Source organism: Streptomyces sp. AA1529 (assembly GCF_000280905.1).
In the GTDB taxonomy this organism is placed as follows: domain Bacteria; phylum Actinomycetota; class Actinomycetes; order Streptomycetales; family Streptomycetaceae; genus Streptomyces.
The window spans coordinates 1-54,123 of the sequence record NZ_ALAP01000106.1 but is presented as its reverse complement, the minus strand read 5'-3'; the positions used below and the strand labels follow the sequence as shown (position 1 = coordinate 54,123).

The following is a 54,123-nucleotide window of genomic DNA, read 5'->3' as shown; positions in this document are numbered from 1 at the left end:
CCCGCTGCGCGACGCCGCCCCCGTCCCCGTCCATCTCATCTGGCAGCACCACGACCCGCACCCCGCGACCCACGCCGCGGCCGCCCTGTTGACCGACCTCTACCGGGAGCGCTCCTGACGCACCCCGGCGAGCGGACCGCCCCCGCCGCGAGCGCCCTCGGCCCGACGTCCGGACGGCCCGGTCCGCCCGAGGTGTCTCAGAGGAAGCTCTCGATCACGGCGGCCACTCCGTCGTCCTCGTTGGAGCCGGTGACGTGGTCCGTGCTCAGCAGCACGTCGGGGTGGGCGTTGGCCATCGCGTAGGACCTGCCGGCCCAGGTGAGCATCGCCAGGTCGTTGGGCATGTCGCCGAAGGCGGCGACCTCGTGCGGGGCGATGCCGCGCTCCTGGCAGGCCAGCGCGAGAGTGCTGGCCTTGCTCACGCCGCGGCCGGATATCTCCAGCAGGGCGCTGGGGCTGGAGCGGGTGAACTCGGCGTGGGCCCCGGCGGCGGTGCAGCCGAGCGTGAGGAAGGCGTCGGGGTCGCCGGTCGGGTGGTGGGCGAGGAGCTTGACGATCGGGTCGGCGAGGTGGCCGTCCCCGTGGTCGGCCAGCAGTTCGTCCACCGGTGCGTAGGAGGCTCCGGGATCCTGCGGGAAGGACGGGTAGGCGGGCTCGTAGTGGATGCCCGCGGTGCGCTCGACGGCGAAGCTCACGCCGGGCGCCGCGGCCCGCAACGCCTGCACCACATTGACCGCGTCCCGCCGCGCGAGTTCGCGCACCCGGATCACCCGGCCGCCCGCGTGCAGGTCGACGACGGCCGCGCCGTTCGCGCAGATGGCGAGACCGTGGCCGTGCACGTGCTCGCTGACGATGTCCATCCAGCGGGCGGGCCGGCCGGTGACGAAGAACACCTCGATCCCGGCTGCCTCCGCCGCGGCGAGGGCCGCGATGGTGCGGTCCGAGACCGTCTTGTCGTTCCGCAGCAGGGTGCCGTCCAGATCGGTGGCGATCAGCCGGGGGGCGGTGCGCCTGCCGGGCGACGGCTGGGTCCGGGGGGCGGGGTGTTCGGACGAACGAGTCGGATAAGTCACGTGAACCATCTTCGCGCATATGCCTGAACATGTGTGCGGACCTTCGCACGGATGAGTGACGAATAAGAGCACACAGTGAGGACGGGGGGCACGCCAGCGCACGCAAGGGGCGCACGAGACGGAAGTGAGCACCCCCTATGCCCACCCGGCCGGGCGCGGTGACGGCGGGACGGGCATCACGTCCGGCCGGACGCGGAGACGGTGGGGCGGGCATCCGGGTCATCCTTGCTCTTGGCAGGTCAAAGCACTCTTGTCGTCCCTGAAGCGGTCGAACAGGCACAATCGAAGAGAGCGCTTCCCGCGTGCTGCGCTCCCGCGCTTGCAGCCTCCGCGCCCCCAGGAAGGAGCGGCCGCCATGGCTCGTCACTCGCGCTACGTCGCAGACCGTGGTCTGACCGCACGGATGGTCACCACCATGTTCCTGATCGGCCTGCTCTACGTCGTTCTGGTCGGCGTCCTGGTGGCAGTGCTGAGCAATGCCTGGCCCTTCGTGCTGGTGATCGCGGGCGGGCTGTTCGTGGCGCAGTTCTGGTTCAGCGACCGGATCGCCGCCTTCAGCATGGGCGCCCGCGAGGTCACCCCGCAGCAGGCTCCCGAACTGCACGGCGCCGTCGACCGGCTGTGCGCCCTCGCCGACATGCCCAAGCCACGGGTGGCCATCGCCGACAGCGACGTCCCCAACGCGTTCGCCACCGGCCGGAACCAGAAGAACGCCCTGGTCTGCGCCACCACCGGACTGATGCGCCGGCTGGAGCGGGACGAACTCGAAGGGGTGCTCTCGCACGAACTGTCGCACGTCGCGCACCGGGACGTCGCCGTCATGACCATCGCCTCCTTCCTCGGCGTGCTCGCCGGGATCATGACCCGGGTGGCGCTGTGGGGCAGCCTCGGCCGCAGCGCGGGCCGGGACAACAACGGGGTGGGGCTGCTCCTGCTGCTCGTCCCGCTGGTCAGCGCCGTCGTCTACGTGATCAGCTTTCTGCTCACCCGGCTGCTGTCCCGCTACCGCGAGCTGTCGGCCGACCGCGCCGGAGCACTGCTGACCGGACGCCCCTCCACTCTGGCCTCCGCCCTCACCAAGATCAGCGGCGACATGGCCCGGATCCCGACCAAGGACCTGCGGAAGGCCGAGCCGTACAACGCCTTCTTCTTCGTCCCCGCGTTCTCCGGCGAGAGCCTCGCCTCGCTGTTCTCCTCGCACCCGAAGCTGGAGAAGCGGCTGGAGCAGCTCAGCCGGATATCGACGCAGCTCGGCCAGTGACCACCGCTCCCCTCACCGGGCCGACTCCCGGCGCGCGGCGGACCCGCGAGCGCGACCGGCGCACGACGACTCACCACCGACGGACGGCTCACCACCGAAGACGACTCACCCCCGACGGACGACGACTCCCCCCGCACCACCGACGGACGACGACTCACTTCTGAACGGAGGCCGAGCGTGGGCTTTCTCGACGTGCTCCTGGGCCGCAGCAAGCCCAAGCGCCCCGACCTCGACCAGCTCTTCGCGCTGCCCGCCGCCGCGCTGACCCTGCAGGCCGGGACCGCGTTCCTGCCGACCGGCATCGGAGCCGTCTGCTTCGCCAGCGTGGAGGGCGGCGCGTTCAACCGGCTGCGGAGCGACGTGCGCGAACTGCTGGACGCGGACACCGCGCGCGGCGGCATCCCCGTCGAGTTCGGCCAGGACTCCTACGGCTACACCTGGCTCACCGCGCGCCAGCCGCCCGATGACATGGCGGCACTCGTCAACGATCTGCACGCTGTCAACACCCTCCTCGCCGAGGGTGGGTTCGGCCCGCAGCTGCTCTGCTCGCTGGTGTCCTTCCGGCACGAGAGCTCCGGTGCCGCGCTCGCGCTGATCTACCTCTACAAGCGGGGCACCTTCTACCCGTTCGCCCCGCTGCTCGGCGGCGCGGAGAAGCGGGACAACGCGCTGGAGCTCCAGGTGCGCGGCCTGTTGGCGAACGACCTCCCGGTGGAGGAGGACCTCGGCCGCTGGTTCCCCGTCTGGGGTGCCCCCGGGCTCTGAGCGCACGCGCACCCCGGACGGAGAGCCGCACCGAACCGGCCCGCCGCGTTCCGCCGCCGGAGCCTTGGCAACCCCTCCCTGCGGGGCGCGGATTCAGCTCTGGCAGGATCATGCGCTCAGAACATGGTCCGACCGTGCGGGCGAAGCCGCCCCGGTCGGATACGGGGATCAACGGGGAAGTGAGGACGACATGCGTACGTGGACTCGTGCTGTTCCGGCGGTGGCCGGAGCGCTGGTACTGACCGTCGCGGTGACCGGGTGCAACAGCCACTCGAGCTCGAAGAAGTCGAAGAAGAAGAGCCACTCGAGGTCGCACTCCTCACACTCCGGTTCCCGCTCCTCGAAGGAGAAGACGACCTTCCGGCTGGGCCAGGCCAGCCCGGTCCAGAAGAGCGACAAGTCGAGCTCCAGGGGCGCCAGGTACACGGTCACGCCGACCAAGGTGCAGACCGGCACGAAGGCCGACATGGACAACTCGGGCCTCAAGAAGGACGAGGACGACGGTCCGCAGATCCCCGTCTACGTCTGGTCGACCCTGGAGAACAAGGGCGGCAAGCCCATGGAACTCGGCGACATGGACGACGACCTGGTCGTCAAGACGGACAAGAACAAGCGCACCCGCGCCCTCATCGTCCTCCTCGGCCAGGCCAAGTGGCCCAACTGCCCCAGCTTCGACTCCGACAAGGAGATGAAGCCCGGCGACTCGGAGAAGATCTGCTCGGCCTTCCTCGTCCCGGCGGGCCAGAAGGCCGCCGCCGTCGAGCTGAACCGGGGCTTCTCCAAGGCCCCGCTGGAGTGGCCCGTCACCAGGTAGCCGAGCGGCCGACGAGCATCGGTGCTCGCGGCACTCCCGGCGTCCCGGCGCCTCCCACGTGCGCGTCCCCGTCATCGGGGGCGCGCACGTGGCGTTCGCCGTCGGGCCGCCGGGCCGCCGGGCCGCCGGGGCCGCTGGGCCGTCGGGCCGTCTGGCGGACGGGCGGACGGGCGGACGGGCGGACGGGCGGAGGCGCGCGCGGACGAAGGCCCGTCGGGCGGCTGCGCCGTCGGCGAAGTGGGCTGGGCCTCCCGCACGTTCGCCTGGTTGTGTGGCGGCATGGAGATACTCGTCCTGGGCGGGACGGCATGGGTGGGGCGCGAACTGGCGCGGCAGGCGATCGAGTGCGGACACCCGGTGACGTGCCTCGCGCGCGGAGCGAGCGGGGAGGTCGCCGACGGCGCCACACTGGTCGCCGCCGACCGGCGTGACCCCGCGGCGTACGCGCCGCTGGCCGGGCGGACATGGGACGCGGTCTTCGAGGTCTCGTGGCAGCCGGACTTCGTCCGCGGTGCGCTCGACGCGCTCGGGGACCGGGCCGGGCACTGGACCTACATCTCCTCCGGCAACGCCTACGCCTCCCATGCCGAGTCCGGCGCAGACGAGTCCGCACCCACCCTCGCCCCCACCGACCGGGGGGAGGCCGACCGCTCGCTGTACGGCGAGGCCAAGGTCGCCTGCGAGGAGGCGTCGGCCGCCGCTGTCGGCGACCGGCTCCTGACCGCCCGCTGCGGCCTCATCGGCGGGCCCGGCGATGGGAGCGGCCGGTCCGGCTACTGGGTGGCCCGCGCGGCCCGCGACCCGCAAGGGGCGATGCTGGTGCCCGACACCCCGGCCCTGCCGACCCAGACGGTCGACGTCCGGGACCTGGCCGCCTGGCTGCTCCGCGCCGCCGCGGACGGGACCACGGGTACGTACGACGCGGTCGGACCGGTCGTTCCCTTCGCGGACTGGATCGCGCTGTCCCGGGACGCGGGAGGCCACACCGGGCCGGTGCGCTCCGCGGGGTCGGATTGGCTGCTCGGCCACGGCGTGGCCCAGTACATGGGCCCCGAGTCACTGCCGATGTGGCTGGTGGAGCCCGGCTGGGAAGGGTTCTCGGCCCGCAGCGGCGCCGCCGCGCGCGCCGCCGGACTCCACCACCGGCCCCGCGAGGAGATGCTGGCCGACACCCTGCGCTGGGAGCGCGAGCAGGGCCTGGACCGGCCGCGGCGGGCCGGGCTCGGCGCGGAGCGCGAACGGGAACTGCTCGCGGCGCTGGGCTGACGGGGTGCTGGGCTGACGGGGCGCCGGGCTGACCCGATGCTGGGCCGGCGGGGCGTTGGGCCGGCAGGGCGCTGGACTGACGCGGTGCGCAGCGGAGCCGGGCCGGGGTGCCCCGCATAGCATGACGCCATGGCGAAGACGGCGACGCTCTACCACAACACCCGCTGCGGGACCTCCCGGAAAGTTCTGGCGCTGCTGGAGGACGCGGGCTACGAGATCGAGATCGTGGAGTATCTGAAGACCCCGCCGGACGCGGACACCCTGCGCGGACTCGTCTCCGACGCGGGGATCCGGACCGGGGACGCCGTCCGGACGAAGGAGGCCGCCTACCAGGAACTCGGCCTCGGCCGACCGGAGGTGACCGACGACGAGCTGATCAAGGCCATGACCGCACACCCCGCACTGATCCAGCGGCCCTTCGTGGTGACGGACAAGGGCACCCGGCTGGCACGGCCGGCCGAGGTCGCGAACGAGGTGCTGTAGCCCGCGTCGGCCGCCCGCGCGGGAGCGTCCCGGTCGAAGGGCTGCCGGGGCGGGTTCGGAGGGCTCGGGCTCGTAGCGGGCGGTCGGACGAGCGCGGCGCGGGCCGCATCCGTCGCCCACCCCCGAGAGTCACAGGAGGCGCATATGAGCAGGCACGAGCAGGCGCGGGACACCCGGGCGCCGGGGACCCGGATACCGGCAGCCCGAGCAGCGGAGGACCGGACCGCCGACGCCGTGCAGGACGAGGCCGCCGACGACACCGTGCAGGACCGGACCGTGGAGGAGCGGGCCGCGGCGGAGCGGGAGCGGGTGGCCGCGTTCCGCACCCGCATCGGTGCGCCCGCGCTGATCGACATCCACACGCACTTCATGCCGGAGCGGCTGCTGGCCAAGGTGTGGGCCTACTTCGACGCGGCCGGGCCGCTGGTCGGACGCGCCTGGCCGATCACCTACCGCACCGACGAGCAGCGCCGACTGGCTGTGCTGCGCGGCTTCGGCGTCCGCGCGTTCACCTCGATGCTCTACCCGCACAAGCCCGGTATGGCCCGCTCCCTGAACGACTGGGCCGCCGACTTCGCGGCCCGCACGCCCGACTGCCTGCACACGGCCACCTTCTACGCCGAGCCCTGCGCCCCCGACGACGTGCGCCGCGCACTCGACCAGGGCGCTCGCGTCTTCAAATGCCATCTCCAGGTCGGCGGGTTCGATCCGCGGGACCCCGCGCTGGAGGAGGTGTGGGGCCTGCTGGCCGACGCCGGCGTCCCCGTGGTCACGCACTGCGGGTCCGGACCGGTGCCCGGCGCGTTCACCGGCCCCGGACCGATCGGTGCCGTACTGGAACGGCATCCGAGGCTGCGCCTGGTCGTCGCCCATCTCGGCATGCCCGAGTACACCGAGTTCCTCGCGCTGGCCGCACGCCATCCGGAGGTCATGCTGGACACGACGATGGCCTTCACCGGCTTCGCCGAGGAGGCCGCCCCGTTTCCCCGCGACGCCCTGCCCCGGCTGGCCGACCTCGGTGAGCGCGTACTGCTGGGCACCGACTTCCCCAACATTCCGTATCCGTACGCCGACGCGCTGGAGTCGCTGGAGGAGCGCACCGGCCTGGGCCCCGGGTGGCTGCGGGCCGTGTGCCACGACAACGCGGCACGGGTCTGCGGGCTGGACAGACCCGGCGACGGCGGCAGGCCCCGCCCGGACGGTTCTGCCTCCTGGGCTTCCTGACCGTCAGGCCTGTCCCGGCGACCCGGGCGACCCGGCGTCCCGGCCGTACCTGTCCGTCCCGGCCGTACCTGTCCGTCCCGGCTGCGCCTGTCGTCTCGGCTGTCCCGGTCATCCCGGCAAGGAGTTCAGCCAGCGGGACAGGCCGCCGTACGCCATCGGGACGACCTCCTTGTAGGAGAGTTCGTCGTCCAGGGAGACCACCAGCCGGCAGAACGGCGGGTACCAGGTCCGCTTCAGATGAGCCCGCCGGTCGAAGAGCGCTTCCAGGAACGCCGGGGTCGCCTCCCGCGGCAGATCGTGGAAGGTCACCCCGTCGACCGTGATGTGCGCGTCGCCCTCCTCGAAGAGCTGGACGGAGATCTTCGGGGTGAGTGCGCCGCCGCCGTCCGGCGTGCTGCCGGTGGCGGGGATCTCCAGCAGGGCCTCGTGCGGGAGGGAGCCGTCCTCGTCGGTGACCGCGAACGCTCCGGCCGCCGTGCGCCGCGACGACTCGTCGGCACCGATGGCATGCTCCACCGACACCGGAAGCCCTCTGCGCTCCGCCAGCGCGCACAGCACGGAGACGGCCGACTCGGTGCTGTGGAGCTCCGGCGTGCGGTGCGGAGGGCGGGTGTGGTCCATGCCACCGAGGATGCCTGCTCCCGCTCCGGGCCGCGAAGCGGGGTGCGCGAGCCGTGCGCTTAAGCTCGGGGGTATGCGTCTGAGCACCGTGATCCTCCCTGTCCGCCGCTGGTCCGAGGGCGGACGGGAGAGATGGCGGCGAGCCGAGGAACTGGGCTTCCACGCCGCGTACACCTACGACCACCTCTCGTGGCGGGTCCCGTTCCGCGACGGCCCCTGGTTCGGCGCCGTCCCCACTCTCACCGCCGCTGCCGCCACCACCTCCCGGCTGCGCCTCGGCACCATGGTCACCTCGCCGAACTTCCGGCACCCGGTCCCGCTGGCCAAGGAACTGATCACCCTCGACGATCTGAGTGACGGCCGGATCACCCTGGGCATCGGCGCCGGGGGCTCCGGCTTCGACGCGACCGCCCTGGGCGGGGAGGCATGGACGCGCCGGGAACGAGCGGACCGCTTCGCCGAATTCGTGCAGCTGCTCGACCGGCTGCTCGGCGAGGACGAGGTGACGGCCGAGGGCGTCTACTACGCCGCCCACGAAGCACGCGGACTCCCCGGCTGCGTGCAGCGGCCCCGGCTGCCGTTCACCGTCGCCGCGACCGGTCCGCGCGGGCTGCGGCTGGCCGCCCGCCACGGTCAGGCATGGGTGACGACGGGTGATCCGGCCGCCAACGAGTCCGGTACGCCCGCCGACTCCCGGGCCGCCCTCGCCCGCCAGACCGATGCCCTGGAGAAGGCGTGCGCCGACAGCGGCCGGGCGCCGGACACTCTGGGCCGTACCCTGCTCACCGGCTTCACCCCCGACCGCCCGCTGGACTCCCTCGACGCCTTCGTGGACTTCGCCGGCCGCCATGCCGCCCTCGGGTTCGACGAGCTCGTCCTCCACTGGCCCCTCCCGGACACTCGCTTCGAGGCCGACGAGAGGATCTTCGAGCGGATCGCCACCGAAGCCCCCGCCCAGCTCGGCAGCGCCCGCTGAGCCGGAGCGCCTCCCGCGCCGGGCGGGCCGGGTGGGGGCCCGCAGCTCATCTCCCCTCCGTACTCATCCGGTCCATCTGCCGGGCCCGCACCTCCCGCTCGGCCGCCGCCGCGATGAAGTCCGGCACCCGCTCCTCGCCGACGAGGGCGCCGACCGCCTCGACGGTTGCGGTCGGCAGCCGTATCTGTGCGGCGCGGGCCGGGTCCGCCGGTGCGGATTCGGTCGGGGCGGCGGCCGCCGAGCGGAGATGGTCGCGCAGATTGCGCGCGGCGAACTTCTGCATCGCCCGCGCCAGTTCGGCCTCCACGGTCTGCTGCGCCAATGGGCGGAGGCGGCGCACCAGATCCGCCGCCTCGGAGGCGTCCCCGTCGGAGAGGTGCACGCCCAGATAGCGGACGAACACATGCTCGTTGGTGAAGTCCAGGAAGCGGGCGGCGATGTGCTCCACCTGGCCGCGCAGTTCCCGCAGCTGCCCGGTGATGGCACGCAGCGGCACGCCCGCCTTGTGCAGCTCGGCCGCCACCGAGAGTTCCTGCGGGCTCGGCACCCGGAACTCGTCCTCGCGGCCCGGAAGCGGTTCCAGCACCCCCAGGGTCAGTGCCTCCGAGACCGCTTCCTCGTCGTACTCGCCGCCGAACAGCTCACCGAGCTCGACGCGTGAGATGCGGCCCGACACCTCGTCCGTCCACGGCCCGTCCACCTCCGCCACCAGGCCGAGCACCCCGGCGAGTCCCCGGCCCTCGTCCCACGCCTGGAGCAGCTCCCTTATCGAGGCCAGCGTGTAGCCGCGCTCCAACAGGTCGGCGATCTGCTGGAGCCGGGCCAGATGCGAGTCGTCGTAGACGTTGGCACGGCCGCGCCGCCCGGGCTTGGGCAGCAGGCCCTTGTCCTGGTAGGCGCGGATGGTGCGCACCGTCGCGCCGCTGCGCTGCGCGAGGTCCTCGATGCGGTACTCGGACTCGGACGTCGAAGCCGACATCGGCCCCGCGGGGTGGGGGGACGGAGGCATGGTCGTGAACTCCTCTGACGGCCGGTACGGCGCGACGGGCCCTCGGGCCCGCCGGCCGTCACCTCGGTCTAGGCGGGCGGTTGGATACGGGCTATCCCGCGCAGCGCCCGCGGGGTGAAGCGGGACAGCAGCCGGGCGCCGCGGGCTTCGGGTGTCACCGGGACGACGGCCTGGTTGCGTACGACCGCGCGCAGGACGGCGTCCGCCACTTTCTCCGGCGGGTAGTTCCGTATCCCGTAGAGGCGGGAGGTGCGGCGCCTGCGGCGCTGCTGCTCCGCCTCGTCCACCCCGGCGAAGCGTGCGGTCGCGGTGATGCCGGTGTTCACGAATCCGGGGCAGATCGCCGTCACCCCGATGTCCTTGCCCGCCAGCTCGGCGCGCAGACACTCGCTGAGCATCAGCACGGCGGCCTTGGAGGTGCTGTAGGCGGGCAGCGCGCGGGAGGGCTGATAGGCGGCGGCGGAAGCGGTGTTGACGATGTGTCCGCCCTGGCCCCGTTCGGCCATCTGCCGTCCGAAGAGGCGGCAGCCGTGGATGACCCCCCAGAGGTTGACGTCCAGCGTGCGCTTCCAGTCCTCGGTCGAGGTGTCCAGAAAGGCACCCGCCATTCCGATGCCCGCGTTGTTGACCAGCACGTCGACCGTGCCGTACTCGGCGGCCACCTTCTCGGCCAGCTTCTCCATCGCCTGCTCGTCCGCGACGTCGACCGTCTCCGCCCATGCCTGCGGGGCTCCCACCAGCCGGGCCATGTCGGCGGTGCGGACGGCGCTCTCCGCGTCCCGGTCGACGGCGATCACCCGGGCTCCGGCCTCCGCGAAGGAGAACGCCGTCGCCCGGCCGATCCCGCTGCCGGCTCCCGTCACCAGCACCAGTTGGCCGGCGAACCGGTCCGCGTAGCAGCCGGCCGCCGCGGGCACCGTGGCCGGCAGCTTTGGATCGCTGCCGTCGACGAACTCGCCGATCCAGTCCGCCAGCCGGTCGGGCCGGGTGCGCGGCACCCAGTGCTTGGCCGGAAGCGTGCGCCGGGTCAGCCGCGGTGCCCACTGCTCCAGATCGTCGTACAGGTGCTCGCTCAGGAAGGCGTCCCCGGTCGGTGTGACGAGCTGCACCGGTGCGTGTGCGTAGCAGTCGGTGCGCGGACGGCGCAGCCGGGCCCGGACGTTGTCGCGGTAGAGCCAGGCGCCGTGCGCCGCGTCGTCGGGCAGCGAGTCGGTCGGATAGCCGCCCCGCGGCACCTTCTCGGACAGCTCCAGGAGCCGGGGCCAGCGCTTGCCGAGCGGCCCCCGCCACGCCAGCTCCGGCAGCCTCGGGGTGTGCAGCGCGTACACGTACCAGGACTTGGCGCCCTGGCCGAGGAGCTGGGCCGCGCGACGCGGCGTCGGCCGGGTCGCCCGCTTCTTGATCCAGTGGCCGAAGTGGTCGAGCGACGGGCCGGAGACCGAGGTGAAGGAGGCGATCCGCCCTTCGGTACGGCGCACCGTCACGAACTCCCAGCCCTGCACCGACCCCCAGTCGTGGCCCACCAGGTGCACGGGCTCGCCCGGGCTGACCGCGTCGATCACCGCGAGGAAGTCGTCGGTCAGCTTCTCCAGGGTGAACCCGCCGCGCAGCGGCTTGGGCGCCGTGGACCTGCCGCAGCCGCGCACGTCGTAGAGCACCACGTGGAAGCGGTCCTCGAGCCGGTGCGCCACCGCGGACCAGACCTCCTTGCTGTCCGGGTAGCCGTGCAGCAGGACCACCGTCGGCCGTGCGGGGTCGCCGAGCTCCGCGACGCACAGCTCGATCCCCCCGGTGGCGACCCGGCGGACCCGCGCGCCCGCCGGCAGTCCGCCCGCCTCCGTGCCACCGTCCGTCTTCGCGTTCATACCGCCTGTACCTCCTCCTGCCGGCGCCGCACATGCGGCAGCTCGTCATCCAGCCAGAACGCGCTCTCCACCGGGTCCCGGGAGTCGGTGACGACCAGGATCTCCTCGAACTTCGCTCCCGTGCCGCGGAATCCCAGATGCGGCTCCACCGCCCACAGTCCGGGCTGCGGGGGGTGGTCGGAGAAGCGGTGCGGGCTCCACAGCGGCGACCAGCCGTCCCGGTGCCCGTGCAGCGCGTCCCGCGCCAGTCCGCGCAGCGCGTTGGTGCCGAACCCGAGGACCGTGGGGGACCGGCGGTGCTCCGGGACACGGTCGACCTTGTGCGCGATCACCCCGAACGGATAGGCGCGGTGCCGGTTCGCATACCCCTGCGCGAGCATCAGCCGCTCCACGTCCTCGTACACCGCGCGCAGCGAACGGCGCTCCCGCACGGCGGTGAGGATCAGCTCGCGGTGCTCCAGCAGGTCCGTCAGCAGGCGTTCGTGCAGCGGGTTGGGGCCCAGGCAGCCGGAGTATCCGATGTCGGAGGTGAAACCGCCCCGGATCGGCGCCATGTCCAGGATGAAGGGCATACCGGGCGCCAGCTTCCGGTTCGTGGGGAAGAACTGGAGCGGGATCTTGAAGCCGGTGAACGCCGTGCGGTCCCCGAACCAGGCGAAGGGCAGATGGAACCAGTCCGCCACCCCGCGCTCGCGCAGCCATGTGCGCTGCATCCGGGCCGCTTCCCGCTCGGTCACCCCCGGCTTCAGCCGGGCGGCCACCGATTCCGCGCAGGCGTAGGCCAGTTGCTGGACTTCCCTGAATCCCCGCAGGTCAGCGGAGGAATAACCGCTCGTCGCCGCGCGCATCGCCAGCCTTCCGTCCGTGGGTGTTCCCCGTCGTGTCCCTGCCTCGTCGGTGCGTTCGCCAGTGGCCCCGTGCGGGTACCCCCATCGGTCCCGGTCCCGGTCCCGGTCCCGGTCCCGTGGCCGGGCCGGTACGGTCCGCGACGGAGAGGCGGGGCACTCCGGCACGTGAGCAACTTGACACCGATGAATGTGACATCGGTCCATGGCGGGGTCAAGAGGTCCCCCCAGCCTGTGGAAAACTCCGGGGCGCGGTGGCCTGCGGCTGCTCCGGGGCCGGGTCGCGGCGCTCCCCTACGGGTCTCTCCGACCTGAGAGTGAGGCGCCCGAGCACTTGAGAGGTACGTGCTCCGCGCCGAAACCGGCGCAGCGTCTGACGCGGACGCGGCGAGCGGCTCATAGCGTCGGAGCGTGACTGTGATCGCGATCGAAAGCCTCAGCAAGCGGTTCCCCCGGGTGACCGCCCTGGACCGGCTGACCGTCGGCATAGAGCCGGGTGTCACCGGTCTGGTGGGCGCCAACGGAGCCGGGAAATCGACCCTCATCAAGATCCTGCTCGGGCTCTCACCCGCCACCGAGGGAGCCGCGTCCGTGCTCGGCATGGACGTGGCCACCCAGGGCGGCGCGATCCGGGAGCGCGTGGGGTACATGCCCGAGCACGACTGCCTGCCCCCGGACGTGTCCGCCACCGAGTTCGTCGTCCACATGGCGCGGATGTCGGGACTGCCCGCGACCGCGGCACGGGAGCGCACCGCCGACACCCTGCGCCACGTCGGCCTCTACGAGGAGCGCTACCGGCCGATGGGCGGCTACTCGACCGGCATGAAGCAGCGGGTGAAGCTCGCCCAGGCGCTCGTGCACGACCCGCGGCTCGTCCTCCTGGACGAGCCGACCAACGGTCTCGACCCGGTCGGCCGCGACGAGATGCTCGGCCTGATCCGCCGGGTGCACACCGACTTCGGCATCTCCGTGCTGGTCACCTCGCACCTGCTCGGCGAACTGGAGCGCACCAGCGACCACATAGTCGTCATCGACGGCGGCCGGCTGCTGCGCTCCTCCTCGACCGCCGACTTCACCCAGCGGACCGCCGTCCTGGCCGTCGAGGTCACCGACACCGACGCGTACCCCGACGGCACGGCGGTCCTCCGCGCCGCGCTCCGGAAGGGCGGCCTGGACCCGCACGAGCCCGCGCCCGGCAGCGCCCCGGCACCCGGCGCCGGACACCTGGTCACCCTCGACATCGGCGGCGAGAGCGGAGACGCCGACGAGTCGGTCCTGGACACCGTGCGGGACACCGTCGCCGAACTCGGCCTGGGCCTGGTCCGCATGGAACGGCGCAGGCACCAGATCTCCGAGGTCTTCACGGAAAGGAGCACCGGCGATGTCGCCTGACCAGACCCCCGCGCCCCCGGCCACCGCGACGGGTGGGGCGGCCACCGCCGAACGCGGCCAGGACGTCATCCACAACATCGGCTACCGCGGCTACGAGGGGCCCCGGCTGGGCCGCTCCTACGCCCGGCGCGCGCTGTTCAGCCAGTCGCTGCGCGGTACGTACGGGCTGGGCCGCTCGGCCAAGTCCAAGGTGCTGCCGCTGCTGCTGTTCGCCGCCGTGTGCATCCCGGCCGCCATCCTGGTGGCGGTCGCGGCCCTGACCAAGGCCAAGGACCTGGAAGTCGGCTACGCGGAGTACATACTGCTGATGCAGCCGCTGCTGGGCATCTACCTGGCGGCCGCCGCGCCGCAGGCCATCTCCATGGACCTGCGCTTCAAGACGACACCGCTCTACTTCTCGCGCCCCATGGAGCGCAGCGACTACGTGGCCGCCAAGTACGCGGCGCTGTCGGCGGCGCTCTTCCTGTTCACGGCCGTCCCCGTGCTGATCATGTACATCGGCGCCCTGCTGGTGAAGCTCGACTTCGGCGACCGGACCGAGGGGGCCGCGCAGGGGCTGGTGTTCTGTGCGCTGTTCGCGCTGCTGCACGCCGCCGTCGCCGCCTGGATCGCGGCCCTCACCCCGCGCCGCGGCTTCGGCGTCGCCGCGATCATCGTCGCGATCACGGTCCCCTACTTCCTCGTCACCGCGCTCCAGGGCATCGCCTGGACCTCGGACAACAACGGCGCCATCGGCTGGCTCGGCCTGGGGTCGCCGGGGACGCTGCTGGACGGTGTGCAGAGCCGGTTCCTGGGCGGCCGCTCCGGGTTCCCGGACGCGCAGACCCTCACCGGCGCCCAGGGCGCCGTCTACCTCGTCGTCCTCGCGGCACTGATCGTCTGCTTCTGCACCCTGCTGCTGCGCCGCTACCGAAAGGCCGGACTGTGAGCACGATCCACATCGACCGCGTCTCCCGCTGGTTCGGGAACGTCGTCGCGGTCAACGACATCACCATGGACATCGCCCCCGGAGTCACCGGTCTTCTCGGGCCCAACGGCGCCGGCAAGTCCACCCTCATCCACATGATGGGCGGCTTCCTCTCCCCCTCGAACGGGACCGTCACGCTGGCGCCCTCACCCGGCCCGGACGGCGGGCCGGCAGCGGCGGCGCCGATCTGGCGCAACGAGGACTCCTACCGCCACATCGGCCTGGTGCCGGAACGGGAGGGGGTGTACGACTTCCTCACCGGCGAGGAGTTCGTCCTGGCCAACGCCGAACTGCACGGCCTGCGCGACCCGCGTGCCGCCGCCGCCGAGGCGCTGGCGACGGTGGAGATGGAACACGCCCAGGACCGCCGGATCTCCACCTACTCCAAAGGCATGCGGCAACGCGTGAAGATGGCCTCCGCGCTGGTGCACCACCCGACGGTGCTGCTGCTGGACGAGCCGTTCAACGGAATGGACCCGCGCCAGCGCATGCATCTGATGGAGCTGCTGCGCAAGATGGGCGACGAGGGCCGCACCGTGCTGTTCTCCTCGCACATCCTGGAGGAGGTCGAACAGCTCGCCTCGCACATCGAGGTCATCGTCGCCGGACGGCACGCGGCCAGCGGCGACTTCCGCAAGATCCGCCGCCTGATGACCGACCGGCCGCACCGCTACCTGGTGCGCTCCAGCGACGACCGGCGGCTGGCCGCCGCGCTCATCGCGGACGCCTCCACGGCGGGCATCGAGCTGGACCGGACCGAGGGGGCGCTGCGCATCCAGGCCGTCGACTTCACCCGCTTCACCACGCTGCTGCCCCGTGTCGCACGGGAGCACGGCATCCGGCTCCACACCGTCTCGCCCTCCGACGAGTCCCTGGAGAGCGTCTTCTCGTACCTCGTCGCGGCCTGAGCGGCGGAAAGGAGCTGACCCGATGTACAACCCGACGGTCGCGCGGCTCACCTGGCGCGCCCTCCTCGGCCGCCGCCGCGCGCTGATCCTGTGCGTGCTGCCGGCGCTGCTGCTCGTGGTGGCCGCCGCCGTACGCGCCATGAACGGCGCCGACGACGCGGTCACCAGCCAACTGCTGGGCGGCTTCGCGCTCGCCACCCTGGTGCCGCTGATCGGCGTGATCGCCGGAACCGGCGCCATCGGTCCGGAGATCGACGACGGCTCGGTCGTCTATCTGCTCGCCAAGCCGGTCGGCCGCACCTCGATCATCGTCACCAAGCTGCTCGTCGCCGCCGGGACGACCGCCGTCTTCGCGGCGGTGCCGGTCCTCGTCGCGGGCTTCGTCCTGAACGGCAACAGCCAGCAGCTCGCCGTCGCCTACGCGGTGGCCGCCGCGGTCGCCTCGCTCGCCTACAGCGCGCTGTTCCTGCTGCTGGGCACGGTCAGCCGGCACGCCGTCGTGATCGGCCTGGTGTACGCGCTGATCTGGGAGGCGCTCATCGGCAGCCTGGTGCCGGGTGCCAAGACGCTCAGCGTGCAGCAGTGGGCACTCGCGCTCGCCGAGAAGGTCGCGGGCAGCGGTGCGGACGTCAGCTCGTCGGTGGCCGTGCCGACGGCTGTGGTGCTCCTGGCGGTCGTCACCGTGGGCGGCACCCTCTTCGCGGGGCAGAAGCTGCGGACTCTGACACTGGCCGGGGAGGAGTAGCGGGACGGCGTCCCGCCGGTGGGAGGGCAGGTGTTCCCACCGGCCGGCCGCCGCGGCCGACTGCTCCGCCTACGCGGCCGACCGCTCAGCCGCCCGGGGGCAGCTCCCGCCGGGCCGGGGCCTTCAGCCCGCTGTTCCGCCGTCGCCGATCCTGCGGTCCCGGCCCGCCCCCAGGCCCAGCAGCACCAGTCCCCCGCACACGCCCAGCAGCAGCACGATCGGCACCGTCCAGCCGCCGGTCGCCTGGTGCACCGCGCCGAGTAGCAGCGGGCCGGCCGCGGCCAGCAGATAGCCCCAGGTCTGCGCCATACCGGACAGTCGCGCAGCGGTGTGCGCGTCTCCCGAGCGCAGCACCATCAGCGTGAGGGCCAGCCCGAGCGCACCGCCCTGGCCCAGGCCCAGCAGCGCCGCCCACACCCATGCGCCGGCCACCGGGGCGATCAGCAGCCCGGCGATTCCGGCTGCCATGGACAGGGCAACCGCCGTGCACAGCAGCCGCTGCCGCCGCATCCGCCCGGCCAGCACGGGCACCACGAACGATCCGGCCATCTGCACCAGCGTGCTGAACGCGAAGACCAGGCCCGCGCTCGTCTCGTTCATCCCGTGGTCGGTGAACAGGGTCGGGAGCCAGGCGATGGTCACATAGGCGATGAGCGACTGCGATCCCATGAACAGTGTGATCTGCCAGGCCAGTACGGACCGGGTCAGCCGGGGGCCGGGCCGTTCCCGCGGCGTCGCGGCGCCGTCGGCGGTCGGTGCCGCGGTGGCGGCAGGGCGGCCGTGCGGTGTTCCGCGCCGGACGAGGAGGGCCTGGGGCAGCCAGACGCAGGCCGCGAGCCCGGCGAGCAGCGCCCAGGAGACGAGCGAACCGCGCCAGCCGCCCAGGGCGCGCTCCAGCGGCACGGCGGCGGCGGCGGAGGCGGTCGCGCCGAGGATCATCGCCGTCGAGTAGAGGGCCGTCATCCCCGCGGCCTGCTCCGGGAAGTCCCGTTTGATCAGTCCGGGCATCAGTACGTTCAACAGCGCGATGCCGGAGCCGACCACCGCGCACCCGAGGAAGAGTGTGGCCATCGGTGGCGCGATCCGCAGCGCTATGCCGCCCGTCAGCAGCACCAGCGCGCCGAACAGCACCGTCTCCGTACCCCAGCGCCGGGCCAGCCCGGCGGCGAGCGGTGAGACGACGCCCATGAAGATCAGCGGGATGGTCGTCACCAGGCTGCTGACCGTGGCCGTCATGCCGAAGTCGTCGCTGATCTGCCCCAGCACGGGAGAGACCCCGGCCAGTGCCGCGCGCATGTTGAGCGAGGCGAGGACGATGCCGGCGAACAGCAGCAGCGGATGGGAGCGCAATCTGCGGCGGGCCGCCGCCACGGCGGGCGCGGGTGCCGGATCCTCCTCCGCGTCGATCAGCTCGGCTGCCAGCAGCTCCTCGGTGCTGAGCCCTTCCTTCGGCGACGGCGGGTGCGGGGACGGGGACATGCGGGGCGGTGCCTTTCTCGACGGGCAGATGGTGCGCGGGGTGCCGGCATGTCAGCCGGTGCCCCCGCCAAGGTCGGTGCCGGGGCCGGCAGCCGGACTGGTGGCGCTGTCCAGCAGTGCGTCCACGGCCTGCTTCGGCTTGGCGAGCAGCGACCTCGCGGAGCGTTCGGCGGCCTCCGGGTCGCCGGTCTCGATGGCGTCCACGAGGTCGTGGTGGTCGGTCGCGTGGATGTGGGGCATGTGCCGGTCGTGCAGCGAGGCCACCAGCGCGTCCCGGACGGAGCTGCTGAACCAGCCGTATGTCGCGCTCAGTGCGGCGTTGTGCGCGGCGTCGACGACGGCGACGTGGAACTCGATGTCGTGCTCCGCGTACAGCTCGTACTGCCCGTGCGCGGGATGTCCGAGGGGGTCGCGGAAGGCGGCCTGCGCGGCGAGCGCGGCGCGCATCCGCTCCAGGTCGGCCGCGGTGTGCCGCAGGGCCGCCAGGCGGGCGCCCTCGGCCTCCAGCGCGATCCGCAGCTCCAGTACGTCCCGTACATCGGCGCGCTGCACTCCACGGACGATCTCGCCGGGGTCGGCGGTGGCCACGACGAATGTGCCCTCGCCCTGCCGGGAGCGCAGCATTCCGGCGTGCACCAGCACCCGCACCGCTTCGCGGACGGTGTTGCGTCCCACCTGGAGCTGCTCGGCCAGCGTGTGCTCGGTGGGGATGCGCTCGCCCACCGGCCACTCGCCCGCCGCCAGCTGCGTGCGCAGCTCTGCGACGACGGTGTCCACCAGGGACTGCCGTCCCGCGGCCCGCAGTGTCATGGCTTCCGCTCCTTCGGCTTCCTCGAGCTATTCGCCCGGTTGCCCAGTCATCCTACAAGTGCCTGATGCTGCCCCACGGGACCGTTGGACGAGACCCGCCTCACAGCGATTGCGCGCACGTCAGCACCGAGTGGGGCGGCAATGAGCAGCGGGCAGGCAGTCGGAGGCAGCGCTGCTGCCGCCGCCTGGCTCCGGAAGCTCGCCGTGGTCGTCCTCGGCCTCCGGCCGGGCGGTGACCCCGGCCCGGAACGCCGAGCCGGGATCACCCCTTGCGCCACGACTCTGGCTCCTCCCGGATTTCTCTCCCGGCGCGCCGGCTCAGGACTCCGTGCGCGGCGCCGGGAGAGTCGATTCCGCGCCCACGGCGCGTACGACAGCCTGCAACTCCCGGCGTACGCCCCGCATCTCCTCGCCCATGCCGGCGAGCCGCTGACGCATCGCGCACACCATCTGCTCGGTGCGCTCCGTGCGCTGTTCGGTGTCCGCCGACCGGTGGTCCATACGCTCGGCGCGCGCGGAGACACGGCCGATGTCCGGTACCAGCTCCCGCAGCAGGGCGCCGAGTTCGACACCGGTCGTCGCCAGGTGGCCGACCCTGCGGTCGAGCGATCCGTATCCGGCGGCCAGCGTCCGGACCGTCTGCCGCAACTCCCGCGTCGTCTGCCGCACTTCCTCCACTCCTGGGTGCACACGAGCGCTCTCCTCGGCATAGAGGAGGTGTGTACGGACCCGCTGCGCGATCACGCTGTCCCGCAGCAGCATCGCCACGTTGAGGACGGCGCTGCGGCTGAAGACGGTGAGGCCACTACGGCGCTGTGGACGACCTTGCGCCTGCTCGGAGGGGACCGACACCTTGTCGGTCTGATATTCCCGCAGCTCAACGCTCCGGAGTACGGACATTCCGTTGCTGACGAGCTCGTCGCGGTGCCGCCCGACGAGCTCTTCCACAGCCTCGGGGGGTACTTCGAAGTAGTCGGCCACATCCTGTGTGGTGGCCTGTGCACCTGTGGAGATCGCCAACGCCTGCACTTCGTCGAGGACGTCGACCCGGTGGGTCATGCCGGAGCGCGCGCTGCGCGATTCCAGTAGGACGGATTCGGTGAACATGGCAGACCTTCCTGGGCCCTGAGGCGGACTCCGTTGCGGACACGTCCGGGGGACCCCGTTCGCCTGGGGGTCGTCAGGTGTCCGTATCCAGGAGCCAGGAGCGGAGGTCAGCTCATGTCTTCCCACGTACCGCACGACCGGCGGGAGGCCCCGCATCGGGCCGCATCCCCACCGGCTACCACCACTTCACACACTCTCGACGCCGTCGCTCGCGCATCGCCTCCGCGCAAGAGGTACAACGATTCGACGGTCGCACAGTCACGCGATGCGGGGGAGGCGGGGATCCGACGCCCTTCCGCCCCCTTCCCGCTCCTCTCCGCATCCTTCGTGAGCTGCTCAACCCGTGAGCTGCTCAACCCGGGAGCCGCTCAACCGGGCCCGGCGAACCGCCCGATGCCCCGGAACAGCCCCTGCGGGTCGTATGCGGACCGCAGCCGCTCCAGCCGTGCGGCCGTCTCGTCCCCGTGCACCGACCGGAGGGTGGCGGGCTCCTGCGGGCCGTGCAGGAAGTTGCCGTTCCGGGCCGGTGCCGGACCGGTCACCGGGGCCAGCACGCGCGCGTGCAGACTCCGCACCGCGCCGTCCCGGTCCGGCTCCGGCACCGGCGAGAGCACGTACACGAGATACCGCGCGTCCCGGTGGTCCACCGCGTTCGGCACCTCGGGCGGGCGGGAGAACGCGCCGCCCAGGTGCCGCACGCCCAGCACACACATCGCCGCGGCGGACGGACCCGCCTCGGCCGGCACGGCACGCCGTGCGCCGTCGTCCAGGCCCGCCGCGCCCAGCAGGACGTTGGAGCTGCGGTACGCGTGCGGCGTCTCCGGCTCGCTGAAGACCGTGGCGCACTCGGTGTACGGCCTCTCCCGCACCTCGTCCACCAGGAGCGCACCGATCTCCCGCAGCGGCCGGACCAGCCGCTCGCCCTCCTCCCGCGGTCCGGTGAAGGCGAGGTGCACCTGGGCGAGATACCGCCCCCGCAGCGCCGCGGGAACCGCCGGAAGGTCGGGCATCGGCAGCAGTGTCACGGCAGAGGTGAGTGTGTCGGGGACCGACCGGGTCCACTCCTGCCATGTCCGCAACACTTCCTCCGCGACCTGACCGCCGTCGAACACCAGACGGCCCCCGAAGAACCGCTCCACGGGCACCAGGCCGAGCTCCAGCCCGGTCACCGCTCCCAGCCCGCCACCGCCGCCGCGCAGTCCCCAGAAGAGATCCGGGCAGCGCTCCGCGGTCACGCGGCGCAGCCGGGCGTCGGCGGTCACCACGTCGAGCCGCCGCACCAGGTCAGCGGCGTAACCGAACTCCCGCCCCAGCAGTCCGACCCCGCCGCCCAGCGTGTAACCGACGACACCGACGCCGGGAGCCGAACCGTTGACGGGCGCCAGGCCGTGCCGTGCCGCCGCCGCCACCAGGTCGCCCGCCCGGACCCCCGGCTCCACCCAGGCGGTACGGGCCGCCGCGTCGATCCGGATCCCCGTCATGCGGCGCGTACCGACCAGCACACCCTCGCGGACCGCCGTGCGCAGTCCGTGCCCGGTGGCCTGCACGGCCAGCGGCATCCCCCGGCGTCGCGCATGGTCCACCGCCGCCCGCACATCCTCCGGGGTGCGTGCCGCGACGAGCACGTCCGGACCGTGCCGGTCCCCGCTCTGGAAACCGGTGCGCTCCTGGTCGTACCCCGCGTCACCGGGGAGGAGCACGCTGCCGCGCACCGCGTCCCGCAGCGACTCCAGCCTCGCCAGTGTCCTCGTCCGCATCCTGCCCGCCTCTTGTCCGCTCCTGGCCCCTGCCGGTCGCCCGGCCTGCCTGCCCGGCGCTTGCCTGCCCGGCCGACCGGTCGCCGGTGCCGTCCGACGCCCCCGTTTCCGCCCGGTCCGCCGCCCGGCCTACCGGTCCGCCGCGGCCGGCGCCCGCCACTCGGGGTCGCGGCCCAGCCACGCGGCCAGCTGCCCGTAGCCGCCGGCCTCCTCCGCGGCTTCCCGCACCGCGCCGAAGGGCAGCTGCTCCCGGCCCGCCGCCGGCACCGCCTGCCGGGCGACACCCAGCGCGAACCGTCCCACCTCCTCGTCCAGCGTTCCGCTCCAGCCGATCGCGCGGGCCAGGTCCCAGGTGTGGGCCGCGGTCTCCATCACCGACCCGGAGAGCGCCAGCCGACCCGGCACCCGGCCCCAGGGCACCGTCACGACGGCCTCCAGGAGCGCGTCGTCGGCCCAGGCGTCGAGCATGCGGGTGCGGCCGTCCGCGAAGAGTTCCGGCCACTGTCCGGCCGGTACATCGGCTGCCCACTCGGGCACGTCGGCACCCTTGCCGTCGCCGCCCCCGGGAACGGCGGAGATGCGCCGCGTGCCGCCGACGAGGTGGCCGAGCAGGGAGCGCACGTCGTACTCGGTGCACGGCGTCGGCGCGTCGAGCTGCTCGGACCGGACGGCGGCGACCAGCGTCGCCAGCTGCGCGGTCGCGCGGGCGTACAGCGGTCGGGGGTCGGGCATCGCGGGTGTGCTGCTCACAGTTCTCTCCCGGTGGGTCGGGCTCCGCAGTGCGGAGCCGCGGCTTCGACGGAGGAGAGTCTGCCGGGAAAACCTGACATGACCCGTCAACATTTTTCCGGCACTCTGGTGGGGTGAAATCCGACCGGCTGCTGGCCATCCTGCTGCTCCTGCAGACCCGCGGCCGCGTGCCCGCCGAGGAACTGGCGACGGAGCTGGAGGTCTCCGCGCGCACCATCTACCGGGACATCGAGGCGCTGTCGGCGGCCGGGGTCCCGGTGTACGCGGAGCGCGGCCGGCACGGCGGTATCACGCTGCTGCCCGGCTATCGCACCGATGTGACCGGGCTGACGGCGGACGAGGCCCGCGCGCTGTTCGTGCTGGCCGCGCCGGGCCCGCACTCGGCACTCGGCCTCGACAGCGCCCTGGCGTCCGCGCTCCGCAAGGTGATGGCGGCGCTGCCCGCCCCGCACCGCCCGGCCGCCGACCTCACCAGCCGCCGCATCCTGGTCGACCCGGACCGGTGGCTGCCCGGCCCCCGCACCGAGGTCGAACTGGACGTGCTGCACACCGCGGTCTTCGCCGACCGCAGGCTGCGCATCCGCTACCGGCACGGCGGCGACAGCCGGCCGCACACCTACACCGTCGACCCGTACGGTCTCGTCAACAAGGCCGGTGTCTGGTATCTGGTCGCCGACCGGCGCGGCTCCCCCGCTCTCTTCCGCGCGGACCGGATCGCCGCCGCGACCGCGCTGGAGGATCCCGTGCGGCGGCGCGCGGGCGTCGAACTCGCGGACGTCTGGCAGACGCTGCGGCGGCGGGTGGAGGAGCGGAACCGGGACGTGCGGGTGACCGCGCGGGTGCACAGGTCCCGGCTGGGCATGTTCGCCCGGATCGTCGCGCCCGTCCTCGCCGCACCCCTGGGTACCGAGGGGTGCGGCGACTCCGCAGGGCCAGGCGCGGGGGACACAGAGGACGCGGGGGACGCGGCGGATGAGGCGGAAGGAAGAGGCGGCAGCGACGGGAGAAATGGGGGAGATGGGGGAGACGGAGGAGACGAGGGGGACGCGGGGGACGCGGGGGACTGGGTCACCGCCCGTCTCGCGTTCTCCGCCCTCCCCGCCGTGTCGGTGCTCCTCCAGTTCGGCCCCTGGGTGCGGGTGGTCGATCCCCCCGAGGCCGTCGACGAACTGCTGCTCCGGGTCCGCGAGACGGCCGCGCTGTACGACTCGTGGCGCGGGGCAGCCGCACCGTCGGACGGCGCGCCCCCGCAGGCGGTACCGGAGGCGCCCCCGGGGCCGCGCTGAGGGCCGTCCGGCGCACCGTCCGACGTGACCTCGCCCACCGGTTCCTTCCCGGGGCCCTGCTACGGCGTCGGGGAGTGCACCGGCCACCGCGTGTCCGGCACGGCCGCACCGTCCGGCCGGTGGTCCCGCTCCGGCGTCTCCGGCCGCCCGGCGCCGCTGCCGCCACCGGATCCGTGCTCGGTGGCCGCCCGTCCTCGTACGCACAGCAGCACCGCGGCACCGGATGCCAGCGCCGCCGCGCCGCAGAGCAGGAAGATCCGGTCGAGCCCGGCGGCGAACGCCTCGCGGACCAGTTCCATCGGCACCCCGGCTTCCCGCGCGCGCCCGCCGCCCACGGCCTCGGCCGCCGCCCGCGGCACGCCGTGGCCGGTCAGCACCTCGCGCACCCGGCCGGCGAAGACGGTACCGAGCACGGCGACCCCGAGCGCGTAGCCCAACTGCCGGAAGGTGTTCACGGCGCCGCCGGCGATCCCGGCCCGCTCCGGCGGCAGGGCGCTCAGCGCGGCGGATATCAGCACCGGGACGGCCATGCCCACCCCGACGCCGATCAGCACACATCCGGGCAGCAGCACCGTCCAGGAGGACTCCGGCGCCACCGCGAGCTGGGACAGCACTCCCGCGCCGATCACCAGCACGCCGAGGCCCAGCGGGTACTGCGGCCGCAGCCGCTGCAACCGGCCGCCGAAGAGGCTCGCGACCAGGAAGGAGAACCCGGCCATCGGAAGGATGGCCAGCCCCGCTTCCAGCGGGCTCATGCCCAGCACGGACTGCGCCCACAGCGCGCTGTAGATGAAGTGTGCGAACGCGGCGGCCTGCGTCAGCAGCGCGGTGGCCATCAGGACGGCGAACGACCGGTTCCGCAGCAGCGCCAGGTCCAGCAGCGGCTCCGGGCCCGCCGACGCGTCGTGTGCGGCTCCGCGTGCCCGCGCGGTGGAGCGGGCCCGCTCCACCAGGACGAAGGCCGCGCCGGCCAGCACCGACACGATCAGCGAGCCGGCGGCGCGCGGATCGCTCCATCCGGCGTCGCCGCCCCGCACCAGCCCGTACGTCAGCGTGCCCGCGCACAGCGTGAACAGCACGGCGCCCGCCCGGTCCACGCGCGCCCCCGGACGGCGCGGCGCACGGGACTCCGGCACGGTGCGGAAGGTGATCCACAGGGCGATCAGCGTCAGCGGCACGTTGACGAAGAACACGGCGCGCCAGTTGACGTATTCGGTCAGCACTCCGCCCAGAGCCAGCCCGCATCCGGCCGCGGCGCCGTTGACCGCGCCCCATACGCCGAAGGCGATGCCCCTGTCGCGCCCCTGGTAGGTCGCGGTGATCAGCGGGGCGTTCGCCGCGAACACCGCCGCGGCGCCCACCCCCTGCACGGCGCGCGCGGCGATCAGCGTCCCGGCGTCCGGCGCGAGCCCGCACGCCAGCGAGGCGAGGGCGAAGAGCACCAGACCGGTGACGAAGACCCGGCGCCTGCCGTGCAGGTCGGCCAGGGAGCCCGCCACCAGGAGCAGTGCGGCCAGCGCTACGGCGTAGACGTCCACCACCCACTGCAGGGAGGTGAACGAGGCGTCCAGCGAGGTCGCCATGCGGGGCAGTGCGGTGTTCACGATCGTCACATCGATCAGCAGCATGAAGCCGCCCAGGCAGAGCGCGGTCAGCGGCCACCATGAGCGGTCTCTGTTGTTCTCGTTCTCCATGCCGCCAGGCTCGCTCTGCCCTCCCCGCGGGGCCCATTCACGGCCGCGGAGGTGGCGGGATCCGACATCGACTAGCGTTCTGACGGTGCGATCCGACATCAGCCGCCGCGGCAGCAGGCCCTCAGCCGGTCCTCCAGCCGGTCCTCGTCCGACCGCCGGAAAGGGCAGAGAAGGCGGGCAACGGAGAAAGAGCGCACGGGGCGGCACGGACAGGGACGCCGCGCCGCTGGACGACCTCGACCGGCAGATCGCGCACGCCCTGCAAGTCGACGGCCGGCTCGCCTTCTCGCGGATCGCCGAGGTGCTCGGGGTCTCCGACCAGACGATCGCCCGCCGCTGGGCGCGGCTGCGCGCCGACCGGAGCATGCGCGTCCTGGGACTCACGGAGCCCGCCGTCCTGGGCGAGACCGTCTGGCTGGTCCGCGTCTCCACGACCCCGGACGCGGCCGTCCCGCTGGCGGAGACGCTGGCGCGCCGCACGGACACCACCTGGGTGGCGATGATGGCGGGCGGCACCGAGGTCAGCGCCGTCGCGCGAGCCGGCTCCGACTGGACGCCCGAGGGCGGCGGCGAGGCGCTGCTGCTGCGCGAACTGCCGCGCACCCCGCGCGTGCTGGCCGTGCACGCCTACTGCCAGCTCCACCAGTTCTTCGGCGGCGCCGAGGGGCTCATCCTCAAGTCCGGGATGCTCTCGCCCGACCAGGTGGCACAGCTCGCCCCGCCGCCGCCCATCCCGCCCGAGGAGCCGGTCCGGCTCTCCGCGGACGACCGCACGCTGCTCACCCGGCTGGCCCACGACGGCCGCACCCCGGTGGCCGAACTGGCCTCGGCCACCGGCTGGTCGCCGTCCGCGGTGCGGCGGCGCATGGCGGAACTGCGCGGCTGCGGAGCGCTCTACTTCGACGTCGAGTACGGGCCGCGCGTCTTCGGCCAGGGGCTGCGGGCAGCGGTGTGGCTCTCGGTGCCGCCCGCCCGGCTGCACGCCACGGGAGAGGCACTGGCCGCGCACGAGGAGGTGGCGTTCGCGTGCGCCACCACGGGTGCGGCGAACCTGTTCCTGACCGTCGTCTGCCGGGACACTGCGGAGCTCTACGCGTACCTGACAGGTCCGGTCGCCCGGCTCTCGGGGGTGCAGAACGTCGAGACCTACCCGGTGGTGCGCAGCCTGAAGGGACCCGGCCCCTTCCCGCAGAGCCGGATCCGCGGCACACGGGCCGGGCAGGACCCGAACCGGGCGCCCTGAGACGCGCCGTCGACGGCCCGGCCGACCCACCCGGCGGAGAGGCGGCCCTACGGGTCGGTCGGCCGCCCACCGGCCCGGCCCGAGGCCGGCACCGGACGGCGAGGCCGACTCCCGCTACGCGGCCAGCCGCTCCAGCACCCGGGCGATGCCGTCCTGGTCGTTGGAGGTGGTCACCTCGTCGGCGACGGCCAGCAGTTCCTCGTGGCCGTTCTCCATGGCGACGCCCCGCCCGGCCCAGGCGAACATGGGGATGTCGTTGGGCATGTCGCCGAAGGCGAGGGTCTCGGCCGCGCGGACCTTGAGCCGGCGGGCCGCCAGCGCGAGCCCCTTGGCCTTGCTGAGGCCCAGCGGGAGCAGCTCCACGATGCCCTCGCCAGCCATGACCACGCCCACCAGATCGCCGACGGCGGCCCGTGCGGCCTTCACCAACTCGTCGTCGCCGAGCTGCGGATGCTGGATGTAGAGCTTGTTGAGCGGCTGTTGCCAGATGGTCTCGCGGTCCTCGAAGGGGACATAGGGCAGCGGCCCGTCGTGGACGCGGTACCCGGGCCCGGCCAGCACCTCGCCGTCCAGACCGTCCCGGGAGGCGGCCACCGCGACGGTGCCCACCTCCTTCTCCAGCAGGGTGAGGGCCTGCTCGGCGACCCGCCTGTCGAGGGTGACGGAGGTCAGCAGCCGGCCCGAACCCGCGTCGTAGACCTGCGAACCCTGTGCGCACACCGCCAGTCCGCGGTGGCCGAGGTCCGCCAGGATCTGCTTCGTCCACGGCACGGCCCGGCCGGTGACGACGATGTGCGCGGCACCCTGCGCGGTGGCGGCGTCGAGGGCGGCCCGGGTGCGCTCCGAGACGGTGTCGTCGGAGCGCAGCAGGGTGCCGTCGAGATCGGTGGCGATCAGACGGTAGGGGAAGGCGGGCGGGCCGGAGGGCGCGGCGGGCGGCGTGCTCACCTGGCGACCGGCTCCAGTGCGCTGCGGCCGCCCAGATACGGTCGCAGCACCGGCGGCACCCACACCGAGCCGTCCTCCTGCTGGTGGTTCTCCAGCAGCGCGACGATGGTGCGGGGTACCGCGCACAGGGTGCCGTTCAGTGTCGCCAGCGGCCGCACGGTCTTGCCGTCGCGCATCCGGACCGCGAGCCGGCGGGACTGGAACTCGGTGCAGTCCGAGGTGGAGGTCAGCTCGCGGTACTTGCCCTGGGTGGGGATCCACGCCTCGCAGTCGAACTTGCGGGCCGCCGAGGAGCCCAGGTCGCCGGTGGCCACATCGATCACCTGGAACGGCAGTTCCAGGGACGAGAGCCACTGCTTCTCCCACTGCAGCAGCCTGCGGTGCTCCTCCTGGGAGTCCTCCGGCGCGACGTAGGAGAACATCTCCACCTTGTCGAACTGGTGGACGCGGAAGATGCCGCGGGTGTCCTTGCCGTACGAGCCCGCCTCGCGGCGGAAGCAGGGCGAGAAGGCGGCGTAGCGCAGCGGCAGCCGGTCGGCCTCGACGATCTCGTCCATGTGGTATCCGGCCAGCGCGACCTCGGAGGTGCCGACGAGGTACAGGTCGTCCTTGTCCAGGTGGTAGACGTCCTGCGCGGCCTGGCCGAGGAAGCCGGTGCCGTCCATGGCCTGCTGCTTGACCAGCGCCGGTGTCAGCATCGGGGTGAAGCCGGCCTCGGTCGCCTGGGCGATCGCCGCGTTGACCAGGGCCAGCTCCAGCAGGGCGCCGACGCCGGTGAGGAAGTAGAAGCGCGAGCCCGACACCTTGGCGCCGCGCTCGACGTCGATGGCGCCGAGCTTCTGGCCCAGTTCCAGGTGGTCCTTGGGCTCGAAGCCCTCGGCCGCGAAGTCGCGGGGTGTCCCGAGGGTCTCCAGGACGGTGAAGTCCTCCTCGCCGCCGACCGGGACGTCGGGGTGCACCAGGTTGCTGAGCCGGCGCAGCAGCCGCTGGGTCTCCTCCGCGGCCTCGTCCTTCTCCGCGTCGGCGGCCTTCACCGCGCCGGCCAGTTCCCCGGCGCGGCGCAGCAGTTCGTCCTTCTCCTCGCCCGCGGCCTTCGGGATGAGCTTGCCGAGCTGCTTCTGCTCGGAGCGGAGTTCGTCGAAGCGGACACTGGAGGACCTGCGCCGCTCGTCGGCGGAGAGCACCGCGTCGACGAGGTCGACGTCCTCTCCACGGGCGCGCTGGGAGGCGCGCGCACGGTCGGGGTCCTCACGGAGCAGGCGAAGGTCAATCACCCCGCCAGGGTACCGGTGGCCCGAGCGCCGCTCGATTCGACATCCCTTTGATGCGGTTTGTCCGAATTGGGGGTTTTGGTATTCCGGGAGAATGCCGCTCCTCGGGGATTTCCGTTCTTCCGATTCTCCGGTTCTCCGGTTCTCCGGCTTTCCGCCTTCCGCTCGGAGCGGATCCCTCCGTGCGGTGCGCCGCGCCGGAGGCCCCGTGGACTGCGTGCACTCGCGGGGGAGTTGAGCGGGCCCTCCGCGTGCACTTATCCACAGCCGGGGAGGATGGCGGTCGAGTTTTCCACAGGAGTGGAAGAGGTGCTGTGGAAATGAGGGCGTTCCGTTCCGGCGCCGGTGCGATCGGCGCGGAATTCCCGGGGTAAACCCGAAATACCCACTCAATCGAGGGGGAATAGCTCACCCCAAAGAGTTGATCAAGGGAATTGTAGTGACGCGGCGTGGGGTGCTCCCTGTGGAAGGGGATGTGGTCTGTATGCCGTTTTGTCGACTGCGTCCGTTTTCTCTGTCGACTTGTGCACAGGTCGCCCTCCACCCCTGTGGATAACTTCACGGGGTCTGTGTACGGCGCTCCTCCCGGCCCCCGAGCGGCGCCCCGGCGCCGCTCGGTCCCGTCAGCTCGGTCCCGTCCGGTCGGTCCCGTCGCGGAGCGTCCGGTCAGTCCCGCCCGTCCAGGCACCGCGACAGCCAGTCGGCCGCCGCCACGAAATCCTCGTCCGCGGCACCCGAGCGCACCGTGGGCGGCTGCCGGTCGGCGCGCGGGTACGAACCCAGGAAGCGCACCGCGCGGCACGAGCGCCGCAGCCCCATCAGCACGTCGCCCACCCGGCGGTCCTGCACATGGCCCTCGGAGTCGATCTGGAAGCAGTACTGCCCGATGCCCTCGCCCGTGGGCCGCGACTCGATCCGCATCATGTTGACGCCGCGCGAGGCGTACTCGTGCAGCACCTCCAGCAGCGCGCCCGGCTGGTCCCCGCGCAGCCAGAAGACCACCGAGGTCTTGTCGGCGCCCGTCGGCGCCGCCGGGCGCCCGGGCGGCCCCAGCAGCACGAACCGGGTCGTCGCGTTCTCCGCGTCGTGGATGTCGGTGACCAGCGGCTCCAGACCGTAGGTCGCGGCGGCGAACTCGCCCGCGAACGCGGCGTCGTACCGCCCCTCCTGCACCAGCCGGGCGCCGTCCGCGTTGGAGGCCGCCGACTCCCACACGGCGTCCGGCAGCTGCGCTGCGAGCCAGTTGCGCACCTGCGGCTGGGCCACCGGATGACCGGTGACGGTCTTGACCTCCGCCAGGGGCGTGCCGGGCCGCACCAGCAGCGCGAAGGCGATCGGCAGCAGCACCTCGCGGTAGATCATCAGCCGGCTGCCGCCCGCCAGCTCGTCCAGGGTGGCCGTGACGCCGCCCTCCACCGAGTTCTCGATCGGTACGAACGCCGCTTGGGCCTCCCCGTTCCGCACGGGGTCCAGGGCAGCCGGTACCGACACCATGGGAGTGAGCTGGCGGGTGGCTGCTTCCGGCAGGGTGTGCAGCGCGGCCTCGGTGAAGGTGCCCTCGGGGCCGAGGTACGTATAGCGGCTCGCAGATGACATACCGCCACGGTAGTCCGGTCCACAGGGCGCCGGGTGCCGATCTCAGCCCTCGAGCAGCCGCTGGCCCACGTATTCGCCCTTGCCCGGGCCTCCCGGCACCGCGAACAGCGCACTCGCCTCGTGCCGCAGGAACCGCGACAGCGCGTCCCCCCGGTCGAGCTTCCGCTGCACCGGCACGAAGCCCCGCAGCGGATCGGCCTGCCAGGCCACGAACAGCAGCCCGGCATCCGGCGCCCCGTCGCCGCGGAACCCGTCGTGGAAGGAGAAGGAGCGGCGCAGCATCGCCGCTCCCCCGTTGCTCTCCGGGGCCGTCACCCGGATGTGCGCGTCCGCGGCGATCAGCGGCTGCCCGTCCGGTCCGCGCTTGTCCAGATCGGGCTCGGTCCGCTCATGGCCGCCGGAGAGCGGAGCTCCGTCGGACTTGCGCCGCCCGATGACCTGCTCCTGCTCGCCGAGCGAGTGGGAGTCCCACGCGTCCAGCAGCATCCGGATCCGGCGCTGCACCACGTACGAGCCCCCGGCCATCCAGGAGGGGTCGCCCGAGGCCGGTACGAAGATCCGCTCGGCGAAGTCCTTCTCCTCGGGGCGGGGATTGTCGGTCCCGTCGACCTGCCCCATCAGGTTGCGCATCGTGCGGGGCTGCTCGGTCGCACCCGGAGAGCGGTTGAAACCGGACATCTGCCAGCGCACCCGCGCCGTGTCCGCCGCCTCGCGCTGCAGGGCCCGCAGCGCATGGAAGGCGACCAGCGCGTCGTCCGCGCCGATCTGCACCCACAGGTCCCCGTCCGAGCGCTTCTTGTCCAGCGCGTCCGCCGAGAAGTCCGGCAGCGGCGCGAGCTGCGCCGGCCGCCGGCCGGTGAGCCCGGTACGGGAGAAGAACGTACGGCCGAATCCGAAGGTGACCGTCAGCGAGGCCGGGCCGGCGTCCAGCGCGATCCCGGTGTCCCGCTCGCCGTCCGTCGGCGGTTCGCCGGCCATCATCCGCCGGGCCGCCTCCGACCAGCGGCGCAGCAGCGCCGCGGCCTGCTTGCGGCCGGCCCTGGGGGCGAGGTCGAAGGCCAGCAGATGGCCGTGCGCCTGGGCCGGGGCCACGATTCCCGCCTGGTGCGTGCCGTGGAAGGACACGGCCGTGGAGCCCAGCGAGGACAGGGCCGTGGGCGGCGCGTCCTGGGCCGCCGAGTGAGCCCAGGCGCCGCCCGCGGCACCCGCCGCCAGCCCGGCGGCGCCTGCCGCGGAGGCGGTGCCCAGCAGTCGCCGACGGGTGATCCGCCCGCCCTGCCGGGGCTCGCGGCCCTGCCCGTCGGCCGTGCCACCGCCGTCGGCGCCGTCGCCGCCGTCGTCCGGCGTGCCCGCTGCTTCGGGCGTGCGCTGAGTGCGCTGGGTGGGAGGAGTCCTGCGGGTGTTCTGAGTGCTCATGTCGTCGCTCGGTTCCGGCTCAGCCGATGGTGGCGGTCGTGGTCGTGGTGACCTGGTCGATGTCGGAGGTGCGGACGGTGACCGCGACCTTCCATTTTCCAGCCATGGGCAACTGGAGTCCCCTGGCTCTCCAGTGCCCCTTCTCCCGTCCGACCGGTTCGAGCGGAACGGACAGCGGGCCCAGGTCCCGCGCGGGCAGCGTGAAGGCGACCTGCACCTCGGCTGCCTCGACGGGCTTGCCGTCGGGTGCGGTGGTGCGCAGCTCCAGGGTGTTCCCGCCGCGGGTGCCCGGGGAGATCTCCAGCGCGGCCCGCCCCTTCCCACCCGGGCCACCGGTGTCGAACGGCACCTCCACGTCCACCGGCCCGCCGGGGTCCCGCGCCGCCTCGGCCGCACGCACCTGCTCCTCGGTGCGGCCCGGCTCGGTGCCGGTCAGGACCGTGGTGACGGCCAGCAGCACCACGGCGAGGGCCGCCTCGGCCAGCACCGAGCGGCGCAGCGCACCGCGCCCCGGATCGGCCTCCCGCTCGCGGCGCTGCCGGGCGGCGTCGGCCGCGGCCCGCTGGCGGGCCAACTGGGCGGCCCGGACGGGGTCGCCGGGGGCGCCCTCCCGCGGCTGCGCGGGGCGGTCGCCCTCCGGAGCGGGGGTGCTGCGCGTCCGCGGGGTGCCCTCGGCACCCGGTGCGCAGGTCCGGACAGCGGCGCGTTCGGGGGAGCGACCGTGCGGGACGGCCGCCGTCGCACCGGCCGTGGTCCCCTGGCTCCCGGAGGCGGCGTTCCGGGGTGCCGGGGCGGGACGCTCCGGGAGTTCGGTCAACCGGGCCGTCCACCGCCGGGAGCACCAGGCGATCGACAGCACGGCGCCCACCAGCAGGATCTTCAGCACCAGCAGTTGCCCGTACGAGGTGTCCGTCAGCGCGCTCCAGGAGCCCACCTGCCGCCACGACTGGTACAGCCCCGTCCCCGCCAGTACCGCGACGCAGCCGAACGCCAGCCGCGAGAACCGCCGCACTTCCGTGCCCGTGGGCGAGGGCCCCCGGTGCAGCAGGCGGAACAGCGCGGCCAGACCCCCCAGCCACAGGGCGACCGCGAGCAGATGCAGCACGTCCACGGGCACCGCCAGCCCCGTCTGGATACCGGTGGAGGCGTGTTCGGCCAGCGCCCAGGTCGCCGCGAGACCGGCGGCCAGCAGAGCACCGCCGGCGGACAGCCCCCAGTGCAGGTCCCGCCGCTGCCGCGCGGCTGTGCCGTCCGGGGGTGCTGCTGTGCTGTCCCGAGGTGCGGCTGTGCCGTCTCCGGGTGCGACGGTGCCGTCCGGGGGTGCGGCTTGTGAATCCCCGGCCTTCCGCGGCAGGACGGCTGCGCCTTCCTGCGGAGCTTCCTCCTGTTCGTCCCTTTCATCGCTTTCCTCTTCGGGTGCCCGCTGCCGCGCGTACACGCCGAAGAGCACCGAGATGAACAGTGCGCCCGCCGCGAGCAGCAGCAGCCGGCAGACCAGCACGGCTCCCGGCTTGGTGGCGACCACGTCCTTGAGCCCGCCCGGATCGAGGACGTCCGCGAACCGGCCCGAACCGGTGTAGGGCCCGCGCAGCAGCAGCAGCGCCAGCGTGGACGCCGCCAGGAGGCTCCAGCCGGTGGTCACCAGCCGCTGCACCGCGCGCGAGGAGGCGGCCCGCGGCGAGCACAGCAGCACGAAGGCCGCCCCGCCGATCAGCAGGATGTAGCCCGCGTAGGCGGCGTACCGCCCGACGCCATAGAGGGCGCCCACGCTCCCGCCGCCCGCCTTCTCGTCCTGCTGCGGGACCTTCGCGCTCGTCTCGGACGGCTTGCCGATCGAGAAGGTGAAGGCGCCCGAGACCGGGTGGCTGTCCGCGGAGACGGCCTGCCAGGCGACGGTGTAGGTGCCCTGGCCCAGCCCCGGGTCGAGCCCGACCGTGCGCCGCACCGTGCCGTCCGTACCGCTGTCGCGGACCTTCCCGGTGTCGACCCGCCCACCGCGCGGGTCCAGGACGCGGATGGCGCCGTCCGACATGGCCACGCCCTCGGAGAAGTCGAGCGTGACCTGCCGGGGCGCGTCGTCCACCACGGCGCCCTCCGCGGGATCGCTGCCCGTCAGCGCGGCGTGCGCCGCAGCCGGGCCCGCCGCCACCAGCACGCCCAGCAGCGCGGCGGCGAGCGCGGCCAGAGCCGACAGGGTGCGGACGGCGGTGCGGGAGGTGGTGCGGAGGGAGCCTGGGACGGTGGACGACACGCCTGCGAACCTCACTTCCGGTGTGTGTAGTTCGTCGCCTCGACGGGAGCCTTGACCGTGACCGCGCCGGACCGCTGGAAGTGCAGCACGAAGGTGACCGTCTGGCCCTTCGTCGGCTTGCGCTCCAGGTCCATCAGCATCAGATGGTTGCCGCCGCGCCCCAGTTCCAGCTCGCCGTGCGCGGGCACGGACAGCGACTTCACCCGCTGCATCTGCTGGTCGACGGTCTCGTGCAGTTCGACCTTGCCCGCCACGTCGCTGGAGACCGACGTCAGCTTGTCGGCGCTGTCGCCGCTGTTGCGTATGGTCAGGAAGCCTCCGGCCATCTCCTCGGTCGGCGGCTGGGGCACGTAGGCGCCGCTGACCTTCAGCTCCGGACGGCCGTCCCCCTTGCCTCCGTCCTTGCCGTCCCCGCCGTCGGAGGAGCAGCCGGTCAGGGCGAGCGCGCACACCGCGCCCAGTGCCAGGGCGGGGAGCGGTCGGCGTGCGGCGGTCACGGGTTCTTCCCCTCGATCAGCTCGGGCAGGTCCTTCTCGAGGACGTCCGGCCCGGAATTGCCCTCCGTGTAGAGGACGTGCGCCTTGTCGTCCTCGGGGGAGAAGGCGAGCACCTGGGCACCGTGCGTGGAGACGATGTCGCCGTTCTTCTTCTTGTACGAGGGCGAGATGCCGACGCCCACACTGCGGGCGCCGGCCTGGATGGTGTCGAAGTCGCCGGTCAGCCCGATGAAGGACGGGTCCTGGCCGTCCAGCCACTTCCGGAGCTCCTCGGGCGTGTCCCGCTTCGGATCGCTGGTGACGAAGACGACCCGCAGCTTCTTCTGCTGCTCCTCGGGCAGCTTGGACTTGGCCACCGAGATGTTGCTCATGGTCAGCGGGCAGATGTCCGGGCAGTGCGTGTAGCCGAAGTAGAGCAGCGTGGGGCGGCCCTTCGTCTTCTCGATCAGGTCGTAGCTCTTGCCGTGCGTGTCGGTGAGCGTCAGATCGGGCTTGCTGAAGGGCTGGTCGAGCACGGTGCCGCCCTTGTGCTGCTGCTTCTCGACCGTCGCCGGTTTGTCCGCGGCGCTGCCGCCGCCGTCGTCGTCGGAGCCGCAGCCCGCCAGGGCGAGCCCGGCGGCCACGACCAGTGCCGCGGCTGCCGCGGTCGTTCTCATGGTGCGCATAGTGCTTGTCCGCATCGTGCAGTAGGGATCGTGCAGGGGCCGGGGTGGTGCGGGCGGCGGCCGGCGCCGCCCGCACCACCGCGGGGGAAGGTACGGGCCGGGGTCAGGCGGTACGGCGGCGACCCGCCAGGACGCCGAAGGCGATGCCCGCGACGCCGACGGCGATGCCCACCGCGCCGAGGACGCGCGCGGTGGTGTCGGACCCGGAACCGGAGTCGTCCTCGGGTGCCGCCGCGGTCTTCCCGGCGGCCTTGGCGTCGTCCGCCGAGTCGCCCGCGTCCGCGCCGGACTCCTCGGCCGCCGCCAGCTTCAGCACCGGCGCCGGGTGCTCGGGCTCCGCCGCTCCCTCCTTCGGCTCCTCGATCCAGCGCACGACGTCGTCGTCGTCATAGGTCTGCAGCGCCTTGAACACCAGGCGGTCCGCGTCCTCCGGAAGCTGCCCCATGGAGACGGGGAACTGCTGGAACTCGCCCGGCTCGACCTTTCCGCCGCTCCAGGTGACCTTCGAGACGGCCTCGGTGACCTTCTCGCCGTGCAGCGTGATCGGCTTGTCCAGCTTCTTCTTCTCGACCTTGACGTCCCAGCCGGGTACCGGCTGCGGCATCACCGACGTCAGCGGGTGATCCGCCGGGAAGTTGACCTCCAACTCGACGGTGGACGCGTCGTCCTTCTCGTTCGGCACCTTGAAGTTGACGGTGCTGTAGCCGCCCTTGGCGGCCTCCTGCGGGTCGACGCCGACATGCGCCGACGCGGGCCCGGCGACCAGCAGGACGGTTCCGGCGGCGAGCGCGCAGACGGTTGCGGCGCGACGGTTCGCGATCTTCATGAAATGAGCTCCTGATGGCACAGGACGGATGGCATGGCATCGGAGGCGGGCACCCGGGCGCGCGGGGCCCGCACCGCGCGCCGCTGCCACGGCCGCGCCGGCCGCACCCCGTGGCGGGGGCGGGCAGTTCGGTCCCGGTGGGCGTCGTGCGTGCGTCAGGCCGCGAGCGCGAAAGCGTCCGCCTGCCGCGCGGGCGGACCGCGCCGGTGCACGGAGTGCAGCAGCAGCGAGGACGGGGGCGCCGTCTCGTCCTCCGGGCGCGCGCGGACGGGCCGCGCCGGAAGCCGCGGCAGCAGCCCGCTGTGCAGGGCCCGGACGAAGGCCAGGGCGGTGCGCAGGGCACCCGCGGCCAGCAGCTCCTCGGCGACCGCCGCGGCTGCGTGGGACAGCCGAACCAGCCGCCACAGCGCGGCCTCGCCCCGCCGCAGCATCCAGCCGAGCAGCAGCGCGGCACACAGGTGCCCGAGCAGCATCGGTACGTCGAGCAGTCCGGCCGCGGCGCGCGCCGCCTCGTGCAGGCACTCGAGCGGGGTACCGGGGAAGGAGCCGGCGGCGGCCTCGTGCGCGGAGTGCGCCCCGTCCGCGGTGCTTCCGGCGCCGCCCGCGCCCGCGGCGGTCCGCGGGTCGAGTCCGGCTTCCACGACCACGCGCCGCGCCTCGGCGTCGCTCAGCGGCGCGCCGCCGCCGTGGCACAGCAGCGTCCCCGCCAGAGCCCGGATGCCGCCCGGCTGCGGCGCTGCCGGAGCGGTCGCCGCCGCTCCGGCGTGCAGCCGGTGGGAGCCCATCGAGAAGACCAGGTGCAGGGCGACCTGCCCCAGCGCGAGCAGCCCCGCGATGCCCGGCAGCGAACGCTCCCGCCCGGCGAGCGCGACGGCGACCGCGAAGACGCAGCCGAAGCCGAGTGCCAGCGTGCCGAACGGCAGGACCGTCCCGGCGGCGAGCACATGCCCCGCGGCGGACACGGTGACGCAGACCGCGGCGAACACCGCGGCCCGCAGCAGTCTCAGGTCCGCACCGGCAGTCATGGCCGCGCCATCATCTCACCGCCGTCCCGGCCCGCACACACCAGGGCCACACCCGCTCCACCGGTGTTCGACCGGCCCACCGGTGCCCGGGGCCAGCGTGCGCGGGTGGCCCCGGGCGGGGGCGCGCATCCCGGTGCGTGCTTCCGGTGCACCCGCACGCAGGGACACCGCCCCGCCACCCGGCGCCGCGCTCTTCCGCCGTACGGGGGGCATCGCCGCGGCACCGCGTAGTGCCGGTACGCGCAGGCAATAGGTAAGCCGTGTGTCGAGCCGCATGGAGGGTGAGCATGAGCAGCCTGTGGTGGTCTCTCCGGCTACGGCGCGAAGCCGCCAGTGTGCCGCTCGCGCGCCAACTCCTGCTGAGCTCGATGGCCTCGGCCGGTGTCGACCCGGATGTCGCCTACGACATGTGCCTGGCGCTGTCCGAGGCGTGCGCCAACGCGGTCGAGCACGGCAGCGCCGCCGGCGACCTGGGCGGCGCCTACCGCGTCTCGGCCTATCTGGAGGGCAACCGCTGCCGCATCGAGGTGGCGGACACCGGCCCCGGCTTCCCCGCCGGATACGACCCCCGCTGCGGGAACGAGGCGGAGAGCGGACGCGGCCTCTACCTGATCGAATCCCTCGCCGACCACGTGCGGTTCCGCAACCGCTCCGGGCGCGGCGGAGCCGTCGTCAGCTTCGACAAGGTGCTCGCCCGCCGCGACGGGCATCTGATGACCGCCTCCTGAGCCGGGCGCATCGCGCAGCGGGCAGGGGCCGCTGCCGGCGGTCCCGCCGCCTCACGCCTCGGCCGCGGCGGACCGCGGCCCGCGGGGCACGGCGGGGTTCCGGTAGCGCAGCAGCAGCATGGCGGCGTCGTCGTGCAGCGGAGAGCGCACATGCTCCTGGATGTCCAGCCGCACGGCCTCCAGCGCGCCCTCCGCGTCCGGGTCCTTGAGCAGATGGGCGCGGTGGTCGAGCGGATAGAAGAGGTTGTCGCTGTCCCGGGCCTCGGTGACGCCGTCGGTGTACAGCAGCAGTTGGTCGCCCGGCGCGAACGGCACCTCGTGCGGACGCGGCGGCTCGCTGCCGTGCAGGCCCAGCCCCAACGGCAGGGAGCGCCGCGGCGGCTCGGCGAAGTGCACGCTGCCGTCCTGCCGGACCGCCAGCGGGGCGGGGTGTCCGAAGTTCAGCAGGGTCGCGGTGCGTGTCCCGGCGCCGTGCGGTACCTCGGCGAGCACCGCCGTCACGAACTTCTCGCCCAGCAGATGCCGGTCCAGGGCCCGTTCCAGCCGGTCCCCGACCGTGGCCAGGTCCGGCTCGTCGTAGGCGGCCTCGCGGAACGCGCCGAGCACCACCGCTGCGGTCTCCACCGCCTCCAGGCCTTTGCCCTGGACGTCGCCGATGATCACTCGTACCCCGTGCGGCGAGGTGACCACCTCGTACAGGTCGCCGCCGATCCGGGCCTCGGCGACGGCCGAGGTGTAGGAGACGGCCACCTGCAGCCGCCCGGCACTGCGCGGCACCGGGCGCAGCAGCACCCGCTGCGCGGCCTCCGCGATGGAGCGCACGTTGGCCAGCTCCGCCTCCCGCTTCTGCCGCATCGCGGTCGCCACCAGCGCCGCCACGGAGACCCCGGCCACGGAGATCAGCGTCGCGTTGCCGCGCCGCTCGCCGAACTGGCCGTTGTAGAGACCGAGCGCGATCGACAGCGCCATGGCCAGCGCACCGACCAGTGCGGTGCGCCGCTTGCCGCCGCTCAACCCGGCGAAGGCCGGACCGAGCGCCATCATCGGCTGCAGGCCGATGCCGGGCCCGCCGGTCAGATCGGCGGCGCCGACGGCACCCATGGCGAGGAAGGGAAACGCGGACAGCAGTCCGGTCCGCAACCGGGAGACCAAAGCGTGCTCTCTTCCTTGTCGATGACAGGCGCAGCAGGCTCGTGCCGTGACGTCGTCTCCCGTCATCGCCGCTGTGCTCGGTGGTCCGGTCCGGATCCCCGGCCGGTGCCGGGGCTGCCGCCCGGCCGGGCGCCGGGGCCGCCGCCCGGCCGGTGCCGTGGTGTGCCCCGCGGCGTCCGCTACCGGGCGGTGCCCGCCGGCGCGCCGGCACCGGGCGTGAGACCGCCCGGTGCGTGCGGGCTCACGCCCGCAGCTTCGCCATCCAGCTCTCCACCTCGGAGCTGCTGCGCGGCAGCGCGGCGGACATGTTCCGGTTGCCGTCCTCGGTCACCAGGATGTCGTCCTCGATGCGCACACCGATGCCGCGGTACTCCTCGGGCACGGTCTCGTCGTCGGCCTGGAAGTAGAGCCCCGGCTCCACTGTCAGGCACATGCCCGGCTCCAGCGTGCCGTCCGCGTAGGTCTCGCGACGGGCGACCGCGCAGTCGTGCACATCCATGCCGAGCATGTGGCCGGTTCCGTGCAGCGTCCACCGGCGCTGCAGACCCAGCTCCAGCACGCGCTCCACCGGGCCCTCCACCAGACCCCATTCGACCAGCCTGGTGGCGAGCACCCGCTGCGCCGCACGGTGGAAGTCGAGGTACTTGCCCCCCGGCTTGACCGCGGCGATGCCCGCCTCCTGCGCCTCGTACACCGCGTCGTAGATGGTGCGCTGCAACTCGGTGAACCGGCCGTTGACCGGCAGGGTGCGCGTCACGTCGGCCGTGTAGAGGGTGTGCGTCTCCACACCGGCGTCGAGCAGCAGCAGCTCGCCCGAGCGCACCGGACCGTCGTTGCGCATCCAGTGCAGCGTGGTGGCGTGCGGACCGGCCGCGCAGATGGAGCCGTAGCCGATGTCGTTGCCCTCCACGCGGGCGCGCAGGAAGAACGTGCCCTCGATGTAGCGCTCGGAGGTGGCCTCCGCCTTGTCCAGGGAGCGGACGACGTCCTCGAAGCCGCGCACGGTGGAGTCGACGGCCTTCTGCATCTCGCCGATCTCGAACGCGTCCTTGACCAGCCGCATCTCGGCCAGGAAGCCCCGCAGCTCCTCGTCCCGCTCGGCGGTGACCTGGTCGGCCAGCGCCGCCTCGACCCCGGCGTCGTGGCCGCGGACCACCCGCACCGGGCCGGTGCCCCCGCGCAGCGTGTCGGCGACCGTCCGGACGTCGGCGCAGGGCAACCCGTACAGCGTCGCGCTCTCGGTGAGGCTGTGCCGCCGGCCGACCCACAGCTCGCCCTGGCCGTGCAGCCAGAACTCGCCGTTCTCCCGGTCGGAGCGGGGCAGCAGATACAGCGTGGCGCGGTGGCCGCGCGCCCCGGTGGGCTCCAGGACGAGTACGCCGTCCTCGGTCTGGTTCCCGGACAGGTACGCGTACTCGACGGAGGCCCGGAAGGGGTACTCGGTGTCGTTGGACCGGGTCTTGAGGTTGCCCGCGGGGACCACCAGACGCTCGCCGGGGAAGCGCGCCGACAGCCGCTCGCGCCGCTCGGCGAGCTCCGCCGCCTGTGCGACGGGCTCCAGATCGTGCAGCTCGGTGTCGCTCCAGCCGGACTTCATGTTCGCGGCCAGCTCGTCGGAGACGCCCGTGTACAGGCCGTTCTTCCGCTGCTTGATCGGCTGCTCGTCAGCGGCGTCTGCCACGTCTGCCTCCTCTTCGACGGATAAAACCACCTTCCATCGTATGGGTGGGGCCCGGTTGGTCCACAGCCGTGCGCATGTGACGTTGAACGGTGCCGTCGAGCGCTGCCGCGCGCCGCGCGGCCCGGGCCGCGCCCGTACCGCTGCCGCCCGCCGCCGCGCGCCCGCCCGTGGCTGCGCGGCCGACCGCGCGCACGCGCTGCGCGGACCCCGCCCGGCCTCCGGGGGGCCGGAGGCCGGGCGGGGGCGCTGCTCAGAAGCGGGCGGCCAGCAGGACGACGTCCTCGGGATGGTCGGGCAGCTCCGCCAGCGGCCCGGGCAGCACCGTGCGCAGCACGTGGTCGACGAGGGCGTCCGGGTCCTCCCGGGCCGTGCGCGGAGCGGAGGCGGCGGCCGAGCGCAGCCGGGCGAAGGCGCGGTCCATGGAGTGGCCGGTGCGGTGCAGCAGCCCGTCCGTGTAGCACAGAAGCGTTTCGCCTTCGCGCAGGACGACCTCCGCGCTCGGCGCCTCCCAGCACGCCAGCATCCCCAGCGGCGCCGAGACCGCGGTCTCCACCGGTTCGATGCGCCGGGGGCCGACGATCAGCGGAGCGCAGTGCCCGGCCCCGGCGAGCAGGACCTTTCGGCTCGCCGGCTCCGCGTAGGCGAACAGCGCGGTGGCCGAGCAGGAGGGTTCGGTCAGCCGCAGCAGCAGTTCCAGGTCGGACAGGACAGCGACCGGGTCCTCCCCCTCCATCACCGCGTACGCCCGCAGGGAGGCCCGCAGCCGGCCCATCGCGGCCACCGCCGCCGGCCCGCTGCCGGTGACACCGCCGACCGCGAGTCCTACCGCCCGGTCCGGCAGCGGCAGCGCGTCGTACCAGTCGCCGCCGCCGCGCGGACCCGTGCGGTGCCGGACCGCGAGGGACACCCCGGGGACGCGGGGCAGCGCACTCGGCAGCAGTTCCTCACGGAGGGTGACCATGTCCGCGCGGGTGCGGGCACGCTCCCCCAGACGCGCGCAGTGCTCGGTGGCGTGCCGCAGATAGCTGTCGAGGAGTTCCCGCCGACGGACGGTGGGCTCGCCCGGCTCGTCGAAGAACCAGACCGCCGCGCCGAGCCGGGTGCCCGACCCGGTGGTGAGCGGCACACCGTAGGTGGCCGCGTAGCCGAGGCGGGCCGCGACCTCCCGGTGGCGGGGGGAGAGGTCCGGGTCGGCCGCGATGTCGGGGCAGACCAGGGCGGGGTGGGCGAGCCCGGCACCCGGGCCGGGTACGGGCTCCGCCCCGGCCTCGCCCGGCCCGGCCGCACGGCCGGGGCCCTGGCTGCTTCCCCGGCCGCGTTCGTGGCCTGTTCCATGGCCTGTTCCATGGCCTGTTCCATGGCCTGTTCCATGGCCGGTTTCATGGCCGGTTTCGTGGTCGGGACCGTGGCCGGGATTGTGCGGTCGGCTCGCTCCGTCCGCCGCAGGGGCCCCGCCCGTCTCGTCCGCCGGGCCGGTGTCCGGCCCGTCCGGATGACCGTGTCCGGCATCCGGTCCGCCCGGACGGCCGCGGTCGCCTTCCGCCTCTTCCGCCTCTTCTGCGTCTCCTGCGTCGAGGACGCGCGCGTAGGTGGCGGAAAAGCGCGGAACGGTCTCGATCTGCCCCAGGTCGGCGCGGCCGAGACCGAGCCCGATGGTGCGTTCGGTGGCCCGCTCCGGGGAATCGGAGGGTTCGCTTCCAGGGTCGGTGCCGGGCGCGAGCGCGACCATGCCGCGGGGGGCGCCCAGCAGCGTGGCGCCGGCGCGCAGCGTCTCGCGGAGCGCCGAGTCGAGGCTCGTGGTGCGAACGAGGCGAATGGTGAGGTCGTGAAGGGAGGAGAGGTCGCCGATCCGGTCCCGGTCGGCCGGCGAGCCTCCGGGGTCGAGCGCGGCGGCCCGCGAGGACGAATCCGCAGCGCAGGAGGCAGCGGAAGCGGAGACAGCGGGCCCCGGAGCCGCGGTGGAGACCGCTGCGGCGGAGGCCGCTGCGGTCGGCGACGTGTTCGAGGAAACCGCCGACTGGATTCCAGCCACTTTCGGCAGGTGCGGGGAGGTCATGGGCGGCAGCTCGGGCTGCGGGTGAACTGTCCCAATAGCATCGCAAACCCCCATGTCATGCTGCTCCGCTATCAATGCCACTACATCTACACATGCCGTTGGGGCATGTCCAGCACGTGCGCTGCAGTGCCGAGAATGTCCGGCGAGCGGGCCCGTCCCACGGGGGCAGGCCGAGAGGTGAGAAGATTGGCGGAAAATCGCCCACGTGGCGTGCATACTGCTGTCGACTGAGGCCATTCGGCGGCGCGTTGGCACCGCTGTTGCGGGTACGGAACCCTGTGGAGAGTCACGGCGTCCTAGGGAGCAGCGGGCGCTGACCCGCCCGCTTCTTGCGGGAGGGCACCAGCCGCAGGATTGCACCAGTCAGCACATGCGCGGTACGGCGGACCACGAGCGGTTCCCGGTAGAAGACGAGCAAGTACGAGCAGCACCGGCGCAGGTGGCAGTCCACGGAGCGAACGCCATATGCGCGCCACCCCCCGCCACGTTCCACGCTCGACCCGCAACATGATGCGCTGTTCGGCACGCACGGTCACCAGAGTTCCGCGTGGTGTATTGAGCTAGAGATCGGTCGGCACGGCCAGTTGGCGGTGTTTGCGGTGTTCATGAAATAGGCGTTGTTCGGCGTTCACGGAAAGGAACGAGCGCTCATGCGCGAGATCCTCGGAAGGCGACGCTCCCTCCGGGCCTGGGCGCAGCTCCAGGGCCGACGGCTCTGGGCGCGGTCCGGACGGTACAACCACAGGTCACCGATGCGGAGCACGGCGCTGACGGCGGCCGCCCAGTGGCAGTGGCCGGTGGTGCCGGGCGCCGCGCTGGCCGCCCCGGGGACCCGCGGCGCGTCGGCTGTGTGCGCGTGTCCGGACCCTGAGTGCGTGGTTCCGGGGGCACACCCCTTCGACCCCGTACTGCTCGCTGCCACCACCGACCCGACGATGGTCCGCTGGTGGTGGCGGAACCGGCCGGACGCCCCCGTCATCCTCGCGACCGGCGGCGCCGCGCCCTGTGCGCTGAGTCTTCCGGCCGTCGCCGGGGCGCGGGCGCTCGCGACGTTCGACCGCACCGGCGTCCGCGTCGGCCCGGTGATCGCGACGCCCACCCGCTTCTCGGTGCTGGTCGAGCCGTACGGGCTCGAAGAGCTGGGCGAACTGCTGTACGCCCAGGACCGGGTGCCCAGCTCGCTGCGGTTCCACGGCGACGGCGGCTATGTGGCGCTCCCCGGTTCGCTCACCGGCGCGGGCAAGGTGCGCTGGGAGCGGGAGCCCGGCGGCGTGGAAGCGGGCCGCCCGTGGCTGCCCCGGATGGAGACGCTGCTCGACGTACTGGTCGAGGAGAGCGCCGCTTCCCCGGACAGCGGAAGCCGGCTGGCCTACTGAACGACGTGCGCGGCGCGGACGCGCCGCGCACCGACCGCGCCGCAGACGCCTGTGCCGGAGCCGACTGCCCCCGAGCGGACTGCCTCCTCCGAGCCGGGGGTGCCCGAGTCGGGCGGATTCGAGTCGGACGGATTCGAGCGGGTGTCCCGGGCGCGGGTCGGCTCGGTGCCGCCAGGCGTCGCCCGTACTCGGCTCGTGCCGTCGCTCGCAGCGCCGCGCCGGTTCACCGGCGGCGGCACGGCAGCGAGTGATTCACCCGTACGGGTAGGAGCCGACCGGAGTTGCGGGGGAAACGGGCCGCTGTAGCGCCTCGGCGGCCCCTCGGTCCCGATATGTTCACCTCATCAGTCGGTCCGGTCCTCTCCGCGTCCCAGGTGGGTTCCCTCATGCACCAGCCGCAACAGAGAGCTTCCCGGCTCCGTGTGGTCACACTCGCCAGCGCGCTGGCGCTCGTCGCCGCGGTGCCTCTCGCGGCGGCGGTGGCGGGCCAGGACGCGCGCCTCGCCGCGGAGGTCTTCCAGGCCGCCCAGCCGCGGCAGACCGGGAACGGAACGCCCGGGACGCACTCCTCCGCCCCGCTCCCGCCCGAACCGGGGGATCCGGCCACCTCGTGCGGGCTGGAAATCGTCTCGCCCCACGGTGTGGCGGCCCGCGTCTGTGTGTTGACCGAAGGCGGTGACACCTGGGCCCGCACGTACTACCGCAACCCGACCGGCAGCAGGCTGCCCGCTCTCCTCACGCTGCACGGGCCGGACGGGCGGACGGCACGGGTGCGCTGCGTCCTGCGCGGCGGACACGAGGGCGGCGTCTGCGAGACGCCGCGCGGTGGGACCTCGGAGACCTCGGATGACCGTGCGCCGCTGGCGGCCCACGCGTACTCCGCGGTGGCCGAGGTCAGCTCGGTGAACGGGGAGCGGCTGCTGCGTGCCGGAAGCCACCGCTAGCCTTCGACGGAGTCTCAACTCGCCGTGCTGCGCGAGGAGTTCACCGGTGTCGGTGCAGCCGTCCGGCATCGGACACAAAAGAACCCGGTCGCTGGCGACGGGGGATGCACCAGCGACCGGGCTCTTAGAACGGTAACAAGAGATCGGCGGTTAGCAAATTCGATCGCCCAGATCCGGACGCCGATTTACCTGTGGGTAGGGCGAGTTGAGGTGCCAGTGTGACGGGAGTCACGGTCACGAAACCTTCGCCGAACCGGCACAGGAACCCGCCGAAACGCCTCAGCTCAGCGTCACCTGACGGTTGGTGAGGCCGCTCCGCGCCCGGCGCTCCTCGGATGTCAGCGGCGCCGTCACCGCCAGTGCCTCCGCCAGCCGTTCGGCGAACGCCGCCGCGGGCTTCTCGCAGTCCTCGGACCTCATACCGCGCGGCAGGTCCCACACCGGCACCGTCAGCCCGTGGGCGCGGAAGGAACCCACCAGCCGCGACTCCCCGGAGCCGTCGCCCGGCTCGCCCAGCGACGAGGCACCGGCCGCGTGCAGCCGCGCCAGCGCGTCCAGGAGCTGCTCCTCGGGGTGGGTCATCACCCAGCGCAGATGGTTCTTCTCCGGCGCCTCGCACCAGTACGCGCCCGCCACGGACGCGAGCCTGGCGGTCGGGATGACCGCCTCGTTGGCACTCTCCAGCGAGGCCGCCACCTCGCCGGCCGCCTGCTCCTCGCCGTCCAGCCAGAACTCGAACCCCGAGTGGACCTCCGGCACGAACGGCGCCTCCAGGTCCAGCAGGTCCTGCAGCCGCGGCCCGTCCGGCGCCGGACGGCCCGCGTCGACGGGAGTGCCCGGCTCGGCGGCCAGCGCCCGGTTCAGGGTGTCCGCCAGGTCGCGGCTGATGTCGCCGGACGCCGTGTCGTTCTGCAGCCCCAGCAGGACCTCGCCGCTGTCGCGGCGCAGCGCGGGCCACGCCATCGGCAGCACCGTCGCCAGGGTCACTGCGGGAACCCCCTCCGGCAGGCCGCCCTTGAGCGTGAGGCGTGCCGTGGCGGCCGGGACCAGCTCACGCATCGCGACCCAGTCGCTCTCGTGCGGAAGTCCTTCGAACGGGCGGCGCACCAGCTCGGTGGCCGCCTGCGCTGCTGCCCGGCCGTGACACGCCTTGTAGCGGCGGCCCGAGCCGCACGGGCAGGGCTGCCGGGCTCCCACCACCGGGTAGTCTCCGGCTGCTGCCGCGCCCGCGGAGGTTCCGGCGGGCGCCGCGGCGGCTGTCTGGGGTCGGCGCTTCTTTGCCATGCGAGCGGTTCTCCAGGTGTGCGGCGATTGTGGAGTCCGCGATCCTAGTGGCTCGACGGCATCCGCCGCCGTCCGCACTCGGCGCACCCGGCCCGCCCGGGGGCGGTGGCGCCGCTCCGTGCGGGCCGTCCGATGGCCGAACAGGGGCGATCGGGAGGTCCGCTGCGGCCCGTCGCGCGCCGGGGCATGCTGTGGCGCCGGGCGGACACCTGGCGCCGAGTGGCCACGGGCCGGCATGGGCCGACGCGGGCCACGGGCCGACACGGACCGACGCGGCCGACAGGGACCACGGGTCGACCCGGGCGACCCCGGACCGACCGGGCCGGGCCGGGCCGGCGCCTGCCGGGCGGGGCGGTCGAGGACCGCCCGCCGCTAGCGGAGCTCCTCCACGGAGGCCAGATCGAACTCGCCGCTCAGCCCGCCTCCGAGGCTGGCGGCGACGCGGCCGCTGAACGAGCTGTCGGGTCGCAGCACGGCCCAGACCGTTACCCCGGGTGGCTCGTCCGCCGGGGTGCCGGGTTCCGAGCGCACCCCCCAGTCGCGGGCGAGAGCCGTGATGATGGCGAGCCCTCGGCCGCCGCGGGCGGTGACGGAAGGCTTGGCCGGAAGTGGACGGGTCGGGCCGCCCCCGTCCGTGACCGCGATGGTCACCTCACCTCGTACGTCCCTGCGCCACGACGCCCTGACGGTCTCCACCGGGTTGCTCGCGCTGCTCGCTCCGGTCGTCTCCTCGTGCAGCGGCCGCGCGTGACGGGACGCATTGCTGAGGAGTTCGGAAAGAATCAAGATCGCATCATCGACCACCGAATCGGGTGCTCCGCACGCGAGGAGTTCCTCGCGCATCCTGCGCCGTGCGACGCGTACTCCCGACGGACCATGGGGCACGGCCATGGTCGACGAAGTAGGCACCTCCTGTGCCACCACCAACGCCACCCCCGAGACCTCCTTTGCCCCACGCCATCGGGATGAATGCCCCAGTAGAGTGCGGCGGAAACCGGCCACACCCCTTCTCTTGACGCACCCGCGCGGCTGCAATAAGCACCGGGTGCGCCGGTGCACACCCTCCGACCGGCGCCCGCGAGCTCAACCGGCGAGCCCGCGCCGGAGTTGGGCGCGTACCAGGCGGGGCCGGTTGGTGATGATCGCGTCGACACCGAGCCGCACGCACAGCTCGACGTCCTCGGGTTCGTCGACCGTCCACACGTGCACCTCGTGGCCCGCGCGGTGCGCCCGGGCCACGTACTCCGGATGCGTGCGCAGGATGCGGATGCTGGGGCCGACGGTGCGCACGCCGTACGGCAGCCTGCCGTCCCGGTGGCGGGGAAGCAGGAACTGGGTCAGGAGCACCGTCGGTATGTCCGGCGCCGCGCCGCGGACCCGCTGCAAGGAGCGCGCCGAGAAGCTCATGATGCGGACCGGTGTGCGGAGCCGGTGCCGGTCCAGGAGCTCCAGCAGCCGCTCCTCCACCTGGCCCGCCCAGCGGGTGGGGTGCTTGGTCTCGATGGCCAGTTCGACCGGGCGCGGTGCCTCGGCGACCAGGGTGAGCAGGCGGTCGAGGGTGAGGACGGAGGTGCTCTCCGGGTCCGCCGTCACCCCGAGCGGTCCGGCCGCGCCGAGGGGTCCGGCCGCGGCGAGGGGTTCCGCACGGCCGGGCGGTTCCGCGGGGCCGGGGCGGTCGGCGGTGCGGGTGCGCCCGGTCGCGCTGCGGCGTACCGGGGGCCAGGCGCGGCGGTCGGGGCCCTCGGCGGACTCGGGGGCGGCGGCCGGGTCCGCGATTCCGCCGTGCGCGTCGGCGGCGTGCGTGTCGGCGGCGTGCGTGTCCAGTGCGCTGTCCGGCGACTCGTACGGGTCGGCGTGCCGGTCCATCCAGGAGCCGAAGTCGAGCGCGGCCAGGTCCGCGAGCTCCAGGGCCGAGACGGCGCCGCGGCCGTTGGAGGTGCGGTTCACCCTGCGGTCGTGGACGCAGACCAGATGGCCGTCCGCGGTGAGCCGTACGTCGCACTCCAGCCCGTCGGCGCCCTCTTCGATGGCCCGGCGATAGGCGGCCAGCGTGTGCTCGGGTGCCGCCTTGGAGGCACCGCGATGGGCTATGACGGACGGCAGGTGGTCGAGGCGGTGGCGCGACCCGGCACGGCTCTCGTTGCTCACCGGGATATCGTGCCACCGGGCCGAATGGACACACTGTGCAGGGTTCTGCGGAGCACTTCGCCGGCGTTCGTGGGGTTTCGGGCCGGTGCCCGGGCCGAGTGGGTCCGGTGCCGGTGCGCCGAGGGGCGGTTCGGGCCGGGTCCGCCGAGGGGCGGTTCGGTGCGGGCGCGCCTAGGCTGGGTGCCGTGATCACGCGTGTGGGTGACGTCGCGCCGGAGCCGACCCGCGCGCGCCCGAGAGCGGCTGGAAATCCGGGAGCTGCGGGGAAAATGGGGTGGCCTGTCCGGTTCTGGGTCGATGTAAAGAAGGGGGTGCGGACGCTCAGCGTCGGTTTACGCCCGTCTGATGTGTGATGGGAAAAGCTGTCTCTGGATACCCGCGTACGTGAACACGCCCATCTCTGCGATGTCGTGTACCTGATGAGGAGTGAGCTGTGAGCACCGAGAACGAGGGCGCTGCCGTGACGCCTGCGGCGGGGCCGGGTCCCACGCCCCCGGCGCCGGTCCGGGCCCCGTCGACCGGCGCCCCGACGAGCCGCGAGGACGGCGACTTCTCGCTGCCCTCCCCTGACTCTTCCGACCCCGTCTCCGCCGACGCCGCCACCGACGCGGACCGTACGCAGAAGGGTCCGGACGTCCAGGACACGGTCGTACCGAAGAGGGAGTCCATGGACGACACGCTGGTGCAGCCACGGCAGGGGGACACCGACGCGCCGCCCCCGGCCCCGCACTCCGCGGCGGACGATCCCGGGATCCCCGCCCCGCAGCAGCCCGCCGACGCACCGGTGGTCCCCGACCCGGCCGCGGCCCCCGCCGCCCCCGGGACGCCGCCGTCGCCGCCCGCTTCCGCCGCGCCGGCCCCGGTGGCAGCCGAGGCCGGCGGCCCGCGGCAGCCCGGTGACGACCCGGGCGCCGGTTCCGCACCGGACTCGGGCCCGCCCGGTGCGGGCCAGTCCGGCGGCTGGGGCCAGGGCGGAACGGGAAACCCGATGCCCCCACCGCCGCCGCCCTACGGCGGTCCGGCGGGCCCCGGCGGTCCGGCGGGCCCGGGTGGTCCCGGCGCCGGCGGTCCGGGCGGCGGCATGCCCCCGCACGACCCCTGGGCGATGCCGTCCGGCCCGCCCGGCCCGGAACCCGGCGGCAGAAAGCGCCGCGGCGGCCTGCTCGCCGGTGTCCTCGTCGCCGCTCTCGTGGCAGGCGGGATCGGCGGCGGAATCGGCTTCTGGGCCGCCGACCGCAGTGACGGCGGCGCCACCACGATCAGTTCCTCCGGCGACCCCGAGAAGCTGAACCGCTCGCCCAAGTCCGTCGCCGGCATAGCTTCCAAGGCACTGCCGAGCGTCGTGACCATCCGCTCCTCCGGCGGTGGGGAAGAGGGCACCGGAACCGGGTTCGTCTTCGACAAGGAAGGCCACATCCTCACCAACAACCATGTGGTGGCCAACGGAGCGCAGGGCGGCAAGCTGACCGCGACGTTCTCCGACGGCAAGAAGTACGACGCCCAGGTGGTCGGCAAGGCGCAGGGCTACGACATCGCCGTGCTGAAGCTCAGCGGTCTCGGCGGCCGCAAGCTGGACCCGCTGCCGATCGCCGACTCCAACAACGTGGCGGTCGGCGACGCCACCATCGCCATCGGCGCCCCGTTCGGCCTCTCCGGCACGGTCACCACCGGCATCGTCAGCGCGAAGAACCGTCCGGTGGCCTCCAGCGACGGCCAGGGCAGCAAGGCGTCCTACATGAGCGCGCTCCAGACCGACGCCTCGATCAACCCCGGGAACTCCGGCGGCCCGCTGCTGAACGCCCAGGGCGCGGTCATCGGCGTCAACTCGGCCATCCAGCCGGGCGGTGGCGGAGGCGGCATGGAGGGCGGCCAGTCCGGCAGCGTCGGCCTCGGCTTCGCGATTCCCTCCAACCAGGCCAAGCGGGTGGCGAAGCAGCTCATCAAGACCGGCCGGCCGGTCTACCCGGTGATCGGCGCGACCGTCCAGCTGGGCGGCAACGGCAAGGGCGCCACCATCTCCAACACCGGTGAGGGCGGCGCCGACCCGGTCACCCCGGGCGGACCGGCGGACAAGGCGGGCCTCGAGCCCGGCGACGTCATCACCAAGCTGGACGACACGTTGATCGACAGCGGGCCCACCCTCATCGGCACCATCTGGACCCACCAGCCCGGCGAGAAGGTCAAGCTCACCTACGAGCGGAACGGCAAGGAGAAGACCGTCGAGGTGACCCTCGGCTCCCGGAAGGGCGACGACTGATCACACGCTAGGCTGTTCCCGTGTCGTGCGCGCGACGACACCTGGAGGCGTGCCCGAGCGGCCGAAGGGAGCGGTCTTGAAAACCGTAGAGGTGGCGACACCTCCGTGGGTTCAAATCCCACCGCCTCCGCAGACGAACGGCCTCTGACCTGCAACGATGGTCAGAGGCCGTTGGCGTGGGCGGTGCCCGGTGGCGACTGTGGTTCCCTGTGGTTTCCGGATGCATGGGCACGGGAGGGGCACGACGGCCCAGTGACGACGAGGCTGGCGACATGTGACCCATGGATGCGCAGGACGGCCTTCGGCATCGGCCCCCTCGGGCCGCCGACGACGTGCAGGACGAGCACGACTGCATGATCCCCCTCTTCTGATTAGTTGTAGCGCGGGGCCGGGGGCACAGAGATCAGTACGTTCCTGTGTGCTGCGATGGAAGAGCACTTCGGCCTAGCCGATGCGCCAGGTGAGTGACCGCCGACGCCTTGAGGCTGAATGGCATGGACACGCCCTATTTGCTGTCAATTGAAGGCCGCGCAGCGGAGGGCTGTAGAGCGGCTCGACCGCCTAGTTGCTCTGGGAGCCAGTCACCTGATATGCTATCAAGTTAACTTGCGGCAGCGTCAGTTGAGCATCGCGCCTGCCTCGCTTAGGGAGAGCTAGGAAGACAGAGAACCTTGTAGATCTTCCGCCAATCGCGAGGAACCAGATGCGGGTCGACGGTCGACTTGCTACTTTCGATCTCTGCAAATACGCGCGAGCTTAGGGGCAGTAATAAGGGATGCCAACGGTCACGTTCACTGATCAAGTATTGCTCCATATCTCGACTTGTAAAAGTGCTGAACTTGCTGCCTTTCCAGAATCCGGAGGCAGGTACCCTTTTCCTCTGGCGCAGCTCGTCAAACAGGCTGTCACCGACCGCTTATTGCTTGCCGGAGAGCACTTGCGTGCAGGGGATCACCTTCTCTTTGCGACGCAGTACAGGTCAGCGATTAGCCGCCATTATTACGCAATGTACCACTCTGCGCGCGCTATAGTATATGCGGAATCCCGCGGAGATGACCATGAACGGCACAATATATTGCCGAGAAAGCTTCCGGCGGGGCTGGATGACCCCGCGAAACGCGAGGCGGAGTTGACGGATGCCCGGTTACTCCGTAACCAGGCTGATTATGACGCTTACCCAATTAATGAATCTGATTGGGAGGCGGACGCTCGTACGCTCGCCACTGCTGCTGCCGATTTTCTCCAGTCGTGTGAACTCTTTGCCTCTAGGGAAGGATACATTTAATGTCGGAAATCGACTACAGTGAAAAGATCTCGCGGTCGCTCGGTGAGGCAAACATTTCCATCGTGCGGATCGATGAGCGCAATTTTCCTGGCGAAAAATGGTTCGTTGTGTGGGTTAATGAAGATTTCTTGGTTACAGCTCAGAGTCTAGCTGGGTCGATTGAGCAGGAACTCAACAACGTGGTCTCCGGCCCTTCTGGCTATTCTATAGTAGTGACTTTTAGGCCGCACAGGAAAGAGGGGCAAGACCCTGATGGTGTCAAAAGTACTGGACCGCTATCAGGTTCTCAGGTCGACCAGTTAATTCAACTTCTTGAGGCGAGGTCACGAACCTCGGATGCTTTGCCAAGTCTGAAGTATATGGAGGATCCACGGGCCAGTCTCGCTGCGGTAGGCGCCTCGCGTCACCACCTTGTCTACGGACGACGCGGTGTCGGGAAAACCGCCCTGCTTCTCGAAGCAAAAAGGATCGCAGAGAAAGATGGTTTTGTTACTGCGTGGATCAATGCTCATACCTTGCGGCGTCTGGGCGTAGGTGCTGCCTTTCTGGCGATCGCAGAGGTGGCTTTGAATTCGCTACTTCAGCACGCTGGATCATCACAGGGCGGTGTATATGTCAGGCTTAAGGGAATCAGTGAGCGAGTTACGCAGTTGCGTTCCGGCGGAGCAGTGACTGAGGAAACCATCGCCGAGCTTATTGCCGAGTTGAACCTCGCTTTGCGTGCAATTCTACGAGAAGATCTTGTCTGTCTCTATCTGTACCTAGACGACTTCTACCTATTTCCTATGGGGTCACAGCCGAACCTGCTTGACTGTATAGCTGGTATGCTTCGTGACTGCAATGGCTGGGTTAAGGTGGCGAGTATTGAGCGACTTACCCGACCTTTTGAACCCTCTTCCCGGATTGGGATTGAAATTCCTCATGATGTTTCGAAGATTGACTTGGATGTTACGCTTGAGGACCCGGCTGCTACACAAAGCTTCCTTGAATCGGTCCTCTCCAACTACACGGCTGCAGTCGGAATTGGCAAGCCTGCGGTTCTAGCGAATGACACCGCTCTTGGACGCTTGATCCTTGGGTCAGGTGGAGTTCCCAGGGATTATTTGAATCTTTTCGCATCCTCGATCGTTGCAGCGCGATCACGTCCAAAGGCTCGCCAGATCGGGCGCGAGGATGTTGCCGAAGCTGCGGGACGCGCCTCCCGAGGAAAGAAGCGGGACCTGGAACAGGATGTCTCTTCCAATAGCGCGCAGGCCCTTCTCGGTGCACAAGAACACCTCTGCGCGGAGGTTCGCAAAACCGGCTACACCTATTTTCGAATCAATGCTGCCCAGAAGTCTCACCCCTTTTATGAGATTCTCGCGCAACTTGTCGATCTGCGATTTGCGCACTTGATCCAAGGAACGCTATCTGATCAAAAAAGGCGGGGCGTCAAATATGAGGCCTATATCCTCGACTTGAGTGAGTACGCTGACGTTCGCTTGAAGCGGGGACTGCGCGTTCTAGACCTACGGGAGGGAAAGTGGAGCTTCCGAGTCAGCGGTACCAAGGGGACGGCTAAGCTGCTAACAGGGACTCTATTGCGAGACGAGCTTCGCCGTTCTCCCGTGGTGGATCTTGATGACCTAGCTGCACTGGTCGGCTCTGCATGACCTTCCCCTAGATTAGGGATTCTGCATTGTCGTGTTCTGGTTCGTACGCTAGGGGGAGCGCGCGATTGGCGGCGTAGGTCGGCGCAGCGGCTTTGGGCTGGAGCTTCCTTGGGGCGAAAGATCAGAGACCCTTAAGCTTATTGCGACCCAGGCAGCACCTCGTCTTCCCGCAGTAGCCTGAGATGGGCCCCTGATCTTTGAGGCTCACCCCAAGGCGGCTGCCTAAGGCCGTGGGGCCGACCGCCCCAGCCACGACGTGCCCCTCTTCACGGCTCGCGTCCCCGCGCGGGCAGGCGGCCGGACCGGAGCGGGCCGAAGACAGGGGCGTCGGCGGCGGCGAGCCGGGCCGCGCGGCGCGAGCGGAGCGAGCCCTTGAAGTCGTAGAGAAGGTTGTTACTCACTCAGGCTGTCGGCCGGTCGAGGCATGTGGCGTTGGGCGTAGGCGGCGTGTATGGGCCGGGCGATGAGGACGTAGCTAGTGTCGTCCTCGACGGCGGTGAAGGCGTAGAACTGGCCGTTGGTGAGGCTGCGTGAGGCGCGTTCCTGCTCCTGGTCGTCGTGGATCCAGTGGCGTACTGGCCGTGCTGTTGGTGGATGGAGCTGGTCCGCGATCGCGGACTCGAGCATGGAGCCAGCGCAGGGCAAGACGTGGTGTCCGCGCTGAGGTTGAGGCGAGCCAGTAGGTGCGGCCGAGTGGCACCGTCGTGACTGCTTCGGACCAGTAG

47 protein-coding genes and 1 tRNA gene are annotated in these 54,123 nt (G+C 72.3%); 20 read left to right on the top strand and 28 right to left on the bottom strand.

Annotation, left to right across the window (positions count from 1 at the left end; translation table 11 throughout):
• Positions 1-197 precede the first annotated feature (197 nt).
• On the bottom strand, positions 198-1,082 hold the full coding sequence (locus A949_RS0131310; protein ID WP_026005223.1) for an HAD family hydrolase: 885 nt from the start codon (positions 1,080-1,082) through the stop codon (positions 198-200).
• Between the two features lie 346 nt (positions 1,083-1,428).
• Between A949_RS0131310 and htpX the strand changes: the two genes are divergently transcribed.
• The gene (gene htpX / locus A949_RS0131305) at positions 1,429-2,334 is read left to right on the top strand and encodes a zinc metalloprotease HtpX (RefSeq protein ID WP_019360016.1); all 906 of its coding nucleotides are present in this window, start codon (positions 1,429-1,431) and stop codon (positions 2,332-2,334) included.
• Positions 2,335-2,511: 177 nt separating this feature from the next.
• Positions 2,512-3,099, top strand: a complete 588-nt coding sequence (gene pspAB, locus A949_RS0131300; protein ID WP_019360015.1) for a PspA-associated protein PspAB — start codon at positions 2,512-2,514, stop codon at positions 3,097-3,099.
• 168 nt (positions 3,100-3,267) lie between these two features.
• Here the strand turns inward: pspAB and A949_RS39450 are convergent, their stop codons facing one another.
• Positions 3,268-3,531, bottom strand: coding sequence for a hypothetical protein (locus A949_RS39450; protein WP_237735958.1), 264 nt, complete (start codon positions 3,529-3,531; stop codon positions 3,268-3,270).
• 10 nt (positions 3,532-3,541) lie between these two features.
• On the opposite strand from A949_RS39450, the gene A949_RS39445 reads away from it, so the two are divergent.
• The 4 genes from A949_RS39445 (at position 3,542) to A949_RS35210 (ending at position 6,886) form a co-directional block, all read left to right on the top strand.
• The gene (locus A949_RS39445; protein WP_237735957.1) at positions 3,542-3,913 is read left to right on the top strand and encodes a hypothetical protein; all 372 of its coding nucleotides are present in this window, start codon (positions 3,542-3,544) and stop codon (positions 3,911-3,913) included.
• Positions 3,914-4,192: 279 nt separating this feature from the next.
• The gene (locus A949_RS0131290) at positions 4,193-5,179 is read left to right on the top strand and encodes an NAD-dependent epimerase/dehydratase family protein (RefSeq protein WP_019360012.1); all 987 of its coding nucleotides are present in this window, start codon (positions 4,193-4,195) and stop codon (positions 5,177-5,179) included.
• 129 nt (positions 5,180-5,308) lie between these two features.
• On the top strand, positions 5,309-5,662 hold the full coding sequence (arsC, locus tag A949_RS0131285) for an arsenate reductase (glutaredoxin) (protein ID WP_019360011.1): 354 nt from the start codon (positions 5,309-5,311) through the stop codon (positions 5,660-5,662).
• A 144-nt stretch (positions 5,663-5,806) separates the two neighbouring features.
• Entirely contained in the window at positions 5,807-6,886 is a 1,080-nt protein-coding gene (locus tag A949_RS35210; RefSeq protein WP_019360010.1) for an amidohydrolase family protein, read from the top strand.
• A 108-nt stretch (positions 6,887-6,994) separates the two neighbouring features.
• Here A949_RS35210 and A949_RS0131275 read toward each other — a convergent pair whose 3' ends face one another.
• A complete protein-coding gene (locus tag A949_RS0131275; RefSeq protein WP_019360009.1) occupies positions 6,995-7,507 on the bottom strand; it encodes a hypothetical protein in 513 nt (170 codons plus the stop codon).
• A gap of 73 nt (positions 7,508-7,580) precedes the next feature.
• Here A949_RS0131275 and A949_RS0131270 point away from each other — a divergent pair, with 73 nt between their 5' ends.
• Positions 7,581-8,483 carry an LLM class flavin-dependent oxidoreductase gene (locus A949_RS0131270; RefSeq protein ID WP_019360008.1) on the top strand — a complete coding sequence of 301 codons (903 nt, stop codon included), beginning with the start codon at positions 7,581-7,583 and terminating at the stop codon, positions 8,481-8,483.
• A 46-nt stretch (positions 8,484-8,529) separates the two neighbouring features.
• On the opposite strand, the gene A949_RS0131265 is transcribed toward A949_RS0131270, so the two are convergent.
• The 3 genes from A949_RS0131265 to A949_RS0131255 form a co-directional block, all read right to left on the bottom strand.
• Positions 8,530-9,492 carry a MerR family transcriptional regulator gene (locus A949_RS0131265; protein ID WP_019360007.1) on the bottom strand — a complete coding sequence of 321 codons (963 nt, stop codon included), beginning with the start codon at positions 9,490-9,492 and terminating at the stop codon, positions 8,530-8,532.
• 68 nt (positions 9,493-9,560) lie between these two features.
• Positions 9,561-11,357 (bottom strand): SDR family oxidoreductase, encoded by a 1,797-nt coding sequence (locus tag A949_RS0131260; protein WP_019360006.1) that lies wholly within the window; start codon positions 11,355-11,357, stop codon positions 9,561-9,563.
• Positions 11,354-12,205, bottom strand: coding sequence for a M24 family metallopeptidase (locus A949_RS0131255; protein WP_019360005.1), 852 nt, complete (start codon positions 12,203-12,205; stop codon positions 11,354-11,356). Before A949_RS0131255 ends, A949_RS0131260 begins: the two co-directional genes overlap by 4 nt.
• Positions 12,206-12,613: 408 nt before the next feature.
• Between A949_RS0131255 and A949_RS0131250 the strand changes: the two genes are divergently transcribed.
• From A949_RS0131250 to A949_RS0131235, 4 genes are read left to right on the top strand one after another with little or no spacing between them, the layout of a single operon-like run.
• The gene (locus tag A949_RS0131250) at positions 12,614-13,594 is read left to right on the top strand and encodes an ABC transporter ATP-binding protein (protein ID WP_078534245.1); all 981 of its coding nucleotides are present in this window, start codon (positions 12,614-12,616) and stop codon (positions 13,592-13,594) included.
• The gene (locus A949_RS0131245; protein WP_019360003.1) at positions 13,584-14,522 is read left to right on the top strand and encodes an ABC transporter permease subunit; all 939 of its coding nucleotides are present in this window, start codon (positions 13,584-13,586) and stop codon (positions 14,520-14,522) included. The genes A949_RS0131250 and A949_RS0131245 overlap by 11 nt, the downstream gene beginning before the upstream one ends.
• Positions 14,519-15,469: an ABC transporter ATP-binding protein gene (locus tag A949_RS0131240; protein WP_019360002.1), complete on the top strand. Its 951-nt coding sequence runs from the start codon at positions 14,519-14,521 to the stop codon at positions 15,467-15,469. The genes A949_RS0131245 and A949_RS0131240 overlap by 4 nt, the downstream gene beginning before the upstream one ends.
• 22 nt (positions 15,470-15,491) lie before the next feature.
• Entirely contained in the window at positions 15,492-16,214 is a 723-nt protein-coding gene (locus A949_RS0131235; RefSeq protein WP_019360001.1) for an ABC transporter permease subunit, read from the top strand.
• 123 nt (positions 16,215-16,337) lie between these two features.
• Here A949_RS0131235 and A949_RS0131230 read toward each other — a convergent pair whose 3' ends face one another.
• The 5 genes from A949_RS0131230 to A949_RS0131210 form a co-directional block, all read right to left on the bottom strand.
• Entirely contained in the window at positions 16,338-17,693 is a 1,356-nt protein-coding gene (locus A949_RS0131230; RefSeq protein WP_019360000.1) for a CynX/NimT family MFS transporter, read from the bottom strand.
• Between the two features lie 51 nt (positions 17,694-17,744).
• Positions 17,745-18,503: a FadR/GntR family transcriptional regulator gene (locus A949_RS0131225; RefSeq protein ID WP_019359999.1), complete on the bottom strand. Its 759-nt coding sequence runs from the start codon at positions 18,501-18,503 to the stop codon at positions 17,745-17,747.
• Positions 18,504-18,821: 318 nt separating this feature from the next.
• Complete coding sequence (locus A949_RS0131220; RefSeq protein ID WP_019359998.1) at positions 18,822-19,610, bottom strand: hypothetical protein; 789 nt, start codon at positions 19,608-19,610, stop codon at positions 18,822-18,824.
• Between the two features lie 368 nt (positions 19,611-19,978).
• Complete coding sequence (locus tag A949_RS0131215; RefSeq protein WP_019359997.1) at positions 19,979-21,367, bottom strand: FAD-binding oxidoreductase; 1,389 nt, start codon at positions 21,365-21,367, stop codon at positions 19,979-19,981.
• Between the two features lie 129 nt (positions 21,368-21,496).
• Complete coding sequence (locus A949_RS0131210; RefSeq protein ID WP_026005219.1) at positions 21,497-22,117, bottom strand: TIGR03086 family metal-binding protein; 621 nt, start codon at positions 22,115-22,117, stop codon at positions 21,497-21,499.
• A gap of 113 nt (positions 22,118-22,230) precedes the next feature.
• Here A949_RS0131210 and A949_RS0131205 point away from each other — a divergent pair, with 113 nt between their 5' ends.
• Positions 22,231-23,403, top strand: coding sequence for a helix-turn-helix transcriptional regulator (locus A949_RS0131205; protein WP_019359995.1), 1,173 nt, complete (start codon positions 22,231-22,233; stop codon positions 23,401-23,403).
• Positions 23,404-23,462: 59 nt separating this feature from the next.
• Here the strand turns inward: A949_RS0131205 and A949_RS35205 are convergent, their stop codons facing one another.
• The gene (locus A949_RS35205) at positions 23,463-25,097 is read right to left on the bottom strand and encodes an MFS transporter (RefSeq protein WP_019359994.1); all 1,635 of its coding nucleotides are present in this window, start codon (positions 25,095-25,097) and stop codon (positions 23,463-23,465) included.
• Between the two features lie 85 nt (positions 25,098-25,182).
• Here A949_RS35205 and A949_RS0131195 point away from each other — a divergent pair, with 85 nt between their 5' ends.
• Positions 25,183-26,340 (top strand): AsnC family transcriptional regulator, encoded by a 1,158-nt coding sequence (locus A949_RS0131195; protein ID WP_019359993.1) that lies wholly within the window; start codon positions 25,183-25,185, stop codon positions 26,338-26,340.
• A 114-nt stretch (positions 26,341-26,454) separates the two neighbouring features.
• Here A949_RS0131195 and A949_RS0131190 read toward each other — a convergent pair whose 3' ends face one another.
• The 9 genes from A949_RS0131190 to A949_RS0131150 all read right to left on the bottom strand — a co-directional run bounded on the left by A949_RS0131190 (position 26,455) and on the right by A949_RS0131150 (position 36,835).
• Positions 26,455-27,288 (bottom strand): HAD family hydrolase, encoded by an 834-nt coding sequence (locus A949_RS0131190; protein WP_019359992.1) that lies wholly within the window; start codon positions 27,286-27,288, stop codon positions 26,455-26,457.
• Complete coding sequence (gene serS / locus A949_RS0131185) at positions 27,285-28,562, bottom strand: serine--tRNA ligase (protein ID WP_019359991.1); 1,278 nt, start codon at positions 28,560-28,562, stop codon at positions 27,285-27,287. The genes A949_RS0131190 and serS overlap by 4 nt, the downstream gene beginning before the upstream one ends.
• A 663-nt stretch (positions 28,563-29,225) precedes the next feature.
• Entirely contained in the window at positions 29,226-30,155 is a 930-nt protein-coding gene (gene pheA / locus A949_RS0131180) for a prephenate dehydratase (RefSeq protein ID WP_019359990.1), read from the bottom strand.
• Positions 30,156-30,197: 42 nt separating this feature from the next.
• Entirely contained in the window at positions 30,198-31,571 is a 1,374-nt protein-coding gene (gene efeB / locus A949_RS0131175; RefSeq protein WP_019359989.1) for an iron uptake transporter deferrochelatase/peroxidase subunit, read from the bottom strand.
• Positions 31,572-31,590: 19 nt separating this feature from the next.
• Entirely contained in the window at positions 31,591-33,822 is a 2,232-nt protein-coding gene (locus tag A949_RS0131170) for a copper resistance protein CopC (RefSeq protein WP_019359988.1), read from the bottom strand.
• Positions 33,823-33,833: 11 nt separating this feature from the next.
• Positions 33,834-34,319, bottom strand: a complete 486-nt coding sequence (locus tag A949_RS39440) for a copper chaperone PCu(A)C (protein ID WP_019359987.1) — start codon at positions 34,317-34,319, stop codon at positions 33,834-33,836.
• Positions 34,316-34,984 (bottom strand): SCO family protein, encoded by a 669-nt coding sequence (locus tag A949_RS0131160; RefSeq protein WP_019359986.1) that lies wholly within the window; start codon positions 34,982-34,984, stop codon positions 34,316-34,318. Before A949_RS0131160 ends, A949_RS39440 begins: the two co-directional genes overlap by 4 nt.
• A 103-nt stretch (positions 34,985-35,087) precedes the next feature.
• The gene (locus A949_RS0131155) at positions 35,088-35,810 is read right to left on the bottom strand and encodes a YcnI family copper-binding membrane protein (protein WP_019359985.1); all 723 of its coding nucleotides are present in this window, start codon (positions 35,808-35,810) and stop codon (positions 35,088-35,090) included.
• Positions 35,811-35,965: 155 nt separating this feature from the next.
• The gene (locus tag A949_RS0131150) at positions 35,966-36,835 is read right to left on the bottom strand and encodes a hypothetical protein (RefSeq protein WP_019359984.1); all 870 of its coding nucleotides are present in this window, start codon (positions 36,833-36,835) and stop codon (positions 35,966-35,968) included.
• 287 nt (positions 36,836-37,122) lie between these two features.
• On the opposite strand from A949_RS0131150, the gene A949_RS0131145 reads away from it, so the two are divergent.
• Positions 37,123-37,563, top strand: coding sequence for an ATP-binding protein (locus tag A949_RS0131145; RefSeq protein ID WP_019359983.1), 441 nt, complete (start codon positions 37,123-37,125; stop codon positions 37,561-37,563).
• Between the two features lie 51 nt (positions 37,564-37,614).
• On the opposite strand, the gene A949_RS35200 is transcribed toward A949_RS0131145, so the two are convergent.
• The 3 genes from A949_RS35200 to A949_RS0131130 form a co-directional block, all read right to left on the bottom strand.
• Positions 37,615-38,715, bottom strand: coding sequence for a PP2C family protein-serine/threonine phosphatase (locus A949_RS35200; protein ID WP_019359982.1), 1,101 nt, complete (start codon positions 38,713-38,715; stop codon positions 37,615-37,617).
• Between the two features lie 241 nt (positions 38,716-38,956).
• Complete coding sequence (locus tag A949_RS0131135) at positions 38,957-40,396, bottom strand: aminopeptidase P family protein (protein ID WP_019359981.1); 1,440 nt, start codon at positions 40,394-40,396, stop codon at positions 38,957-38,959.
• A 250-nt stretch (positions 40,397-40,646) separates the two neighbouring features.
• Entirely contained in the window at positions 40,647-42,452 is a 1,806-nt protein-coding gene (locus A949_RS0131130; protein WP_019359980.1) for a PP2C family protein-serine/threonine phosphatase, read from the bottom strand.
• Positions 42,453-43,102: 650 nt separating this feature from the next.
• On the opposite strand from A949_RS0131130, the gene A949_RS0131125 reads away from it, so the two are divergent.
• Both A949_RS0131125 and A949_RS0131120 read left to right on the top strand, forming a co-directional pair.
• Positions 43,103-43,828: a bifunctional DNA primase/polymerase gene (locus A949_RS0131125; protein ID WP_019359979.1), complete on the top strand. Its 726-nt coding sequence runs from the start codon at positions 43,103-43,105 to the stop codon at positions 43,826-43,828.
• Positions 43,829-44,250: 422 nt separating this feature from the next.
• On the top strand, positions 44,251-44,772 hold the full coding sequence (locus A949_RS0131120; protein WP_237735956.1) for a hypothetical protein: 522 nt from the start codon (positions 44,251-44,253) through the stop codon (positions 44,770-44,772).
• Between the two features lie 279 nt (positions 44,773-45,051).
• Here the strand turns inward: A949_RS0131120 and A949_RS0131115 are convergent, their stop codons facing one another.
• From A949_RS0131115 to A949_RS37085, 3 genes are all read right to left on the bottom strand, one after another.
• Positions 45,052-46,056 carry a DUF5926 family protein gene (locus A949_RS0131115; RefSeq protein WP_026005218.1) on the bottom strand — a complete coding sequence of 335 codons (1,005 nt, stop codon included), beginning with the start codon at positions 46,054-46,056 and terminating at the stop codon, positions 45,052-45,054.
• Positions 46,057-46,428: 372 nt separating this feature from the next.
• Positions 46,429-46,899 carry an ATP-binding protein gene (locus A949_RS0131110; protein ID WP_019359976.1) on the bottom strand — a complete coding sequence of 157 codons (471 nt, stop codon included), beginning with the start codon at positions 46,897-46,899 and terminating at the stop codon, positions 46,429-46,431.
• Positions 46,900-47,139: 240 nt separating this feature from the next.
• Positions 47,140-48,159 carry a glycerophosphodiester phosphodiesterase family protein gene (locus A949_RS37085; protein ID WP_037708362.1) on the bottom strand — a complete coding sequence of 340 codons (1,020 nt, stop codon included), beginning with the start codon at positions 48,157-48,159 and terminating at the stop codon, positions 47,140-47,142.
• Between the two features lie 712 nt (positions 48,160-48,871).
• Here A949_RS37085 and A949_RS0131100 point away from each other — a divergent pair.
• The 4 genes from A949_RS0131100 to A949_RS37080 all read left to right on the top strand — a co-directional run bounded on the left by A949_RS0131100 (position 48,872) and on the right by A949_RS37080 (position 53,398).
• Positions 48,872-50,461 carry a trypsin-like peptidase domain-containing protein gene (locus A949_RS0131100; protein ID WP_192817179.1) on the top strand — a complete coding sequence of 530 codons (1,590 nt, stop codon included), beginning with the start codon at positions 48,872-48,874 and terminating at the stop codon, positions 50,459-50,461.
• Between the two features lie 43 nt (positions 50,462-50,504).
• Positions 50,505-50,591 (top strand) — tRNA-Ser (locus A949_RS0131095).
• Positions 50,592-51,236: 645 nt separating this feature from the next.
• A complete protein-coding gene (locus tag A949_RS39820; protein WP_158687660.1) occupies positions 51,237-51,746 on the top strand; it encodes a HEPN domain-containing protein in 510 nt (169 codons plus the stop codon).
• Entirely contained in the window at positions 51,746-53,398 is a 1,653-nt protein-coding gene (locus A949_RS37080; RefSeq protein ID WP_078565586.1) for an ATP-binding protein, read from the top strand. The genes A949_RS39820 and A949_RS37080 overlap by 1 nt, the downstream gene beginning before the upstream one ends.
• Before the next feature lie 266 nt (positions 53,399-53,664).
• Here A949_RS37080 and A949_RS39575 read toward each other — a convergent pair whose 3' ends face one another.
• Entirely contained in the window at positions 53,665-53,799 is a 135-nt protein-coding gene (locus A949_RS39575) for a hypothetical protein (RefSeq protein ID WP_272944220.1), read from the bottom strand.
• Positions 53,800-54,123: the final 324 nt, after the last annotated feature.

What these genes read in the sequence shown, in the direction of transcription:
- A949_RS0131125 (WP_019359979.1), top strand. Translation starts at nt 43,103, where the DNA reads ATGCGCGAGATCCTCGGAAGGCGACGCTCCCTCCGGGCCTGGGCGCAG.
- A949_RS0131265 (WP_019360007.1), bottom strand. Translation starts at nt 9,492, where the DNA reads ATGCCTCCGTCCCCCCACCCCGCGGGGCCGATGTCGGCTTCGACGTCC.
- A949_RS0131255 (WP_019360005.1), bottom strand. Translation starts at nt 12,205, where the DNA reads ATGCGCGCGGCGACGAGCGGTTATTCCTCCGCTGACCTGCGGGGATTC.
- A949_RS0131225 (WP_019359999.1), bottom strand. Translation starts at nt 18,503, where the DNA reads ATGACACTGCGGGCCGCGGGACGGCAGTCCCTGGTGGACACCGTCGTC.
- A949_RS35205 (WP_019359994.1), bottom strand. Translation starts at nt 25,097, where the DNA reads ATGGAGAACGAGAACAACAGAGACCGCTCATGGTGGCCGCTGACCGCG.
- A949_RS0131270 (WP_019360008.1), top strand. Translation starts at nt 7,581, where the DNA reads ATGCGTCTGAGCACCGTGATCCTCCCTGTCCGCCGCTGGTCCGAGGGC.
- A949_RS0131220 (WP_019359998.1), bottom strand. Translation starts at nt 19,610, where the DNA reads ATGTTCACCGAATCCGTCCTACTGGAATCGCGCAGCGCGCGCTCCGGC.
- A949_RS0131145 (WP_019359983.1), top strand. Translation starts at nt 37,123, where the DNA reads ATGAGCAGCCTGTGGTGGTCTCTCCGGCTACGGCGCGAAGCCGCCAGT.
- A949_RS0131260 (WP_019360006.1), bottom strand. Translation starts at nt 11,357, where the DNA reads ATGAACGCGAAGACGGACGGTGGCACGGAGGCGGGCGGACTGCCGGCG.
- A949_RS0131310 (WP_026005223.1), bottom strand. Translation starts at nt 1,082, where the DNA reads ATGGTTCACGTGACTTATCCGACTCGTTCGTCCGAACACCCCGCCCCC.
- A949_RS0131215 (WP_019359997.1), bottom strand. Translation starts at nt 21,367, where the DNA reads ATGCGGACGAGGACACTGGCGAGGCTGGAGTCGCTGCGGGACGCGGTG.
- A949_RS0131115 (WP_026005218.1), bottom strand. Translation starts at nt 46,056, where the DNA reads ATGGCAAAGAAGCGCCGACCCCAGACAGCCGCCGCGGCGCCCGCCGGA.
- A949_RS37080 (WP_078565586.1), top strand. Translation starts at nt 51,746, where the DNA reads ATGTCGGAAATCGACTACAGTGAAAAGATCTCGCGGTCGCTCGGTGAG.
- A949_RS0131235 (WP_019360001.1), top strand. Translation starts at nt 15,492, where the DNA reads ATGTACAACCCGACGGTCGCGCGGCTCACCTGGCGCGCCCTCCTCGGC.
- A949_RS0131160 (WP_019359986.1), bottom strand. Translation starts at nt 34,984, where the DNA reads ATGCGCACCATGAGAACGACCGCGGCAGCCGCGGCACTGGTCGTGGCC.
- A949_RS0131230 (WP_019360000.1), bottom strand. Translation starts at nt 17,693, where the DNA reads ATGTCCCCGTCCCCGCACCCGCCGTCGCCGAAGGAAGGGCTCAGCACC.
- pheA (WP_019359990.1), bottom strand. Translation starts at nt 30,155, where the DNA reads ATGTCATCTGCGAGCCGCTATACGTACCTCGGCCCCGAGGGCACCTTC.
- A949_RS0131110 (WP_019359976.1), bottom strand. Translation starts at nt 46,899, where the DNA reads ATGCGCGAGGAACTCCTCGCGTGCGGAGCACCCGATTCGGTGGTCGAT.
- A949_RS0131275 (WP_019360009.1), bottom strand. Translation starts at nt 7,507, where the DNA reads ATGGACCACACCCGCCCTCCGCACCGCACGCCGGAGCTCCACAGCACC.
- A949_RS0131150 (WP_019359984.1), bottom strand. Translation starts at nt 36,835, where the DNA reads ATGACTGCCGGTGCGGACCTGAGACTGCTGCGGGCCGCGGTGTTCGCC.
- A949_RS35210 (WP_019360010.1), top strand. Translation starts at nt 5,807, where the DNA reads ATGAGCAGGCACGAGCAGGCGCGGGACACCCGGGCGCCGGGGACCCGG.
- arsC (WP_019360011.1), top strand. Translation starts at nt 5,309, where the DNA reads ATGGCGAAGACGGCGACGCTCTACCACAACACCCGCTGCGGGACCTCC.
- A949_RS0131290 (WP_019360012.1), top strand. Translation starts at nt 4,193, where the DNA reads ATGGAGATACTCGTCCTGGGCGGGACGGCATGGGTGGGGCGCGAACTG.
- A949_RS0131155 (WP_019359985.1), bottom strand. Translation starts at nt 35,810, where the DNA reads ATGAAGATCGCGAACCGTCGCGCCGCAACCGTCTGCGCGCTCGCCGCC.
- A949_RS0131245 (WP_019360003.1), top strand. Translation starts at nt 13,584, where the DNA reads ATGTCGCCTGACCAGACCCCCGCGCCCCCGGCCACCGCGACGGGTGGG.
- A949_RS0131130 (WP_019359980.1), bottom strand. Translation starts at nt 42,452, where the DNA reads ATGACCTCCCCGCACCTGCCGAAAGTGGCTGGAATCCAGTCGGCGGTT.
- htpX (WP_019360016.1), top strand. Translation starts at nt 1,429, where the DNA reads ATGGCTCGTCACTCGCGCTACGTCGCAGACCGTGGTCTGACCGCACGG.
- A949_RS0131100 (WP_192817179.1), top strand. Translation starts at nt 48,872, where the DNA reads ATGGACGACACGCTGGTGCAGCCACGGCAGGGGGACACCGACGCGCCG.
- efeB (WP_019359989.1), bottom strand. Translation starts at nt 31,571, where the DNA reads ATGAGCACTCAGAACACCCGCAGGACTCCTCCCACCCAGCGCACTCAG.
- A949_RS39820 (WP_158687660.1), top strand. Translation starts at nt 51,237, where the DNA reads ATGCCAACGGTCACGTTCACTGATCAAGTATTGCTCCATATCTCGACT.